This is a genomic window from Methyloprofundus sedimenti (genome assembly GCF_002072955.1).
Classification (GTDB): domain Bacteria; phylum Pseudomonadota; class Gammaproteobacteria; order Methylococcales; family Methylomonadaceae; genus Methyloprofundus; species Methyloprofundus sedimenti.
In genome coordinates, this window is sequence record NZ_LPUF01000001.1 from 1,479,115 (window position 1) to 1,536,785 (window position 57,671).

The window sequence follows — 57,671 nt, forward strand, 5'->3', positions numbered from 1 at the left end:
ATTTACTTTCCAATCATTGGTGGTTTTGATAGGGATAGTTGTATTAAGCCTTTGCGTGAAGAATTCCGGAAATCTAATGACCTGGGCAAAGTTCTGGATACTTTAGGTCAACTGGATGAGTTAATGTCTCTGGTAAAATATGCTGAAGCAAATTTAGATGCTCTGGTATTACCTGAGTTGATAGAGGCTAAGCATCATAAAATCAGTTTAAAGAATGCAAAAAATCCAGTATTAAGTAAGGTAGATGCCGAGTATGTCGGAAATGATTTTACAATTGATCAGGAAAAACTGGTGCTTATTACCGGCCCTAACAGTGGTGGTAAAACTGCTTTTTGTAAGACAGTAACCCAGATCCAGTTATTAGCACAGATCGGCAGTTATGTTCCAGCAGACTCCGCAACGCTAGCGGTAGCTGACAGGATTTTCTATCAAGTCCCTGAAATTAGTCAGCTTGATGATGGCGAAGGGCGTTTTGGTACTGAATTGAAACGTACCAAAGCTATTTTCCTAGCATCAACTGCAAAAAGTCTGGTAGTACTGGATGAGTTATCTGAAGGAACTACTTTTGAAGAAAAAATGGAAACCTCTGCTAATGTGCTTAACGGCTTTTACCAGAAAGGCAATAACACTATTTTAATTACTCATAACCACCAGTTAGTTGATCACTTTCTGGCTGAAAATAAAGGTATTGCCCTGCAAGTTGAGTTTATGGATGAAGATCCAACACATAAATTGATTCCGGGTATTTCAAGAGTGAGTCATGCGCATCGTGTGGCAAAAAAGATAGGTTTTTCCAAGGAAGATATAGCCGGATATCTGGCGAATGGATAGTTGACGATGTTTAATTGCAGGAAGTCATGCTTCTGTGTGCTAGGTTTAATAGTTGCCAGTAGCAGTTCATGGGCAGATGTATATAAGTATACAGCGCCTGACGGGAAGGTTTACTACACCGATCGGCCCGAGCATAAAAAATACAAGCTAATTATTCGTAGCAAGCCTAAAGGGTATCAAGCTTCGTTTAAATATCTGAAAATGAACAAGAAGAAATATACGCCGTTAATTGAAGAGGCTGCTACCAAGCACGGTATAGACCCTAAACTCGTGCATGCGGTTATTTATGCAGAATCTGCCTATAATTCCACGGCAGTTTCCAGCGCTGGCGCGGTTGGCTTAATGCAATTAATGCCTGGAACTGCGCAGCAATATGGTGCTCTAAATCGAAAGGATCCTAAGCAAAATATTTTTGCAGGAACGCAGTATTTAAAGTATTTGCTCGATCTTTTTAATGATGATTTACGCTTGTCAATAGCGGCTTATAATGCTGGTGAAAATGCAGTCAAAAAATATAATAATAAAATTCCACCTTACCCTGAAACCCAAAAGTATGTAAAAGAGGTTTTGCGCCTATATCAAAAATCTAAGGGTTAGCATAGAAATATGTAGGCTTATCTTTGAAAATAACCCCTGATCTTTAATGTTTTGCGATTAATTGCAGGTGACTCCCGATTAAACATACTTCCCCATGATTCAACTAGTCAGTTGAGATGGATAAATCATATCTCGCTTATGCGCGATATTTTGATTATAAATTTTAAGCGTCCAAATGCCTGTAATTATTGCTATAATAAGCAGTTATCAAAAATCATGTTAATCTGGATTAAAAGCCCAGGTTATTTAGAAAAATTACAAGCTGGTAAATTGATTTATCGGCTTTAAATAGACGGACTCATGTCAGAATTTGCTAAAGAAGTTACCATAGTTAATCTCGAAGACGAGATGCAGAAGTCGTATCTGGATTACGCGATGAGCGTTATTGTCGGACGGGCACTCCCTGATGTTAGAGATGGATTAAAACCGGTTCATCGACGCGTTTTATATGCGATGAACGTGTTGGGTAATGACTGGAATAAAGCATATAAAAAATCAGCGCGTGTGGTTGGGGATGTGATTGGTAAATACCACCCTCATGGCGATACCGCTGTTTACGATACCATTGTGCGTATGGCGCAACCTTTCTCGTTGCGTTATATGATGATTGACGGCCAGGGTAACTTTGGTTCGGTTGATGGTGATTCTCCTGCTGCGATGCGCTATACCGAAGTGCGTATGTCAAAAATTGCGCATGAAATGCTGGCTGATCTGGATAAGGAAACTGTTGATTTTAATGCTAACTATGATGAATCAGAGTCCGAACCTGCTGTTTTACCAGCGCGAGTGCCTGCCTTATTAGTGAATGGTTCTTCAGGTATTGCTGTGGGTATGGCAACCAATATTCCACCGCACAACTTAGGTGAAGTGATTAGTGCCTGCCTGGCACATATCGATAATCCTGAGATTACAGTGCGTGAGTTAATGGAATTTATTCCAGGGCCTGATTTTCCAACAGCCGGTATTATTAACGGTGTATCAGGTATTTTTGATGCCTATAGCACTGGTCGTGGAAAGGTTTATATACGTGCGCGTAGTCATGTAGAGGATTATAACCAAGGGACTCGTCAAGCCATTATAGTGACTGAATTGCCTTACCAGGTGAATAAGGCGCGTTTATTGGAAAAAATTGCCGAGCTGGTTAAAGAATCTAAAATTGAAGGTATTTCAGGCTTGCGCGATGAGTCCGATAAAGACGGTATGCGTATGGTCATTGAGATACGTCGCGGTGAAGTGCCTGAAGTCGTATTGAATAATCTGTATAAACAAACTCAAATGCGTACTGTATTTGGGATCAATATGGTGGCTATTTCCAATAGTCGACCACAGTGCATGAATTTAAAAGAAATTCTGCATGCCTTTATTAATCATCGTCGTGAAGTTGTTACCCGGCGTACCGTTTACTTGTTACGTAAAGCGCGTGAACGTGCGCATGTATTGGAAGGTTTGGCTGTCGCCATGTCCAATATTGACGAAATGATCGCTTTAATCAAGGCAGCGGCTAATCCTGCTGAGGCTAAAACGGGTTTACTGGCTAAAACCTGGAATGCAGGTTTAGTTGCTTCTTTATTGGAACGAGCTGATGCAGATCGCTCCAGACCCGATGATTTGGCATTGGAGTTTGGCATTCATGGGGCTGAATATCGTCTTTCTGAAGCACAGGCCTCGGCTATTCTGGATTTGCGTTTACATCGTTTAACAGGCCTGGAACAAGAGAAAATTGTTAGCGAATATAAACAATTGCTGGAGTTGATTGATGGCTATCTTGAGATTCTGGCAAGTGCAGTACGACTAATGGAAGTCATTCGCGAAGAATTAGAGGCTATCAAGGAAGAATATGCTGATGAGCGACGTACCGAAATTGTTATTGATCAGCTCAGTTTAAGCGAAGAAGATTTTATTACCGAAGAAGATGTGGTCGTCACCATGTCACATGAAGGATATGTTAAATCCCAGCGTCTGGAAGACTATCAGGCGCAAAGGCGTGGTGGTCGTGGTAAATCCGCAACGGCGACTAAAGAAGAGGATTTTATTGATAAATTAATTGTCGCTAATACCCATGATACGATCTTATGTTTTTCTTCTGCTGGCAAAGTCTATTGGCTAAAAGTGTATCAGTTACCGAGCGCCAGTCGTGCATCGCGCGGTAAGCCATTTATTAATTTATTGCCTTTAGACAAAGATGAGCAAATTAGCGCAATGTTGACAGTGCGTGAATATAGCGAATCCGAATATATCTTTATGGCGACTGAGGCCGGTACGGTTAAGAAAACGCCGTTAAAGGAATTTGAGCGTCAACGTGCTAATGGTAAGATTGCCATCGATTTACGTGAAGGCGATAAATTAGTCGGCGTTGCAGTAACGGATGGTAATCAAAATATTCTGTTATTTAGTAGTAATGGTAAGGCAAACTGCTTTAGTGAAGCTGATGTTCGTTCTATGGGCAGGACTGCAACAGGTGTTAGAGGAATGCGTCTGGGAGAAGAACAGAAAATTATTTCCCTGATTACGTCTTCTGAGGGGACGGTTCTGAATGTCACTGAAAATGGTTATGGTAAGCGGACACGCTTAGCAGAGTTCACTCGGCATAAACGTGGCGGGCAGGGCATGATTGCGATGCAAACCTCGGAACGGAATGGTAAGGTAGTCGGAGCTCTACTGGTTTCCGAGAATGATGAAATTATGTTGATTACTGATGGCGGCGTACTGGTACGCATCCGGGTCGATGAAATTTCGGTCGTCGGACGTAATACGCAGGGTGTTAGAGTAATACGCCTGGGCAGTAATGAAAAGCTGATTGGCGTGGATAAAATTGATGGTCTGGTTGAGGATGAAGAGTCCGAGACAGAAGCTGGGCTGGATGAAAGTAGAGTCGGTGACCAAGTTGAAGATAGTATAGATGCAGCAAGTGAACCATTAGAAAAATTAGACCCTGATACGGGTAAGAGTGAATAATGACCAAAGTATATAATTTTAGTGCCGGGCCTTCAATGTTGCCCCAGGCTGTATTAAAACAAGCACAAGCTGAAATGCTGGACTGGCAAGGTTCAGGCATGTCGGTGATGGAGATGAGTCATCGCGGAGCTGAATTTATGTCGATTGCTAAAACCTTGCATGATGACTTGCGGGAATTAATGGCAGTTCCTGATAATTATCAAATCCTGTTTCTACAGGGAGGAGCGACAGCACAGTTCTCATTCATTCCAGCAAATATATTAGGTGATAAACACAAGGCTTGTTATATCAATACGGGTGCCTGGTCTGAAAAAGCTATTAAAGGTGCAAAGTCTTATTGTGATGTTGTGGTATCTGCTACTTCTGAAGCCAATAATTTCACCAGTATTCCAGAGCGTTCCACCTGGAATATAGATGAGCAGGCTGCTTATTTACATTACACGCCGAATGAAACTATTCATGGTGTGGAATTTCAGGATATACCTGATGTAGGCGATTTGCCGCTAGTGGCAGATATGTCATCTAATATATTATCTCGTCATATAGATGTCAGTAAATTTGGCTTGATATATGCCGGCACACAAAAAAATATGGGGCCAGCAGGCGCGGCAGTGGTTATCGTCAGAGATGACTTAATCGGCAAGGCACAAAAAAGTTTACCTGATATTTTTAATTATGAAAAACAGGCTAAACAAGAGTCGATGCTGAATACACCTGCCACCTATACCTGGTATTTAGTGGGTCTGGTGTTGCAATGGTTGAAAGCCCAGGGAGGCGTTGCGGCGATTGAACAAATCAATCAACGCAAAGCGAAAAGCCTTTATGCTGCTATCGATCAGTCTGCTTTATATAGTAACCCTGTTGCAGTTGCTGATAGATCGCGGATGAATGTGCCTTTTATCCTTAGTGATGATACGCTTGATAAAGCATTTTTAAGTACTGCAAAAGAACAAGGCTTTTTAGCATTAAAAGGGCACCGTTCAGTGGGGGGAATGCGTGCAAGTATTTATAATGCCATGCCAGAATCAGGCGTTGAAGCCTTAATTCAATTTATGGCTGAGTTTGAGCGTACTCATTAACTAAAGCGTAGTATCCATATGACTGATGTAATCCCTCTTTCTGAGTTAAGAAATCAGATTGATGTAATCGATCAACAAATATTGCAATTGATTAACCAGCGTGCTTCGCTGGCTGAAGAGGTTGCCAGGACAAAGATCGCGTCTGGTGAAGAGAGTTGTTTTTATCGTCCGGATCGGGAGGCATTAGTTTTAAGGCGTATTAAAGAGTTAAATCCCGGACCTTTGAGTAATGATACGGCTGCACGTTTCTTTCGTGAATTAATGTCTGCCTGTCTGGCGCTTGAAAAACCATTGCAAGTGGCTTTTTTAGGACCGGAAGGGACGTTTACTCAGCAAGCCGCCTTTAAGCATTTTGGTCATGCAGTCTGTACAGTTCCAGTAACTACGATTGAGGAGATTTTTCAGGCTGTGGAATCAAGGGATTGTCAGTTTGGTGTAGTGCCGATAGAAAATTCCACTGAAGGGGTAGTCACTCCAACCTTAGACCGTTTTGTAGCGTCACCTGTGCAAATTTGCGGTGAAGTGGCGATCAGGATAGAACATAATCTGATGGCCAATGCTACTGACTTAAGCCAGATTACCGAGGTTTTATCGCACAGGCAATCATTGGCACAATGTCGTCAATGGCTGGATAAACATCTGCCAGGAGTGCCCTGTACTGAAGTCAATAGTAATGCTGAGGCAGCGAAAATTGCAGCTGCAAAACAAGGTATAGCGGCTATCGCGGGAGAGATTGCTGCCGAAATTTATCATGTACCGATTCTCGTACATGGTATTGAGGATCAATCAGATAATACCACGCGTTTTGTGATTATTGGGCAGTTAGCGTCTGCCTCAACTGCTGAAGACAAAACCTCATTATTGATTTCCACTAAAAATCATGCAGGCGCTTTATACGGTATATTAGAGCCATTTGCTAAATATGGGATCAGTATGACTAAAATTGAATCGCGTCCTTCAAGGCAAGGTTTATGGGATTACCTGTTCTTTATTGATATAGATGGACATCAAACTGATAAAGATATTACCTCTGCGTTAGAAGAATTATCATCTCGAGTTACTATGATAAAGATTTTAGGATCATACCCTAAAGCTATTTTATAAACTTGTATAGAATGGGCTTTTATACGCATATTAAATCCTCAACGCCGAATCTATAGTTCACTTTAATAACTCTTTATTTCCTATTCAAAATGCCATCAAGTATTTACCAGCTCGCCACAGCAGGCGTTCAAACATTAGTTCCATACCAGGCAGGAAAGCCTATTTCTGATTTAGAGCGTGAGCTAGGTTTAACCTATATTATTAAGCTAGCCTCGAATGAAAACCCCCTGGGGCCTGGTGAGAAAGTTAAGCAAGCGATACAGGCAAGTTTTGCCGATTTATCGCGTTATCCTGATAGTAATGGTTTTGCCTTAAAAGCGGTTCTGGCAGACAAATATCATTTAAAAAGTACTCAAATTACTTTGGGCAATGGCTCCAATGAAATTCTGGAATTATTAGCCAGAGCATTTTTAACAACTGAGCATGAAGTGATTTTTTCCCAGCATGCTTTTGCTGTTTATCCTTTGGTCACCCAGGCAGTTGGCGCACAGGCAAGGGTGGTTCCGGCAATAGATTATGGGCATGATTTAAAGGGCATGTTAGCGGCCATTAGCGATAAAACACGTTTAATATTTATTGCCAACCCGAATAATCCAACAGGGACATATTTAACTGAGCAAGCCTTAAATGAGTTTTTAGCGCTAATTCCTGAGCATGTAATCTGTGTATTAGATGAAGCCTATTTTGAATATGTTGCTAAAAATGATTATCCGGATTCAATTTCCTGGCTGGCAGAATATCCTAATTTAGTGATTACCCGCACTTTTTCCAAGGCATACGGATTGGCTGGTCTACGTGTGGGTTACAGTTTATCAAGTCCTGAGATAGCTGATATTTTAAATCGCGTTCGTCAGCCTTTTAATAATAATGCGCTTGCTTTGGCAGCTGCTGAGGTGGCCATACAGGATAGTGATTATTTGACAGCGACTATTGCTCTGAATAATGCTGGCATGCAGTTTCTAACGCAAGCCTTTTCTGCAATGGGTTTGCCCTGGATTGAATCAGCAGGCAATTTTGTTGCTGTCGATTTGCTACGCGAAGCAAGTACTATAAATACCGCTTTATTACATAAAGGCGTCATTGTGCGACCTATTGCCAATTACGAAATGCCTAATCATTTACGTATCAGTATCGGTACTGAAACTGAAAATGATTTTTTTATCAGTGCGCTTAAGGCTGTTTTAGCGGATGTTTAACAAATTATGCATTATTGGTGTAGGACTGATTGGTGGGTCTGTTGCACGTGCGGCCAGAGAAAATAACCTATGTACAACGATTTCTGCCTATGGGCGTGAGCAAGAGCTGGATAATTTACAGCAAGCTTTAGCATTAAAAGTTGTTGATAGTTATAGTCTCGATCTGGGGGAGGCCGTTGCTGATGCTGATTGTGTGATTATTGCAACACCTGTGGGGGCAATGCCCGATATTTTTAAGCAGCTTGAACCGTACTGGTCGGATAACGTGTTGTATATGGATGCGGGTAGTACTAAAGGGAGTGTAGTGACTGCGTTGTCTGAGTTGTTTTCCGGGATGCCGGCTAATTTTGTTCCGGCTCACCCCATTGCAGGAGCGGAGAAAAGCGGAGTCGATGCATCTCTGGTTGATTTATTTGAGGGTAAACGAGTCATTTTTACGCCCTGTGTACAAACCGGGGATAATTTCATTCAGCAAGCAACCCGTTTTTGGCAGGGTCTAGGCAGTACAGTCTCATATATGCAAATAGAACAGCATGATGCAGTTCTCGCTGCCACCAGTCATTTGCCACATATCATGGCTTTTGCTTTAGTGGATTTGCTAGGCAGAAAAGACGAGCAAGGCGATATATTTAAATATGCAGCGGGAGGCTTTAAAGATTTTACGCGTATTGCATCCAGTGATCCGACTATGTGGGTGGACATCTGTATGGCAAATAAACAACATATTATTCCATTAATTGAGCAGTTTTGTTCCGAGCTAGATGATGTTAAGCAAATGCTGCAAGGCAGTCAAGCTCAGGCACTGCACAATACTTTTACTTATGCCCGAAATGCTCGGCAGCGCTTTTTAGATCAACACAATAACATGACACAATCAATAATTTTTACTGTTCAGCCTGGCGGCCACTTACAAGGTGAAGTACGTGTGCCCGGAGATAAATCAATTTCGCATCGGTCCATTATGTTGGGTTCACTTGCTGAAGGTGTAACACATGTGACAGGATTTTTAGAAGGCGATGATGCTTTAGCTACCTTGCGTGCTTTTCAGGCGATGGGCGTGCAAATAGAAGGACCTGTAGATGGTAAGGTTACCATTCATGGTGTTGGGCTGGATGGTTTACAGGCTCCTAAAGAGCCGATCTATTTAGGTAACTCAGGGACATCAATGCGTTTGCTATGCGGATTGTTAGCAGGGCAAAAATTTGATGCAGTTTTGACTGGAGATAAGTCCTTATCGGGTCGTCCAATGCGCCGTGTCATTGACCCTTTAAGTAAAATGGGGGCGATAATTGAAAGTACCGAAAACGGAACTGCACCTTTAACTATTAGAGGTCAAAGCGGTGCTTTACAGGGTATTCATTATGATATGCCTATTGCCAGTGCTCAGGTTAAGTCTTGCTTGTTATTAGCCGGGTTATATGCACAGGGTGAAACCTCGGTAACTGAGCCAGCACCAACACGCGACCATACAGAACGTATGCTTTCGGGCTTTGCTCACCCTGTCAAACAGAAAGGTAATCAGGTAACAATTTCTCGACTAGGGCCACTAAAGGCAACTGATATTGAAGTCCCCAGTGATATTTCATCAGCAGCCTTTTTTCTGGTGGGTGCTTCAATTGCGGCAAATTCAGATTTGACCTTAAAGCATGTAGGTATTAATCCAACTCGCACGGGTGTGATTAATATTTTGCAATTGATGGGGGCGAATATTGAACTGCTTAATCAGTGCACAGTTGGAGGTGAGCCTGTTGCTGATATACGAGTACGTAGTGCTACTTTAAAAGGAATTGTAATCCCGGAAGAATTTGTCGCATTGGCGATAGACGAATTTCCAGTATTATTTGTAGCAGCTGCCTGTGCAGAGGGAACAACTATTTTAACCGGTGCAAAAGAATTGCGAGTTAAAGAAAGTGATCGTATTCAGGTAATGGCAGATGGTTTACAAATTCTAGGTGTTGATGCGCAACCAACGGAAGATGGCATGGTCATTCAGGGTGGTAAGATAGGCGGTGGAACTGTTGTTTCTCATGGCGACCATCGTATTGCCATGTCCTTTGCTATGGCGGCTTTACGGGCAAGCGAAACTATTATTATAGATGATTGTGCGAATGTAAATACTTCATTTCCTGGCTTTGTGACGCTAACGGCACAATTAGGACTTAATATCGGTAGTAAGGAAGCTTAATGAATATTCCTGTATTGACTATTGATGGTCCTAGTGGGGCAGGGAAGGGCACAGTAAGCCGCGCGGTGGCAAAAAAATTAGGCTGGCATTATCTGGATAGTGGGTCTATTTATCGTTCTCTGGCAATTTCTGCTCTCGATAAACAGATTGACTTGCAAGATATTGCCAAAATAACGTTGCTCGCCGAAAAAATGCATTTGGCTTTTGAATGTGATGATGTGTTAATTGTCTCATTAGATGGCGTAAATATTACCCACCGCTTAGCTACCGAAGAGACCGGTGCCGCAGCTTCAACGATAGCTGCATATCCTGAAGTGCGTGCGGTTTTATTGCAAAAACAAAAAGACTTTCGTCGGTTTCCGGGTTTGGTTGCTGATGGTCGTGATATGGGTACAGTCGTTTTTGCAGATGCCCCCTATAAGGTGTTTTTAACGGCTAGCGCACTCGAAAGAGGAAAAAGAAGATTTAAACAGTTGAAAGAAAAAGGAATAGATGCTAACCTTGATAAGATTACTCATGAGATAGAATTGCGTGATCGTCGTGATCGTGAACGAAAAGCTGCCCCTTTAATTCCGGCAGTAGATGCTTTTTACCTGGATTCATCTGATTTAAGTATCGATGAAGTCATAAATCAGGTAATTATTTTGACTGAATGAAGTAATATATTTTGGTGGCTGTATGATGACATACGGCTCTTTTTAACTATAGAGATAGAGACTTGGATTTTACATACAAGTCTGGGACATAAAACAATGAGCGAGAGCTTTGCTGAATTATTTGAAGAAAGTGTAAAACAAACGGAAATGCGTACTGGCGCTATGCTAGTTGGTACTGTCGTAGACATCGATAACGATAAAGTTATTGTCAGTGCAGGATTAAAATCGGAAGGTGTTATTCCAAGATGGCAATTTTTAAATGATGAAGGCGACCTTGAAGTTAATGTTGGCGATGAAGTCGAGGTTGCATTAGATTTAATCGAAGATGGCTTGGGAGCTACCTTACTTTCTCGTGATAAAGCGAAGAAACATAGAGCTTGGGGTGAACTGGAAACTGCTTTTGAAACCGAAGCTACGATTGTTGGTCGTATCAATGGTAAAGTTCGCGGTGGTTTTACGGTATCTGTAGGTGCTTTGCGTGCTTTCTTGCCTGGTTCATTGGTAGATGTTCGTCCAATCAGAGACACTACTTTCCTTGAAGGTCGTGATCTTGAATTCAAAGTCATTAAAATCGACCAAAAACGCAATAATGTTGTGTTATCTCGTCGTGCAGTGGTTGAAAAAGAATATAGTGCAGAAAGAGATGAATTACTTAAAACACTAGCTGATGGAATAGTCGTAAAAGGTATTGTTAAAAACTTAACAGACTACGGTGCATTTATTGATTTAGGTGGAATAGACGGTTTATTACATATTACAGATATGGCATGGCGTCGTGTTCGTCACCCATCTGAGTGTGTTGAGATTGGTCAAGAAATCGAAGTTAAGGTTCTTAAGTTCGACAAAGAAAAAACGCGTGTTTCACTAGGCATGAAACAAATGGCGGAGGATCCATGGCACGATATAGCTAACCGCTACCCAGCAGGCACCCGCGTAACAGGTAAGGTGAATAACTTAACGGATTATGGTTGCTTTATTGAAATTGAAGAAGGCGTTGAAGGTTTAGTTCACGTTTCTGAAATGGACTGGACTAACAAAAACGTTAACCCAGCTAAAGTTGTCCAGTTAGGTGACCCGGTTGAAGTCATGATTCTTGAAATCGACGAAGAAAGACGTCGTATTTCATTAGGTATGAAGCAATGTCGCACTAATCCATGGGATGAGTTTGCTGCTACGCATAATAAAGGCGATAAAATTTCAGGCAAGATTAAATCAATCACTGATTTTGGTATCTTTATTGGTCTTGATGGAAATATTGATGGTCTGGTACATATGTCTGACATTTCATGGTCAGATACACCTGAAGATTCGATTCGTGATTATCAAAAAGGCGATGAAGTAGAAACGGTTATTTTAGCCGTCGATGCTGAACGTGAACGTATTTCATTAGGTATCAAGCAATTACAGCAAGATCCATTCCAGAACTATATTGCTATTAACGAAAAAGGTAGCATGGTTAAAGGTGTGGTAAAAGAGGTTGATGCAAAAGGTGCTGTGATAACTTTAGCTGAAAATATTGAAGGTTATCTAAGAGCGTCTGAAATTCAGCGTGACCGTGTTGAAGATGCGACTAAATTACTTAGCGTAGGCGATGAAATTGAAGCTAAATTTCTTGGAGTTGACAAGAAAAATAAATCAATTTCTCTATCTATCAAAGCTAAAGATTCTGATGAAGAAGCGAGCGTCATGAAGGAATATTCAGAGCAAACTCCTGGGACTCCTACCATGGGTGATTTGTTTAAGCAGTTAGATAAGTAATAACTTAGCGTTAAAAACAGGGGTGTTAATTTGTATGGATTAACGCCCCTTGCTTTATGCAAGGGCGTTTTTGCTGTGGACAGTCAATAACGTTTAAATAAAATATCACAATAATTTTTAGGAAAAACTGTGACAAAGTCTGAATTAATTGAACAATTAGCAAAGAAACAACCTCATTTGGCTTTGCAGGATGTAGAATTAGCTGTCAAATGTATGCTGGAGCAGATGAGCCAGGCTTTATCGACTAATGAAAGAATAGAAGTGCGGGGTTTTGGAAGTTTTTCTTTGCATCATCGTAAGCCCAGGATGGGGCGCAATCCTAAAACAGGCGATGCCGTTTCTTTAACAGAAAAATATGTCCCACATTTTAAACCGGGCAAAGAATTGCGTGACCGTGTTGATGAAACCAGACATACTCATATCATAACGGATTAACAATATTACCTGAGACAGTTTTATGATGCGGATTATAGTGTTTGCTTTTTTTTTACTAATTGCTGTGATTGCTGTGATCTTCTCTTTGCGTAATTTCCAGGCCATATCGATTGATCTGTATTTTACGACCATACAAATGCCTTTGGCTTTAGCATTAACCATCGAATTATTTGCAGGAATCTTTATCGGTTTCTTAGTTGCATTTATGCATATTATTAAACTGAAGTCTCAGAATAAATTGCTAGATAGAAAAGTACGCCATATTCTGCCGCCAGACTCACGATAGTTATTCAGCTTTCAGAGCGGGCAATACAACTGCGCATGATTAATAAATTACTCAATAACTAATTCCTTGATTTTTCGAGTCAAAGTATTACGTCCATAGCCTAATAAAATAGCTGCTTCATGTCGGCGTCCCTGTGTGTGTTCTAAAGCAGATTTAATTAAGATAGATTCAGTGAGGGGGATAATTTGTTTGGCTATGTCATGTTGCTTAAGTATGATTTTTTCTTCTATCGCTTTTTTTAAGCTTAATTCCCAATTAGTCTCTGATCCAGATTTGCTTTCATTAGTTTCGCTTGTTTTATAAGCAGGTAACAATTCAGGTGGAAGATCGACTAGATGAATTTCTCTTCCTGAAGCCATTACCGTAATCCAGCGGCAAATATTCTCTAGTTGGCGCACATTTCCAGGCCAGGGTAGAGTGCATAAGTAGGCTTCTGTTTCATCTGTTAATATCTTGACCTCGCTGTCCAGTTCTTGTGCCGCAGAAGCTAAAAAATGCTGCATTAAAATTGGAATATCCTGGGTTCGTTCACTTAGTGGTGGAATGTGTATGCGTATTACATTAAGACGATGAAATAAATCCTCTCTAAATCTCCCCTGCTCAACTAATGCTTCAAGGTTTTGGTGGGTGGCAGCAATAATACGTACATTGACTCTAATGGGGGCGTGTGCTCCAACTGGATAAAACTCATTGTCAGATAACACGCGTAACAAGCGTGTTTGTAATTCAGCTGGCATATCGCCTATCTCATCAAGAAATAAAGTACCATTATCTGCTTGTTCAAATCGCCCGGCGCGTCGTGCATTTGCACCCGTAAATGCGCCTTTTTCATGACCAAATAATTCAGATTCCATTAAATCTTTAGGTATGGCAGCCATATTTAAGGCAATAAATGGTTTTTTTGCTCGCGGACTATGTCGGTGTAGGGATTTGGCAACCAGTTCTTTCCCTGTGCCTGACTGACCATTGATGAGTACAGTAATATGAGATCGTGCCAGGCGGCCGATAGCACGAAAAACCTCTTGCATTGCAGGCGCTTCGCCAATGATTTCAGAAGATACGTCATTATCATTGTTAAGTTTTGGCGTCTTGTTTTCCTGCGGCTGATTATGTAGACAGGCTCGCTGAACAACCGCAAGCATTTCTTCGATATCAAAAGGCTTGGGTAAATACTCAAATGCCCCCCCGTGAAAGGCTGAAACGGCACTTTCTAAGTCAGAGTGTGCAGTCATAATAATTACTGGCAGTTCAGGGTGTGTATGCTGAAGTTTTTTTAGTAATTGAAAGCCGTCCATGCCCGGCATGCGAATGTCGGATAACAGGACGTCTGGTGTATCATTTTCAAGTGCATTCAACATTTCCATAGCTGTGCCAAAGCTCCGCGTGGCGATGTTGTTTTTATTGAGTGCTTTTTCAATTACCCAGCGAATAGATTTATCATCCTCGGTAATCCAGACATGGCTGATATTGCTAGTCATTTACATTTCCTACAGGTAAATAAATTGAAAAAATGGTATTTTCTGCTGTACTTGTACATTCGATAATGCCGTTATATTGATTAATGATCGATTGAGAGATAGGCAGGCCTAATCCAGTACCATCACTGTGTCCTGTGATCATGGGATAAAAAATCTGGTTCATTAATTCCGGCTTTATGCCGCTGCCATTATCGATAATATCAATGCGTGCGGCTAATTTGTGACGGTTTCCGGCAATGGTCATTTGCCTATATATGCGAGTTCGCAGAGTAATTTCGCCTGTGTTTTGAATTGCCTGAGTTGCATTGCGAACAATATTTAAAAAGGCCTGAATTAGTTGATTTTTGTCTGCTTTTAGTTCTGGAATACTGGGGTCATAATCACGTTTGATGGTTATCGAATCACTCACTTCAGCCTGAACCAATTGTCGTACTCGTTCTAATGTTTCGTGAATGTTTAAAGCGACTTTATTAGGCAGTTTGTTAGGGCCGAGCATTTTATCCATTAAGGCTTTCATACGATTAGCTTCTTCGATAATTATTCGCGTATACTCTTTCAAATCATCCTGTTGTAATTCAATCTCCAGTAGCTGAGCAGCGCCGCGTAAACCCCCGAGAGGGTTTTTGATTTCATGAGCAAATCCCCGCATCAACATCCGTGAGGTGTGCTCTTGGGCAATGAGTTGTTCTTCTTTAGATATTCTTAAATGCCGATCAAGCTGTTGTAACTCTATAAGAACTTCTGCTTCTTGTTGGTTTTCAAGTATGGGCGTTGCGCTAAAGCTAATGGTTATGTTTTTGTGGAACAAATTCAGAGTCAGCTCACGGTCAAAAAAACCTTCGTTGTGCTCTATGCACTGTAATAAATCATCAGTAAGTGATAAATCGGCCCCAAATATATCTTTTGCAGATTTGTCCAGCAAATGTCTTGCACTATCTTCAAATAAAACTTCACCAGCCGTGTTGATATAAATAAGTTTGAGATCTCTATTGAATAAGAGGATAGCTTCATTGATGTTATCGAGAATTTTTTTATGCACTTTTAGGACTTGAAAGAAGTAGTTTATATAATTAAATATAAGCAAATTATGGGCCAATTTATAAAATTAATGAATTGGCAAGGGCAGAAATAAAAATCCTTATTATGCACCAATAATGATCTAAAGGGCATAAAAAACGCACCATAAAAGTGCGTTTTTTATTTTTAGCAAAAAAAAGGGCTACTAAATAAATAGTGGCCCTTTTCTATTAATATACCTATGACGGTAATCAGTAGTGGTTACAAGCTGTAGTACATATCGAATTCTACTGGATGCGTGCTTACACGTAGGCGTTGTACTTCTTCACTTTTTAAAGCAATATATCCATCAATTGCATCATCAGTAAAAACGCCACCGCGAGTCAGGAATTCACGGTCTGCATCTAATGCTTTTAACGCTTCATCAAAAGAGAATGCGACTTGTGGAATTGCTTTTTCTTCTTCTGGAGGTAAATCGTATAAATCTTTATCCATTGCATCACCAGGGTGAATTTTGTTCTGGATACCGTCAAGACCAGCCATTAGCATAGCTGAAAATGCCAGATAAGGGTTTGCTGTTGAATCAGGAAAGCGTACTTCAATTCGACGACCTTTTGGATTATTGACGAAAGGAATGCGGATGGAAGCTGAACGGTTACGTGCTGAATAAGCGAGCATAACAGGCGCTTCAAAGTGAGGTACTAAACGTTTGTAGCTGTTAGTTGATGCGTTAGTGAGTGCATTTAATGCTTTAGCATGTTTAATGATGCCGCCTATGTAGAATAAAGCTGTTTCAGATAGACCGCCGTATAAATCACCCGAAAATAGGTTAACACCATCTTTAGCTAAGGATTGGTGTACGTGCATGCCGCTACCATTATCACCAACAATAGGTTTAGGCATAAACGTCGCTGTTTTTCCATATGCATGTGCAATATTAGCAACGACATATTTTAATTCTAAAACTTCATCAGCTTTTTTAACTAATGTATTGAATTTAACACCGATTTCACATTGGCCTGCTGTTGCTACTTCGTGGTGATGAACCTCAGTAGTCTGACCTATTTCTTCTAATACTAAACACATTGCAGAGCGCATGTCTTGTAAAGAGTCAACTGGAGGTACCGGGAAATAACCGCCTTTTACGCCAGGACGGTGACCGATATTACCATCTTCATAGATTTTTGAAGAGTTCCAGCCTGCTTCGTCTGAATCAATTTGGTAGCCGCAGCTACCCATGTCGGTATTCCAGCGTACATCATCAAATACGAAAAATTCATTTTCCGGGCCAAAAAAAGCAGTGTCTGCAATGCCGGTAGATTGTAAGTAGGCTTCAGCACGTTTTGCGATAGAACGTGGATCGCGTTCGTAACCTTGCATATCTTTTGGTTCGATGATGTCGCAACGTAAAATTAAAGTATTGTCATCAAAGAATGGATCGATTTTAGCTGAAGCTGGATCTGGCATCAAGATCATGTCAGATTCGTTAATGCCTTTCCATCCTGCCACAGAAGAGCCATCAAACATATTACCCTCTTCAAAGGTGTCTTCATCAATGCTGTGAGCAGGGAAGGTTACATGTTGTTCTTTACCGCGGGTATCACAAAAACGGAAATCAACAAATTTGATATCGTTTTCTTGTATTAATTTTAGTACGTTATCTACTGACATTTAAGACATCTCCTAAGGGTTGTTTGAATTAGCTGTTAATATACAGCCTAGCTTAACAAATATAGCATATTACAATATAAAAATAAAAATTGCCTGTTTTCTTGAGTCATGAGACTTAAGTATATTTAAAGCATAAATTATGCCATATATTAATTTATTGTTTTACTGTGATTGATTTTGTTGAATTAAAAAAATCAAAGATGAAAGTGCGTTATTTTGATGCAGTAAATTTAGGTGAAGCAAATATAATTGCTTTGCAAGAGGAAAGCCGTAAAAATTCTAAAACGAAAAATATATACTAGATACTGATATGAGAGGATGCAATGCTAATAGGAATTTTGGTATCATTAACATTCAATTGTTAACTTTGACATGCATAAACTTTTAAACAATAAAGTATTATATTTCTTGTAGGTTCTTTGCCCATAGAGTGTTAACTAATTTTCAAGAGATGCTGATCCCAATTTTTAATGCCAGATGAATGGCTTTTAGCGCTTTGGCCGAAGTTAACAGTGAACTTATTTAATAAAACAAAGTACATTGATTTATAAGTAATGATTGCATAGAGAGAGTGAATCAGGGATATAACTACCAACTCTCCAATATTTAAAATTATTGAAATATTGCTTTTGGAGTTAATTCAGCTCTGTTGAATTGGATTGTCTTTGGAGTTTTAGATCAAATTGTGTCTATTTTAAAGAATATAAGTTGACCTTAATGTTGGTGTCGGGGCACTCAGGTTCTGAAGGGGGGTAGAATTGAATCAGCTTCCCTCTGAATAACGGGCGAGGGTATAAGGGAGTATTTAATTAATAGTAACATTGATAGTCAGCAAGTGACACTTAGAGAAATGAGCTTGCTACTTTAGAATGTTCCTTAAAACCCAGAAATCGCGGTTGACCGCTATAAAACATTACCTGATTACGTACAACTTACAGCCATATTAAAAAAATTTTAAATATCAGTATGTTAATAGTCTCGTCATTCCCGAAGTTTTTTATCGGGAATCTTTGCTTACCCCACGAGATTCCTGCTAAAAGCGTGCAGGAATGACGAATATAGCTGAGAGTTATGGGTAATCAGGAAACGTTATAAGTGACTGAATATAAAATATAATGATCGTAAATACTTGTCATCTGTTGGGTGACTCTACTCCGCTTCACGGTTTTGTGCATAAATCTGAGCATGAAATACTGCGTTACAGTTCTTGCCAAGGGCTACGGCCATTGTCTGCGAGCTGTGCCTTGTCTTTCACACTCAGGTTTTTCACAAAATCCATGCTCAACTGCGGTTTTTAGGTTAAATAGAAGGTTTTTTTGTAAATGAAAATCGACGATTGATTAGTGGGGAAAGGTTCTAATGATAAAACTAACTAGCTCTTTGTTTAGAGTTAGCTGTGTCAGTGCTGTTACTTTTTTGATGGCTTCATCTGTCCAGGCAGCAAATATAAATGAAAAAGTAGAAAATGCGCTCTTGTTTGGTGAGCAAGGTCAATATGGGCAAGTTAAGTTTGATTTACGTTTTCGTTACGAAAATGTATTCATAGCTAATGATTTACCCATAAAAACAGCGAATGCTAATACTCTACGCTTGCGTTTTGGCTATCTCACGCCTGAGTTTCATGGTGTGCAAATTTATGCTGAGTACGAAGGCAACCTTGCTATGCAGGACGATTATAATAGTTTACGTAATGGTTTGACGAATTATGAAGTTGTTGCAGATCCGCAAAAGCAGGAACTTAATCAATTTTGGTTGAGCTACACTGGCCTTCCTGATACCTTAATAAAAGGGGGGCGTCAGAAGATTGTTTTAGATAATCAGCGGTTTATTGGTAATGACTCCTGGAGGCAAATGGAGCAAACCTTTGATGCTGTGTTGATTAGCAACCAATCCATAGAAAACTTAACGCTAAACTTTATCTATATAGGACAAGTGCAGACAGTTATTTCTACTGAGCATCCGATTACCATGCCTGTGCTGAATTTTAGTTATAATTTTGGACGCTTTAGTACCTTAACAGGATATGGGTATTGGTTAGCTGATTATGTTGATGCTGTTAATTCAACTCAAACATACGGGGTGCGAATACATGGCGATCCCAAGTTAAAGCATGATATTCAGTTATCCTATGATGTGGGGTACAGTAATCAGGCTAACTATCAAAATAATCCCGGCAATTATGCCCTAGATAGATACAATATTATATTAGGGGCCACGTATGCCGGGATTACCATTAAATCGGGTATGGAGCAATTAGATGGTAATGGAACTTATGCTTTTCAAACACCTCTGGGCTCAACTCATCTCTTTCAAGGGTGGGCGGATAAGTTTATTGTAACGCCTGAAGACGGCATACGAGACATTCAAGCATCCATAGATAAAAGTTTTTATGGTGTTCAATTTTTATTTGCTTATCATCACTTTACTGATTCAAATAGTCATGGAGAATATGGTAATGAATACGATGTTCTGGTCTCCAAGCATTTTGGAAAACATTATCAATTACTGGCTAAGTACGCTTTTTATGACGCATCTGATAGTGTAGCCGCTGTTGATGCAGGTGTAGGAGAAAATACCCAGAAAATATGGGTGCAAGGCAATATGAATTTTTAAACTGTAGATCGGCTTAGGTTTATATTAGAAAAAAACCTAAGCCGAAAAAGCAAGTTTAAGTAATCGCTTTCTTGATACGTTGCAAAGCAGTCTGCAAGTTTTCCATACTCGTGGCGATAGAAATTCTAATATGTCCCGGGCAGCCAAAAGCTGAACCTGGAACTAAAGCGACGTCAGCATGTTCAATAAAAAACTCAGCTAAATCAAGATCATTATTAATACCATCAAGCTCAGCAATCAAATGTTCCACATTAGGGAAAACATAGAATGTTCCATCAGATTTAATGCACTCAATTCCAGGGATGTTATTTAATTCATCAACCACAAAGTCGTGACGTTTTTTAAATTCTACTAGCATGGTATCAATACAGCTTTGATCACCTCTCAAAGCCTCTTCAGCTGCTACCTGAGAAATAGAAGTTGGATTAGATGTGCTTTGTGACTGTACTTTACGCATACCTGCAATAATCTCTTCTGGACCAGCCGCATAGCCAATGCGCCAACCGGTCATCGAATAGGCTTTAGACACGCCGTTAAGTACCATTGTACGACTATAAAGCTCAGGACAGGCATTGAGTATATTTACAAAGCTGCCTTTTTCCCACAGGATATGTTCATACATATCATCAGTTGCGACTATGACATTTGGGAAGTCCAGTAACACCTGAGCAAGTGCTTGTAGTTCATCTAAAGAATAGGCTACTCCTGTAGGATTAGAAGGGCTATTAATAACAAATAAGCGGGTTGTATCGGTAATAGCTGCACGCAACTGAGCTGGCGTTATTTTGAAGTTTTGTGCTTGCGTAGTTTTGATAATCACCGGGATGGCATCTGCAAGCAGAGCTATATCAGGATAAGAAACCCAGTAAGGTGCCGGAATAATAACTTCATCACCTTTGTTTAATAGAGCCTGAGCTAAATTATAGAAGCTTTGCTTGCCACCAGAAGACACCAGGATTTGCTTAAGTGTATAGTCAAGGCCATTATCGTTTTTAAATTTGTCAATAACAGCTTGTTTTAAGCTTGGCGTGCCATCAACAGCTGTATATTTTGTAAAGCCATCATTGATGGCTTTAATAGCTGCTGCTTTGATATGATCAGGGGTATCAAAGTCAGGTTCGCCAGCACCCAGGCCAATAATATCTTTTCCAGCTGCACGCATTTCTGCGGCCCTTGCAGTAATTGCCAGAGTGGGTGATGGTTTAACTGCGCTAAGTCGGTCAGAAAGTTTGATACTCATTAAGCTCCCTCGAATCAAATGATGGTTAGGTAAAAACTTGAATTATACCTTATGAATAATCGTTGCGAACTGATAATCGCATAAGTGGCCTGACGAAACTAAATTTGCAGTATTTTCGGAATGTACGTGTAGCATGATAGGGACGATGACAGTGCATATATTGCCATGATGATTAAGTTTAAAGTAAGCTAAATTGTCAGGTCTAATTGGTTTTGACGGATAGACGTTTTAAGTTATTGGAATGCGTGAACTTTGTCCAGCTGCATTGATCTTTTGATTGCATTAGTTATGACTGTTTTTTAATTGGATTGTGTTGACTACTAAATGTATTGAGTCTATGGTGAGGTCACTGTAAATTCAGCCGCCAGAGTTATAGTTTTTGGCGTATAAAATGATTATCTTTACTTATTTTATTTTTAAAAGGAGATATGTGTGATGTTATATTTTTATTCGATGATGAAATGGTTCAGGCTCGCTGTACTATGCATTTTGTGTTCGCCGGTTATCTATGCGGCACAAGAATTATCGGACTCGGAAAAAGAGGAAGCGCAACAATTAGGTTTGGAAGTATGGTTCGGCCGACCTACGGCGTTCAAGACCTGTCCAGACCCTGAATCTAATCCTGCTCAGGAATACGCACTCTGTGCATCTGCACAGTGTTTCACTATTGATAACGTGGCATATTGCAAATGTGATCAGAAGGTAGGGCAAAGTATTTCTTTGCCCTTTTTCTTTACTAACAACAAGCCATCGGCACCGGGGCCAATTGTAGGAGATGTCTGTGATTTGATGGAAGTGTCTGGCGAAGGTGACTTTTTGGTGAGCACGTTCTCTCCTCCTCCGCAGTTGGTAAAGGGATATCCTGGACCTGATGCTCAAGCAATATACACGTGTCCAGGCTCTGGAAATTTGTCTGCACAGTGTAATGGCGGACTCTGTGTCAAAGCTACCGCTGGAACAAATTGGCCGTTTCTGGGTGCTATAGGCAAAGATGAGGTTGTCTGTTCATGTCCCATAGCAGCATCGCCCCAATTTGGTTTTCAGTTCATTGGACCAGCCGATTGTGATCGTGAATTTTTCGAGCAGTATTGTGGTGTTCAGGGTGGTGGTAGTGGCGGTACGAGTGTATCCACGGGGACGCGGTTGGCCGTCGGTGCCGTCACGGGAAGCGGCACGGTCCTTACAAAGCTGTTAGAAGGCAACGTCCCACCTACGAGCCGTTGCTTTTTTGTTCCCGATTCGGCCAATTGACATATAAACATCTGCAGATAACTTCGCGGGTTTAGCCAATAATACCGCTACCAATGACACATGAACGTTTTGATTTTTTTGAGGTTAAAACGGCTGGTAGCGGTATTATAAACCAGCAAATGGATTTTAAATATTTTCAGAAAATACAAGGCCTTTCAAGGTAAAAAACACTCATTCAAATCGAGTTCCTTATCTGAAAGAAATCCCTACTCCCCTTAGTCCACAATACCCATCAGGGTTCTTGGCTAAATATTGTTGATGTTCATTTTCCGCATAATAGAAAATAGGCGCATGGGCTATTTCTGTTGTGATTAGATCTAGTCCGGCCTTATCGAGTTGATGCTGATAATGTTGTTTAGAACTGAGAGCGGTATCAAGTTGCTCGACAGTGGTTGCGTATATAGCAGAGCGATATTGTGTACCGATATCGTTGCCCTGACGCATTCCCTGAGTTGGGTTGTGGGCTTGCCAGAAAAGAATCAGTAAATCCTGATAGCTAATTTTCTCTGGATCAAACATTACTTTGACGACTTCGGTATGCCCGGTTAACCCGGTACAAAGTTCTTTATATGTCGGGTTAGGTGTTAGTCCTCCAGCATAGCCTACCGCAGTACTGAAGACGCCTTTTTGTTGCCAAAAAAATCTTTCAGCACCCCAAAAGCAGCCCATAGCGAAGATTGCTTCGTGGATATTTTCCGGGAAGGGCGGTGCAATAGGCTGAGCAGTGACAAAGTGTTTTTCAGGAATACAGATTGCAGTTACACGACCAGGTAACGCTTCAGCTGGAGTGGGGAGTGATAATTTTTTTTGTGAAAATAACATAATATTAACTTTAAGTTTTAAAATGCCTTATTTGGCCGACAAAACTCTGCATAATCAAAGCACATAAAATAAGCCCCGAACCGATTGCAATTTCCAGTGTTAACGCTTCCTTATTCAAGTAATGACCTAATAATAGTGCTAATACGGGTGAAATCAAGGTGATTAAAGCTACGCGTGTTGCCGGCAGATGCGTCAGAATATAATAATATAACGCAAAGCCAATCGGGGTAGCAATGAGGCCTAAATATAAGATTGACAAAGTACTACTGATTGGCAGTGTGTTCGGTAGTGTGCCATCAATTAGCCACCAGGTAACTAAATAAAAGGGAACCGCGAATAGCAATCCACCCGTTACTTGAGTGATAGCTGGCAATTTAGCATGAATTAGTTTTACCCAGACGGCACTGAAGGCTTGTAAAAAGGTAGCAAATAATACACCGAATACACCTATGGCAGTGTTGTAGCTAATGTGCAAGGCAGAATGAAACATCACAGTGAGTCCTGTAATACCGAGGGTATACGCCAGTAATTTATCCCAGGATAAGCTTCTTTCCTTAAGCCATAATGCTGACAATACCGCGGTGATAAAAGGTGTTAGACCGAAAATAACGGAAATCCAGCCGGAGGGGATAAATTGAGCGGACCAGTAAACGGCCATCATTGCGCCATAAATTTGCACAGCAACCGCGAAATAAGTTTGTTTAGCTTTACCGTGCCAGAGCAGCCGTTGGCGCATAGCTAATAGCATAAAGAGGGTGCATATCAGACCTATACACATGCGCGCGGTGACAGAGAAAATAAAGCTGGATCCTTCTGCACTCCATTTTATAGCCAATGGCGTTGTTGACCATAGCAATACTATAAAGATAAATGACAGCACAATACGCATTATAGATAGCCTGTTGATTGTAGAAGGATTAACCCCGCAGTGATGATCAGGGTACTGCTGGCTGTTGATAACGCAATAATTTCAGCGGCTATTGTGCCGTGATCGGTCATTTTTTTAGCCATAATATAGCTGGATACTGCCGTTGGTGATGAGAGCATCAGATAAATAAGGCCTAATTCCTGGTCTCTAAAACCCAGATAAATCGCGAGAATAGTACCTAATAATGGCATAAATAATAATTTGCAAAGTGTGGCCCAGATAACATCTTTAGGGTGATGTTGAAAGTTTTCCCAGTATAAGCTTCCTCCAATGCAAATAAGCGCAAGGGGGAGCGTCATTTGTGCCAGATATTGACCTGATTGGTTTATAAATGTCGGTAGAGATACTTGCAGCCCTGAAAAGACCAAACCTAAAAAAACGGCAATGATAATGGGGTTTGTCAGGATGGATTTATAGGGCTTGTGTCCCTTGGGCTTTAATATTAAAACTGATAAAGGGTTATCTATTATAGCTATGAGTGCCATATACAGACTGGCGACTGCCAACATTTCTGTACCGTAAGCATTGAATACCATAGCGATGCCAATAATACCCAGATTTCCTCTGAACGCACCCTGAATAAAAACACCGCGTTTATCTGGCTCAATTAAAACCAGGCTGACTAACCAGAATAGCATAGCACTGGCCAGGGTAAATAAAACACCATACAAAAAAAGCGGAATATTGGTGGCGTGAGCAAGGGGGGTACTTGCAATGCTGAAAAACAGTAGACATGGCAAGGTGATATTAAACACAAAGCTATTGGCGATATTGATGAAGTGTTGATCTATAAAGCCTGTGCGACGGAATGTAATACCTAATATTAACAGTATCAGAATCGGTGCTGTGACGTTTAAGGCAAACAGAAATTGCTCGGACATTTTAAATAATAATGTAGAGTTTTTTTGACTTAAATGACCAGCGTGTGACGCACCTGATAGGGTTCAAGTTAATTCACTGATAGGTGATTGTAATTTATGTTGCCATTGCGCAACTTTCTTTTTTAAATCCTGAATATTCAGCGTCGTCAATTGTTTGTTTTTTAAGCAATGTTTACCTGCGACCCAGACATCGCTGACATGATGACGTGAGGTAGAATACACAATTTGCGAAATAGCATTATAAAGCGGCTGTGTTTCTATTGCAGATAAATCTATGGCGCAGATATCTGCGGCTTTGCCTCTGGTTAAAGATCCGGTAATATCGTCTATCCCTAGAGCTTTAGCGCCGTTTAGGGTAGCCATGCGTAATGCCGTTGCGGCATTAACGGCACTGGCATCCTGAGCAACCCCTTTAGCTAATAATGCAGCGGTACGCATTTCCCCGAGCATATCCAGATCATTATTACTTGCTGCGCCATCAGTGCCCAGGGCAACATTGATGCCCGCATCCAGACACTTTTGTACCGGACAAAAACCACTGGCCAGTTTTAGGTTTGATTCAGGGCAATGCACAATATGCGCACCTGATTGTGCAAATTTGGTGATTTCACTATGCGTTAATTGAGTCATATGTACCGCAATAAACGCAGGGGTTATCAGGCCTAATTCATGCAGGCGTTTTAGGGGCCGTTCACCTTGACTGACTTCAGAGTGTGTTTCATGAACATGCATATGAATTGGCAGATTCAATTCATCTGCGAGCGAACTGATTTGACGTAATGGTTCATCAGAAACAGTATAAGGGGCATGAGGTGCAAAAGGTGTACGTATTAAAGGTTGGTGACGAAGTTTTTCATGTAGTGCCAGCCCTTTTTCCATATATTGCTCAGGGCCGCTAGCCCAGGCAGTCGGGAAGTCAATCATGATAAGTCCGACATTGGCACGTATACCATGCTGAATAGCCTGGTGAGCGGTGATTTCAGGAAAAAAATACATATCATTAAAACAGGTGGTACCGCCACACAGCATTTCAGCAATCGCGAGATCGGTTCCATCTCGTACAAAGGCTTCATTCACCCATTTTCTTTCTAAAGGCCAGATATGGTTTTCCAGCCAGTCCATAAGCGGTAAATCATCAGCAATACCTCTAAATAGCGTCATGGCCACATGTGTATGAGCATTGATGAAACCAGGAACAAGGGCATGGTTGCTCAGGTCTTCTTGTTGCGCAGCCTGGTATTTTTCCTGTGCCTGTTGTTGTGGCAAGATATCCAGTATATTGCCTTCATGAATCACTAAGGAGTGATGTTCTAGTATAATTTCATGGGGTTCTATAGGTATAATCCAGCGAGCATTAATAAGAGTGTCAACTTGCATATATTAAAGTAAGTAGGGCGGTTATTGATCCAGAAAAACGCGATAAGCCAGGTCGAAATCTGTCAGTAAAAGATAGGCTAGATTACCTGTTATCCTGTTAATTTTAATTCGTGCATGATTGCAAATAATAATGATAAGTGAGTATACGTGTTAATGAGTAGTTCCCCAAATAAACTCAATGTCCATGCTTTATTATGGCAGGATAGGCAGTTATCAGTATTGGATCAGCGGCTATTACCGGACCAGGTGCATTATGATATTTACGCCACGGCTCCTGAGGTTGCTGAAGCGATAAGAAGCATGCGTGTGCGTGGTGCGCCAGCGATAGGTATCGCTGCAGCTTATGCTGTTGCCTTATCAGTACAACAGTATTTTGTAGCAGATAATGTTGAATGGCAATATAAAGTGAATGCTGATATTAAAATACTGGCTGCGTCTCGGCCGACGGCAGTGAATTTATTCTGGGCGCTAGCTGTCATGCAGGAAAAATTGGCATCCCTGCAGGATTCGCCCGTCGATGCAATGATCAATACGGCAATAGAGATTCATCAACAGGATATTGCCGCCAATCAGCAAATGGGTGAAATAGGCGCGGATATTTTAGCTGATGCTCAAGGCATATTAACCCATTGCAATGCTGGTGCTTTGGCGACAGGCGGTTACGGAACGGCGCTGGGGGTGATTCGTAGTGCGTATCACCGACAGGCACGCACTGTCTTTGCCGGGGAAACGCGTCCCTGGCTGCAGGGTGCACGCTTAACAGTGTGGGAGCTGGCTAAAGATAATATCCCGGCAACACTTACTGCCGATTCTGCAGCAGCGATGTTGATGCGCAGCGGGCAGGTTGACTGGATTATTGTCGGCGCTGATCGTATTGCCGCAAATGGTGATGTAGCTAATAAAATTGGCACCTACTCTTTAGCTGTTTTAGCCCAATATCATGGTATTAAGGTGATGGTTGTCGCTCCCGTATCAACAATAGATTTTACGATTGAAAACGGCGGCCAAATTGAAATAGAGGAACGTGCTGCAAGTGAGTTATTACCGGCTAGTTATGTGCAGGAGGGTAGTTTAGTCAATGCATGGAATCCTGTTTTCGATGTCACGCCGGCAGAATTAATCAGTGTTATTGTCACCGAGCGTGGCGCGGTGTTTAATCCTTTTGAACAAGGTGTTAGAAAATTAAAAAATGAATATTGAATTTAATAAAAAAACCGGGGCAAACCCGTGGCTGGCCGTGCAGAGTTTAGCAAAAGGTACGTCTTTACTATGGCATAAGCGATTAAGAAAATATGTATTAATCCCGATAGCGATCAATTTAATACTGTTTTCCGGTATGCTGTATCTGGGTTACCATTATGTCGGCGTGTTAATCGCACAATTTATACCCAACTGGTTACTATGGCTGGATTGGTTAATATACCCATTGTTTTTTATCAGCTTTTTTGTCGCTGGTTTTTTTACTTTTACCTTAATCGCTAATTTAATCGCATCCCCTTTTTACGGAGGTTTGGCCGCTAAAACACAGCATATCCTGAATGATCAAACAGGAGATATTCAAGAACAGGCAATACTTGCTGTTTTAGCCTCTGAGTTAAGGCGAATTGCCTATTTAGTGAGTCGTGCCATTCCCATTGTTATTATTTCAATTATCCCCGGAGTAAATTTGATTGCTCCGGTTTTATGGGGACTTTTTGGTGCATGGGGCATGAGTATGGAATATTTTGCCTATCCTCTGGAAAATGAAGGCGCACTCTTTTCTGAACAAAGACAGTTACTTAAAACAGTCCGGATTGGCGCTTTAAGTTTTGGCGGAATGGTATTGTTAGCTTTGATGGTTCCGGTGTTAAATATTGTGATACCTCCCATTGCCGTGATTAGCGCAACCCTATATCGTAATAAATTAGCTGTTTAACCTCAGTTTATTTGGTTTTGCAGATTTGAAATGTTAACAATAAAAAGGTTAAAACAGGGCTGATATTATGAAATTTACTTATCCTCACTGGCATCGTCTGCATCAACAGTCAGATCAAATGGAGTTAAACAGTTCTGCTGACAAATCAGGTTTGCCGCCAGGGTCGCTGGTTCACATCGGCGAAGTGCATGACATTACAAGCAAGATTTCAATTATTCAATATAATGCTGATACTTTGGTGCAGCATGAGGATGTTATATTTTCAGAATTGAGTCAGTTTAAGGATAGTGATCTTATTACCTGGATAAACATTGATGGTTTATCTGATACACGTGTGGCGGAAAGCATAGGCCACGAGTTTAATATTCACCCGCTTGTTTTAGAAGATATTTTAAGTACTCAGCAACGTCCCAAGCTAGAAGAGTATGAAGATTATCTCTATCTCGTTCTTAAAGGCATCAGTGCTGAGAGCGACGCAGGGTTTAAACTGCAATATGATCAGATCAGTGTTCTGCTACTGGAAAAATATGTCATCACCTTCAAGGAAAAAGCAGATGATGCCTTTAAGTCAATCTATCATCGCATGGAAAATCCTCATGGGCGCATGCGCAAAACAGGAAGTGATTATCTTGCTTATGCATTACTGGATGCGATTGTAGACGAATATTTTGTTGTTGGAGATAGTCTCGATGAGATTATTGAGCCTCTGGAAGATAGCTTATTGTTGAACCCCGCTGAAGAAATACTGCTTACAATCCAGCAAATTCGCCGGGAATTGATATCCATGAGACGCAGCGTATCTCCGTTGCGCGAATTATTGAGCACCATCCAGCGTTCAGATAATACGCTTTTGACAGTAGAAACCTTACGGTATTACGCTGATATACATGACCATGTGTTGCGCGTTACCGATTCGCTGGAATCATACCGGGAAAGAATTGCGATTATGCAGGATATTTATTTATCCAGTATTAGCAACAAGATGAATGAAACCATGAAAGTATTGACTATATATGCTTCCATTTTCATCCCGCTGACTTTTATAGCTGGTGTATACGGGATGAATTTTGACTATATGCCAGAACTGAAGTGGCAATGGGCTTACCCTGTTTTATGGGGAGTCTTTATTTCTACCGGCATTGTTCAGTTAATTTACCTAAAAAAGAAGAAGTGGTTATAACAGTGCAATATGAGGCTATGGAGCTTGCTTAAAATAATTGTCAGTGACCAGGCGAACTGAAAAATCGATTGCCACCGATTGGCCTAATTGCTGAGTGAGTTGTTGTTCAAAGTCTGCCAGTTCCTTATTGTCCGGTATGTGCGTACTCATCAAATCAGCACTGATTTTCAATGAACGACCTAAACGTACTTTAATATTACGTAATTGCAGGGTTTGACCGCTAATAGTGTAACTCTGCCTGAGTAACTGTTTTTTTACAGCGGCGATTTTTTGCATATCAGCAAAAGATAAAATCAAGGGGACTGAAATTACTGCGACCATAAAGACTGAAATCGCAATCCCTTTTTTAGCGCGTGAGAACGGCGCATAACCGATCGCCATAAAGGATACGCCAGCTGCCATAATGATGCCTGTTAAGTTGGTTAGAAATAACAGCATGGCGCCATAAAAAACATTGAAATTCAACCAGCCAATACCAATGCCTGAAACGCATAAAGGCGGAACCAGTGCAACCGCAATGGCTACGCCCGGTAAACTTTTGGCGATGTTTTCACGGGCATTGGCAAAAGCGCCGGCGATACCTGAAAGTACAGCAACGAGCAGATCCAGGGTGGAAGGGTGGAGGCGCCCTTCGATTTCATTGGTGATTTCCTGAAACGGCAAGAGAAAGGCCATCAATGCAGATAAAGAAAGCGCAATAAACATGCCTGTCAATAAGGTGGCAAAGGAGCGCCGACTTAAATCAGAGTCGGAACGCAATAAACCCATTGAAGAAGAAATAATGGGTGACATTAATGGCGCTAAAACCATGGCACCAATAACCACCGAGGGGCTGTTTAGAAATAAGCCTAAAGTTGCCAATAAAGCGCTAAGGATCATCAATAATACAAAAGTATTTGTCGTTTTAGCATTTTCCTTTAAGGCCAGGAATAGATCTTTAAAGTCTGATTCCAGGGCGTGTGTAAAAAAAGGCAACGCGGCACTTAAATATTTTACTCTGCTGTCTTGCTGGGGGAGTTGTTCGCAAATAACATTTTCTTTGTCATCGGCATAGTGTTGACTGTCGCGGAATTTATTTCCTGCATTGACTTTGACACCTTCGCTGAGTATTTCTATACATAATTCATGCGTGGTTAATGGTTTATTGTTAACCAGGAAATGCGTTTCGACAGGCGATTTGATATTTAACGCAGCAGTACGAATATAGCCTAGTTGTTGAGGTAAGTTTTTTTTCTGAGTAGCAAGCAGTAGTGATGAAGATAGCTGTAGATAGGAAAGGATCGATTGTGGTGCAAATAAGGCCACAGAAATACGCCTGTCTCGTAAAGAAATAGAATCAATAAACAAATCAGTTAATAGACCACTTTTATGAAAATCCAGTAAGACCATGCCGGTAATTGCAGTTGAAACAGTTTTACCTTTTGCGGTAATCAAGGTAACCGGATGAGGGGTTAGTGAAAACGCATGTATGAAACGTTTTATTTGAAACCTGATTTTACCTAAGCCAGTAAATTCATGGCTATCGCCGATAAATTCGGTCATTGTCGTCTGATTTTCCAGGTTAACGCCATTGGTGACAATTTCATTGTTACACACGATGATATCAATAAACAGCGGCTCGTCATGTAAAGCAATTTCCAGACACGCGTTAAAGTCTTTTGGCAGGTCCAAACATTTATAGAACTGGCTGGGTGGATCGCCCTCTATCGGTAAAAAACCGAGGGACATGTGATTTTGATCGGCAAATAACAAAACTTGTGGGTAATCTTGTTGTTCAATCCAGACTAAAGCATGATTTAAGTCATCTTTAATGTGAATGGCAGATAAATTTGCCAGCTTTATCTTACGTACCTGAATACCTGCTTCCGCTAATAGAGAGTGATTAATAACATTATCTAATTGGTCTTCTACACAAGGTGAATAAATGAAATATATTTTTTTTTGTAAAGGCATGCTTTAAATGAGGTTTCCAGAGAAAAATATGGGTTCTGATTACGAGTCTTGTTGATTGATTTCATTACTGACATTGCTGTCAATAAAAATCACTTCAGAAGCTTTATGACCGATTCCTTTAAATAATCGACCTAAAATATCTGCGCCGGTAATAATGCGCTTTTCCTTACCCCAGATAAGTACGACATCATGTTCGATTTCACCGTCATGGTTCTTGTCCTTTGTTGCGACCCCCCTAATATGAGGAATAATGTCACCCATAGGCGTATTCATATCGCGAACAATCAATGGTCTGTGGCAGTAATGATAAGGATCAAAAGGATGATCAAGATCAAAAATGGCCGCACGTAAAAAACCATCCGCATCAATAATCAAACGTGGCTCATCATTCATATCAGTCAGGACCACCCAGTTATGCCCTGAGGCGTGTACCTGCTGTAAAAACGGGTCATTTGCAGTACGCTCTATGACGGGGATAATCGGCAGGTCTAACGATACCGGTAATTTAATGATTGATTTCGGGTTAATCTTTTCGCCTTCATTGGTTACGCTGATATCGTCGATAGCAAGAAAGTTAAGCGCGCCAACGCCTTCGATATGATCCACATCCGCTTCTTCAGCTTCGATGTGCTTGGTGATGAAAGAGCGTAGATCTTTCTCCCGCAAATAATCAATACCTTCTTTGCCTAGCCATAAGTCCAGCATAATGGAAGAGGTTTTCGCGACCGGGTAAAACAGAATTTGATAAAATCTTAACACCGGCGCAAGCATCGCTGCCATACACAAGGCATTACGTGAAAAATACGCCTGTGGAATAATTTCCCCAAGAAAGGTAATGACCACTGTTGAAAAAACAAAGGCACTGATACCTGTTAACAAGGAATTAGATAATAAGGTCAGCAATACGTTAATACCGACATTACCCCATAAAATGGTGGTCAGTAAAAAGTTGGAATCCTGTCGCATTTTGAGGATTTTTACAGCCGCTTTATTCCCCTGACTGACCTCAACTTCTAACTGTAAACGACTTAAAGAAAAGAAAGCCAGATTAAGTCCTGAAAACATTGCTGATTGCGAAACACAAAACACAATGCCAAACCATTGTAAAGTCGCAATATCCAAATATTGCGGTATATAATTTTCAAACATAATTTCTCTGGTGATAAAAAATACTGTAAAAAAGTGCAGCTGATAGCTTGAATTATAAGGCGTTTATGTGCTTAGGCTAAATTGTCTGGATAGCATGCAAGAGTATCTTGTCGCAGTTCGCTGTTAAATCGTTGAATAAAATGCTGGGTTAATTATTTCGCGAAAGCTGCCCTAAGTCTCTGGACCGCAGGTATAATCTTGTTGTTCAAAAGAATCTGAGAATGCAGTGATCTAAAGCACATATTATTGGTTGGTCAAATAAAATGTGTATAGATATTTCCAAAGTAATTAGTTTAGCAATGTTTATTGCACAAAAGACACTCCTCATGTGACTTTTTTTATTTCTTGCTAGTCTTTATCACCCGAATTCATATAATAACTGCAACACCTCTTTAAAGGGTTAGATGGTATAGTTTCCGTTGACTAAAACCTGAAACTAAAAAGAGGTGCTCAATGAACACGTTTAACCATCTAACCCAAGAGGAAAGATTTTACATTTATACGCAACTAAAACAAGGCGTTTCTAAGAATCAAATAGCCATCACATTGGGGCGTCATAAATCGACTATTGGACGTGAAATTACGCGTAATACAGGTCAGTGTGGTTATCGTTACAAGCAAGCTGAGAGAATAGCTAAACAACGCCATATTGATAAGCCCAAAAACATCAAGATGACGGCTGAGTTACAACAGATAATAACGCCTTTAATCAAAGAGAAATGGAGTCCTGACTGTATTTCAGGACGCTTAAAACAACAAGGTAAGGACTCCGTCAGTCATGAGACTATTTACCGTTATATTTTAGCTAACAAAGCAGCCGGTGGCGATTTGTATACTTATTTGAGGCATCAAGCCAAACCTTATCGTAAGCGATATGGAAAAAATGATTATCGCGGAACGATACCCAGCCGTGTTGATATTGATGAGCGACCACAAGTGGTTGATGATAAAACGCGTTTAGGTGATTGGGAAGCAGATACTGTTATCGGTAAAGGACATAAAGGCGTATTGGTGACGCTGACTGAACGGGTCTCAAAGCTCAACTTCGCCATCTCAATTGAGCGTAAAGAATCTGAATTAACGAAAGAGGCGATTATCAATGCTCTTGAGCCTTTTAAACGTTGGGTTCACACGATTACCTTTGATAATGGACGTGAGTTTTGTGGGCATGAAGCCATTGCAAAAACACTCGACTGCGGCACTTATTTTGCCAAACCGTATCATTCGTGGCAACGAGGTTTAAATGAAAACCACAATGGCTTATTAAGGCAATACTTCCCTAAAAAAGAACCTTTGGATAAGGTAACTCAAGATGAGGTTGATAGTGCAATTACAGCACTTAATCATCGTCCAAGAAAAGGGTTAAATTACAGAACTCCATGGGAAGTATTTTGCCAAATAACGGGGGTTGATATAAATAAATCACAGGGTGTTGCATTAATTGCTTGAATTCGCGTCACTCTTTTTCTACACAAATAACAGGAATATCGTAATAAATGACAGAGCTGGAAAATACACAGATAGAAATAAATGAACTTTCTCTGGATCAGGTTTTTATTCTGCTCGAACAGCAGAATATCGATCAATTACAGTTATTATTAAGTAGCGCTCTCCCCGGGCAAATCGCGGATATTCTCGAAGCGATGCCACCCACTGAGCGTAAACAGTTGTGGGCACTGATTCCTGAGTCTTTGGGATCCGAAACATTAACATTTCTGCATGATGAAGTGCGTAATGCGCTGATTATAGACATGCCGGCTGAAGAGCTGATTGCTGCTGCAGAGCTGATGGAAGTCAACGATCTGGCTGATATGATCGAAGAGCTTCCGGAGCCGGTACGACAATCGATTGAAGATAATCTTTCTGCTGAAATACTTGAACATCTGGAAACAAGCCTGTCTTTTGATGATGGCACGGCAGGGCGATTAATGAGTCCTGATGTGATTACCGTCAGAAGTGATGTTACTCTGGAGACAGTGCTTCGTTACCTGCATATACATGAAGACTTACCTGATTATACTGATGGTTTAATGGTAATCAATCGGGAAGGCATTTATCAAGGAAAATTATTATTAAATAAACTGTTGACTCATCATGAGGATACTCTTGTACAAGAGCTTATGAGTATCCAGCATCAGGCTATACCATCGCTCACCAGTGAGCATGAAATTGCCTTGTTTTTTGAACGATCCAATTTCGTTTCAGCGGCGGTTGTTGATGAAAATAACCATTTACTAGGTCGGATCACTATGGATGATGTGATACATATTTTGCGCTCCGAAGCAGATCATGCACTGATGAGTAGTGCTGGTTTAGATGAAGAAGCTGATTTGTTCGCACCTGTTATTAAAAGTGCTAAACAACGTACCATTTGGCTGTTTATCAACTTAATCACTGCTTTTTTAGCTGCCTGGGTGATTGGCATGTATGCAGAGACAGTGGAAAAAATAGTGGCGTTGGCGGTATTAATGCCGGTGGTTGCCAGCATGGGAGGTATTGCGGGAAGTCAAACCCTGACGCTGACTATCAGAGGTCTGGCCCTAAATCAGATAAGTTCCGGGAATACCAGTTGGTTGGCACGTAAGGAAGTGCTGATCGGTATCATAAATGGATTGATTTGGTCTGCTGTGGTCGCTGGAATTGCGTGGTTATGGTTTCAGGATATAGGGATCAGTTTAGTTATTGCGGCGGCAATTGTGATTAATTTAATTGCCGCAGCGGCGGCAGGTATTGCCATTCCGTTAACGCTTCATCGTCTGGGCATCGATCCAGCGTTGTCAGGCGCGGTTATTTTAACGACTGTGACCGATGTGGTTGGCTTCATGAGTTTTCTGGGCTTGGCGACTCATTATCTTCTATAAACAAAATTAAACTCACGAAATCTTATTTGCGCGACGAGATAGGCATTATATTTACAATTTGTAGCATGGTATTTTTCTGTTACTATTGAAAACTATAAAAATAATAAAAACAGGGTGCTCTATATGCCAGATTGTTCATTTTGTGGTGCCGCAGAAGAGAAACAATACCCTCTCTGCCATTCATGCGGCGCAATTCGGTATCCAGTGGAAAATAAACGCATCAAAGATGTGCTTAGTAGTCGACAGCAGAAATTAAAACTTTCTGCTTCAGTTGCTGCGGCTATTATTACACCCGGTGCCTTCTTTGTTCTGGCCTTGGTGGGGGCCAGGCATATCAATGCAAAAATAAAAAATCAGAAATATAAATAGCTAATAGCTAAGTTTTTTGATTTCAACAGGGGGCAGACTTATCCCCAGTGTCTAAGGTTTCCAGTTGCTTCCAGCGATTAACAATCTTGCAAAAAATTTCAGCTGTTTGCCTGGCATCATACAGCGCTGAATGGGCCTGCACATTATCCCACTCCATGCCTGCTTCCTTGCCAATTTTAGCCAGCACTGTCTGTTTATACATTAAACCACCCAGGGTGGCAGTATCAAAGGTGCTAAACGGATGAAAAGGACTGCGTTTTATTTTTGTGCGGTTAATGGCCGCGTTTAAAAAGTTGATATCAAAATTAGGATTATGTCCGACTAAAATGGCGCGGGTGCATAAATTGCGTTTGACGGCATGTTTAATCGGCACAAATAATTTATGTAATGCATCTTTTTCGCTGACTGCCATGCGAAAAGGATGGTAAGGATCAATACCCGTAAATTTTAAAGCGGATGGGTCTAAAGTTGAATTTTCAAACGGAATAATATGTGCAGAATAGCTTTCTGTAATGTGTAATTGCTCATTTTCATCATATTCAACAATCACCGCAGCGATTTCTAGTAAGGGATTTTTTTTTGCATCAAACCCTGCTGTTTCTATGTCTACAACAACAGGTAGATATCCTCTGAAACGTTCATTTAATGGATGTTCAACTGATTCCATGGTGCTAAATATTAAATTGCTGGGTAAAATGTATGCTATGTTACGCGAAGTTTCTGTGCGTATAAACTTTTTAGCTAGTATTTAAATAAGTAATGATAAATAAAATGAATAAATATCGCTTGATTCTTGGGGGAATTCTTCTGTTAATGTTGCAAGCCTGCTCGACTACCGTGGCTCATCCGGATCCTGCTGATCCCTGGGAAGGGATGAATCGGGATATTTTTGCTTTCAATGATCAGGTAGATAAATATGCTTTAAAACCAGCTGCCAAGGGTTATCAATGGATAATGCCCACGTTTGCAGATACGGGCGTCACTAACTTCTTTTCTAATTTAAAAGATATCGGTGTCAGTATTAACGATTTTTTACAGGCTAAACCTAAGCAAGGTGGTATGGATGCTGCTCGATTCTTAGTCAATAGTACCGTTGGTATTGCTGGATTTATCGATGTTGCAACGATGATTGATCTACCCAAACATGAAGAAGACTTCGCGCAAACACTGGCTGTATGGGGTGTGCCTAGAGGGCCTTATTTAGTTATCCCTGTTCTGGGGCCTAGTTCAGTTAGAGGTGTCGGTGGCTACGTAGGGGATGCCGCTGTACACCCTCTTAGCTATACGGGTTTTTTTGGTAGTTCAGCTTTGTCCTGGGGACTATCTGCCGGATTGCGTAGTGTAGAAGTTATTGATGTCAGAGCTGACTTTTTGGGAGCGGAAGCCGTGGCCTCGGAAGCGGCCGTAGATCGGTATATCTTTTTCCGTTCGGCCTATATGCAGCGCAGAGATTATTTAATCAATGACGGTGCGGCAAAATCATATAACTTTGAAGACTTTGAAGGACTGGGCGGAGAAGATTTGGGCGCGGACTTATATAAAGATTTGGATTAATGATCCTGGATATGTCCTGCCAGGCTTAGCTTCTTATGCTTTGTCATAAGAAGCTAAGTCGTAAACATCAGTATGTATTTTTAGAATCAAGCTGAATAAAATCAGGCTTGTAATTTCCAGTGTAAAGTTTCTCCCGCTTTAAGAGGTACCAATCGCGTTTTATCAGCTACGGGGTAATATTCAGGTACTTGCCAGGCTGTTTTTTCTAAAGTGATGCGCCGTGTATTTCGGGGTAGTTGATAAAAATCAGCTCCATAAAAACTGGCAAAACCTTCTAATTTATCCAGAGCTCCGGCTTTATCAAAAGCTTCAGTATAAAGTTCAATCGCTGCATATGCAGAATAACAACCGGCGCAACCACAGCTATTTTCTTTTAAATGGCTTAAGTGTGGTGCGCTGTCAGTACCTAAAAAGAATTTAGGATTACCACTGGTTGCCGCGCTGACTAATGCTTCTCGATGGGTTTCCCGTTTCAGTATCGGCAGACAATAATAATGCGGTTTAATCCCGCCAACTAATAGCGCATTACGATTATAGAGAAGATGCTGAGGTGTTATAGTCGCCGCAATATTGCCGGGTGTTTGCTGGACAAATTGCACCGCTTCACGGGTTGTTACGTGTTCCAGTACTATACGCAAATTGGGAAAGTGTTGGTGAATGGTACTCAGTTTTTGCTCAATAAAAATACGCTCGCGATCAAAAATATCTATTTCCGGGTCTGTAACCTCACCGTGTACCAGCAGTGGCACATCAAGTTTTTCCATTGCTGCAAAGACCGGGAAAACAGCATTTAAATCGGTCACGCCCTGGGCAGAATTGGTTGTCGCACCAGCAGGGTAGAGTTTAAAGGCATGCACAGCAGTTGAATCTGCTGCTTGCTGGACATCGTTAACCGTCGTTGTATTCGTCAGGTAGAGCACCATTAACGGAGTGAAGTTATACTGACCGGATGTTGCTTGCTGGATTTCCTGTTGATAACTTAGCGCCTGGCTAACATTGGTCACCGGGGGTTGTAAATTGGGCATAATAATAGCACGCCCAAATTGCCTGGCTGTATGATTAATCACCGTTTTTAGCATTTCACCTGTACGTACATGCAAGTGCCAGTCATCGGGTTGGGTAAGCGTTATTTGTTGCATTTTATGTGCCTGGATGTGAATTTTTTTGAAGTACAAGCCGCAGTTTCTTGCTTGTATAAGAGCTTATTACTAAAATGAACGGTTAATTTTGATTTGCTTATTGAAAAAAAGCAAATCAGTCTCCATATTTCTAGTTATTTTTCTTTTTCGGAGTAGCAAATGCCAATTTATGAATACCAGTGCCAGGCTTGTGGTAACGAGCATGAGGCCTTGCAGAAAATGAGTGCAGAGCCGCTGGTAACCTGTCCTAGCTGTAATGAGCCAGAATTGAAGAAAAAAATTTCTGCGGCTGGTTTCAGGTTAAAGGGCGGCGGCTGGTACGAAACTGATTTTAAAAACGGGAATAAAAAAAATGTTGCCGGTGAAAAATCAGCACCTGCCGCTAAGACCAGTACAGCTGAATAATGTTGTAACCGTCAATTTAAACAAGAAGAGTTACCGGTAAGAATGATTCATGCCGATAGCGTCAATAAACATTCAATTAATAGAGAAAAGATATATGCGTACCCATAAGTGCGGAGAATTAAACAAAGATAACTTAGGTGAATCAATTGCATTGTGCGGCTGGGTACATAGAAGACGTGACCATGGTGGCGTTATTTTTATCGATTTAAGAGATCGTGCCGGATTGGTTCAGGTGGTTTTTAATCCTGAATCTACAGAGACCTTTGCTATTGCGGAAAGCGTGCGTAGTGAATATGTTTTACGTGTTGAAGGCGTTGTCAGAGAACGCCTGGAAGGCACTGTTAATGCGAATATGGCAACTGGCGAAATTGAAATTCTTGTCAGCCATGTTGAAGTACTGAATGAATCAGAGACGCCACCGTTCCCGATTGAAAGCGACATAGAAGTTAATGAAGAAATGCGCTTGCGATATCGTTATATTGATCTGCGTAAAACGTCAATGCTGGAAAAAATGAAAATACGTCGTGATGTCACACGTAATTTACGTAACTTCCTGGATGCGCAAGAGTTCTTTGAAATGGAAACGCCTATCTTAACCAAGGCAACGCCTGAAGGTGCGCGTGATTACATTGTTCCCAGCCGTACCCATAAGCATTCATTCTTTGCCTTGCCGCAGTCTCCACAATTATATAAACAATTGTTGATGATGGCAGGGATGGATCGTTATTATCAAGTGGTTCGCTGTTTCCGTGATGAAGATTTACGTGCTGATAGACAGCCTGAATTTACTCAGTTGGATATTGAAACCTCGTTTATGAATGAAGATAAAATTATGGCTATCATGGAAGACATGATGTGTAATTTATTTAAAGACGTGCTTAATGTTGATTTGGACAAGCCATTTCCACGCATGACGCATGCAGAAGCGATGTCACGGTTTGGCTCTGATAAGCCTGACTTACGTATTCCATTAGAGTTAGTGGATATTGCTGATGAAATGAAAGACGTTGAGTTTAAAGTATTTTCAGGTCCGGCCAATGATCCCAAAGGACGGGTTGTTGCATTATGCATTCCTGACGGAGCAAAATTAAGCCGTAAAGATATTGACGCCTATACGAAATTTGTCAGTATTTATGGGGCGAGAGGCCTGGCATATATTAAAGTCAATGATCGTAATGGCGGCCTAGAAGGATTGCAATCACCGATTGTCAAATTTGCACCGGCTGAAGTATGGGAAGCTGTGTTAGAAAAAACCGGTGCACAAACAGGTGATCTGATTTTCTTTGGTGCAGATAAAACCAATATTGTTAATGAAGCAATAGGCGCATTACGCGTAAAAATCGGTTTAGATTTAGGCCTGTTAGAAGGTGTCTGGAAACCCCTTTGGGTGGTTGATTTCCCAATGTTTGAATGGGATGAAAAAAGCCAGCGCTGGAATGCCATTCATCATCCTTTTACCGCACCCAGCTGTTCTGAAGAAGAATTAAAAGCTGATCCGGGTGCGGCTTTATCGCGTGCTTATGATTTAGTGCTTAATGGAACGGAAGTGGGCGGTGGATCAATTCGTATTAATAAAACAGCAATGCAGTCTACCGTTTTAGACATTTTAGGCATAGGTAAAAAGGAAGCGAATGATAAATTCGGTTTCTTATTAGAAGCGCTAAAATATGGTTGCCCTCCGCATGGTGGTATGGCTTATGGATTAGACCGCTTGGTCATGTTGATGACCGGTTCGAGTTCAATTAGAGAAGTTATTGCTTTTCCTAAAACCCAGTCAGCCGCTTGTCCGTTAGTTGATGCACCGGCAGTGATCAATGAAGAGCAATTAAAAGAATTGCATATTAGACTGCATAAACCCATTGTTAGCGAAGAAGCTTAATATATAAGTGTAGGGCGTGGCTTTAGCCCGCGTTTAAGTACATAGATATTTGCGGGCTGAAGCCACACCCTACAAAAAGAGTTATTGAGAAATTATTATGACTGCATTAGCTATTCAAGACTACGCATTACTTTCAGATGAAGAATGTGCAATAAAAATCGGGCAGGCGAAAGCCTCATTAGGTAATCGATGTATCGTTTTAGGACATCACTATCAGCGTGATGAAGTATTTCAGCATGCGGATATTTCAGGTGATTCATTAAAGCTCTCCCGCGAAGCCGCTGAATCCGATGCCGAATATATCGTCTTTTGTGGCGTGCATTTTATGGCGGAAGTCGCTGATATTCTGTCTCGCCCTGAACAGATTTCCATATTGCCAGATTTAGCCGCAGGCTGCTCAATGGCGGATATGGCGAATAAAGTCAATGTGCAGCGTTGCTGGGATGAGCTGGCTAAAGTGATTGATGTTGAAAACACCGTCACTCCCGTCACATATATTAACTCGGCGGCAGATTTAAAAGCCTTTTGCGGGCAACATGAGGGTATCGTCTGTACCTCATCGAATGCGCAAAAAATTCTTGAATGGGGTTTTGCAAAGCGGGAAAAAATACTGTTTTTCCCCGATCAGCATTTAGGCCGCAATACAGCATTTAAAATGGGGATTCCTTTAGATGAGATGGTGGTCTGGGACTTCACCAAGCCACTCGGTGGCCTGACTGAAGAGCAAATCCGTAAAGCAAAAATGATCCTCTGGGGCGGCTATTGTTCCGTACATCAGGTCTTTCAACCTGAACAAATTGATGCTTTTTTGCAGCGTTACCCTGAAACTAAAGTGATTGCACACCCTGAAGCCTGCTTTGAAGTGTGTCAAAAAGCTGATTTTATCGGATCTACCGAGGTCATTTTAAAAATCGTCCGTGAGGCTGAGCCGAATACCCGCTGGCTCGTTGCAACCGAGCTGAATTTAGTCAATCGCTTACATGATGAATGTAAAGCGGATGGTAAAAATGTGCATTTTATGTCACCGACATTAAGCATGTGTTCGACTATGTTCCGCACCGATCCGCAACATCTGGCCTGGATTCTGGAAAACCTGGTTGCTGGACAGGTGGTTAATCGAATAACAGTTGCTGCCGAAGAGGCAAAATACGCCAAAATTGCGCTGGAGAATATGCTTTCTATCAAAATATAGACGGGATGGACTACAAAAGTCAGCGATATGTATGCAAGTAATAGCTGAAATATTTTCTCAAGGCGAAGAAATCGTTAGCGGCCAGACGGTTGATACGAATGCGGCGTGGCTATCACAAAAACTTGTGCAAATGGGCTTTGTTGTTAAACGGCATAGCGCCGTTGGCGATAATTTAACGGATTTAAAAAAACTGCTCCAGGATGTTTCCTTACGCGCAGATTTCTGTATTTGTACCGGCGGTCTGGGGCCAACCATCGATGACCTGACGGCACAGGCGGTAGCGGAAGCATTCACACTGCCCTTGCAATTAGACACTGTCGCACTGGAGCAAATCAGCCGCTATTTTAGTTGTCGAAAACGCGATATGGTTGACATCAATCGTAAACAGGCTTTTTTTCCACAGGGATCACAACGTATTGATAATGAATGGGGCACGGCACCGGGTTTTTCATTGCAGTACAATCAATGCTGGTTTGTCTTTGTTCCTGGCGTGCCTTATGAAATGAAAAATATGTTTACCGCAACAATTGCCCGCCAGTTGTCGCAGCGTTTTGTGTTACAGCCAGAGCAGTTGATTACCTTGCGATCTGTGGGTATTGGTGAATCCGATTTACAGCAAAAACTCAATACTCTGATATTGCCTGAGGGTGTGCAACTGAGTTTTCGCGCTGCAATTGACGATGTGCAAACCAAACTTATTTTTCCCCGCGATGCTGAACAACCGCTGGTAAGAGCGACGGTTAATCAGGTTGCAGAGAGTATTGGCGATTATATCTTTGCCATTGAGGGTCTAGATGATTCTCAGGGTGGACTTGTGGAAGTGATCAGTCAATTAATGCGCCAGCAGCAGCTTACCCTGTCGGTTCAGGAAACAGCCTCGCAGGGACTCATTGCTGCAAAATGTATCGCACAGCCCTGGCTGATCAGCTCGGTTTTTAATCTATCCCTGCAACAGCAGACTGAAAAACTGGCTATAGCGGATTACCTGAATGCTGCAGTAAGCATTGCCGAAAATAGACAACAACAGGATGGAACCCAGCTTGTCCTGGTTCAGTTGTACGAAGGTAATACTGAACAATTTCAGCAAAAAGACCAAAGCATTAAACTCTTTACCGTACTACTGACTCCCTCCGGAGTGATACATAAACAGCGTTCAATCGCAGGCTCAAATACGCGGAAGCAAAATCAGGCTGCTATTTATGCGCTGGATTTATTAAGACGTTATTTGCAAAATAAAACCCGGTAATAGGCTGTTTTTTTGTTAGCATGGTGTTTTGTTGCATTTAAGCTGTCGTAAACATATACAAGCATGTTTGCCTGATTGACCGGCTAATATCAACTTTTTGAGGTAAATTGCCCTGAAAATAAAAAAGACAGGCAAGGTTGCTTGAAAATCAGGGTGATATCAGCTTGTCAGGGCGAATGTGCCTGATAATAATATAGTTAGCCATAATAAGGGGGATAAGGAGTTGTTAATTGACTAAAAGAATAGATGAAGCACGTAAAGTTGGCGAGGCACTACTAGATGATCTTGAAACCTCATCTTCGCCGATTGATGCAATCTTAATGAGGGCAAAACGGCTAGCCCGTCTAATGCGTGACTCAGATGCGCAGTTATGGCTAGATCTAGAAACAAGAGGATATCCAACAGATTTTTCATTTTCAGACCTTGGCACTTGTAGACAATACGCAGTTTCTGGTGGGCGGTTAACTGTCGAGGATTCTAAATATTACAGTCAAAGCTTACCCGAAATAGAAGCAAATGCAGAGTCTGATGAGGCTTTACTTGATTCTTTACGTACTACTCGTACGCCAAATACTAAAGTAAAAAACTTTATAGAAAAGGACGCTACAGAAGCGTTGATGTCTACTCAACTAAAGATACAATTTAATCAGAAAAAAAACTACGCAAGCACTAAATCTTTATATTCTTCAATGAAGTTGGCAGTACATAGTTATGCCACTGACACATACTTAGCTATTGAACTTGGCGATGTGGCTGAGGATATTTTTGAAAGCACTCGTAATATAGTTGATGCATTTGTTCGCTCGCATTGCCCAAATGCGGCCGAGAAACTTATAGCTATAAATGAGAGGATGAGCGACGGCTCTACTGAGTCACGTTCCGCTGCGCTAACTTCATGTAGAAGGCTATTAATGGAAGTGGCAGACTCTGTCTTTCCCGCACGAGATGAAGAATGGAAAGACCGAGGTGGTAAAGCAAGAAAAGTTGGTGTTGAACAATATAAAAATAGATTGCTTGCCTATTTAGCAGAGTTAGGTGAAAGCAGCGGTTCATTTACACTATTAGAGTCAGAATTAGAACATCTTGCGTCTCGTTTAGATGATATATATAACAAAACGTGCAAGGGTGTTCATATTGATGTATCAGAAGGTGAAGCGCAATTAGCTGTGATTCATACATATCTATTTATTGGTGAGATAGCTACGTATACGTCACAGGTTGAATAATTTGGCTAACAAGTCAATTAACAGCGACCGCAAAAGCGCGTCGCGTTATTTCGAACGTTAGCTTTCAAAAGGAAATCATGTACAATGATTGAACTTAAATTCCATCGTCGGCAATGTCCTGTTTCGCAATAGCGGACATTGGTAATTTGAAAAGGAATTTTTTATTGAAGCGTTTCAAGACCCTCGACGAACTCCGGCCATATTTGCAACTTCCGACAATAAACACTGGTCGGACTGTTACACCTTTAGGACCAAGTGGGCCAGTCATGACCGACATGGAACAGTTAACAGCCATGACAGACGAAAATGGCTTCATCATTTTTCAATCCGGCCTAGAATTAGCACCCTTCGCGTACAGGGGGCAAACGGAAGATTGGCCGTGCGTTCCTACTTTAGCTAGAAAAGAAAAAATCGAAGATCGGCTTTTGGCTGCCTGTCAAAATATTGCATTCCAAGACATTCTTTCAGAACATCCATACGTTGTAATAACGAAAAACTCGACTTTCACAGAGAGGCTGCTGTATGTCGACGTTTCTGGTTTGGCGCAGCATTACGGCCTCGCTACTGACATGCTGGACTTGACCCTTAATTTTGATGTGGCGAGTTTTTTTGCAACTTGTCGTTGGAACGATGAAAGTAGATCGTTTATCCCAATAAATAAGGCAAAAAAATTGGGAGTCGTTTATCGAGTGATGTTCCCATTACTGGTTGATCAGATTCCTAAACGAGCTACTACTGTGGGCTGGCAACCATTACCACGGCCTGAGCAGCAGCGAGCAGTAGGTATCCTCATGCGCGCTCAGGATGACTTTGCAAAATGGCCACAAGTTCAAATGATTAGGTTCCGCCAAAGTAAAGAGGTTTCTTTGCGTATTTTTAATCTTTTCGATAAGGGAGAAATATTGTTTCCTCCTGATGTTGCTGCTGATATGGCAGACGAAGCGAAGAAACTAAAATATTTTACCCCTACCCAAATAGAGCGTGCTTGGAAAGCGCTAGAAATCTTTGATCCATTAACTCCCAGCGGTATGGAGCAGCGCCAGTCGATAGAAAAAAGCGCGGAAATATATACTTGCCATGAGCTGAAATTATCTTGGGATAGTTACAATATAGAAAAAGACCATGATAAGCTAATGGCTCAACTGCAAAGCGAATTATCAGAAGTTAAGTATCGTCGTGCGTGTTATCTATAAATTTCGTATGGAAAAGATAAGGGTCTACTATAGAATTATGGAGAGAAATGACAAGTGAGTAATAGATATGATGTTTATAGGAAAAGTTATCTATATATTTATATATTTTAGAAGTTACGCATTGACAGTCAATGTTAAACTATAATACAGAAAAATGCCGAATCCACTATAAATCTAGACCTTGATAAGAGAAATAACCCGCCCATCAACTGCTCGTTGTACTTTACCGATGTACATAGGATTTTTGTTAAGTGAGCCTAAACAGGCTAGCTGTTGCCGGCTAGGAGAAGTTATGTCAATTTCACATGATAGCGTCAACCGATTTCTGAATCGTGAATCGTATACCGGGCGCGATTTATATAACGAAGCCAGTCCTACTTTGAATTTAAAGGGCGGAACCTTAAGTGTTGACGATAGCGTACTGGATAAGCCTCATAGTCAGTACATGGCTTTTGTCAGTCATTTTTGGTCAGGCAAGCATCACCGAGCGGTCAAAGGGATTAACCTTGTTACTTTGTACTACACGGATACTCAAGGAAAACACCAACCTGTCAATTTTCGAGTGGTAGATAAAGCCGAAGGGAAAACAAAAAATGACTACTTTCTGGATATGCTTGCAGAGGTATTATCTTGGGGGCTTGAGCCAGGCTTTGTAACAGGAGATAGTTGGTACAGTTGCGTAAAAAATCTTAAACGGATTAGAAATCATCAGATAGGATTGCTCTTTGCGCTGGAAAGTAACCGCTTGGTTTCTGTTGAAGAAGGAACATGGGTTCAAGTTAAGCAACTAGAAGTTCCAGAGGAAGGCTTGGTCGTTTGGCTCAAAAATTTTGGGTACGTGAAATTATTTCGGACAAAGTTGAAAGACCAACTTCGCCATTATATAAGTGCACTACCTAATGACGAGCAAACCAAGTCCTTTGGCAGTAGGGATTTTACCGAACAACATGATCGGCATTGGCAAATTGAGCAATATCATCGTGCAATTAAGCAAGTATGTAACATTGAGCGATTTCAGGTTCGCAGCAAAGGAGCCATTAAAAATCACCTTTTTGCTGCAATTTGTGGGTTTGTTCAATTACAAAAATTGAGCTTCGCAGAGGTCATTAGTAATTGCTATAGCGTGCAAAGAAATTTATTCAAAGATATCATGGCTTCATTTATTGAGACGTTTATGCCAAATATAAGCCATTTAAACCCAGAATTTCAACCTGTCGTCAATGCGTAACTTCTATATTTATATCTGCAAGTGCAAGCCGAATTTTTTTCGATTATTCAACAATCTGAAATTCTCTCCAAAGCAAGTGGCGGGCATCTTGCCAGGGGTGTAAAATTGAACCTGGTGGGGGTGTGGCTCATGGGGTCCGTCGTACTTTAGGGTAACGGCTCGAACTTGAAATGCCGCCCCCGCCACTTGCGCCGTCCGAGACGTCTTTATTGGGATGGTGCCGAGTGATTTCATGTGGCTTTTTTTGGGGTCATTTGTGGCTCTACTAAGTAGACGAGACGCAGGATGGTGTTGTATCCACTGTTAACGTTGACCTATGGAGACCGTCATGAACATTCATAATTTAGCCCATTTACAAGTTGCAGTTGATATCGGTAGTCACGAGCATTATGTGGCTATTGGCCTTTCTGAGGGAGGGATTCTGGATGAATTTTCGATTACGCATACACCAGCAGGGTTTCAGTATTTTTTTAGCCGTATTAAGCTGCAAGAGCATTTATACAACCGACCTGTAGACGTTGCTATGGAAGGTTACAATGGCTGGGCTCGACCATTGGATAGCCAGATTCAGAGCCACGGTTATCAGCTTTACAACGTCAACAACCTCAAGCTCGCCCGGTTTAAAGAGATCTTTCCCGCACCCGCAAAATCTGATTTGGTTGATACTCACAAAATGCTTGAGTTGTTTCAACTTCAGGATCACTTGCCGCTCGCTAAAGGTGTTCTGCAGGCAGTGCTACCGGTACCCGATGCCAATCGGCGGTTAAAGCGTCTGACACGGCGGCGACGTCAGTTGACCAATGAAAAGGTTGCCCTGCAAAACCGTATACAGCCTGACCTGCAAGCCACCTGCCCGACTCTTCTGGAGATAACAGGAAGTATTGATAATCTATGGTTTCTGCACTTTCTAACTTGTCGCGATGATTTGACAAAATTAATGCGACTACAAACCAAAAGCCTGCTTGCCATTCAAGGGGTTGGCCGGAAATATCTCAACCTCATTCTTGACTGGCAGAAACAGGCAGAATTTTCTAATGAAATCGAAGAAGTCGGCCCGATGATCCAAGAGGATGCACGCCGCTTGTTAGCCTTGATGGCATCAATTAAAACCATGGATGCAAAAATCGACTCACAGATTCAAAAGTCTGCATATGCTCAGCATATTGATTCGATTCCTGGCTTTGGTTTGGTCTGTAGTGCCGAATTGGCGGGTGAAATCGGTACTTTAGACCGCTTTCCGAAACAGAGTAGCTTTTCAATCTATATCGGCATGGCACCTCTGGACAACCAATCTGGAGGCTACCAAGGAACTAAATCACCTAAACACGTCAATACCCGAGCTCGTAAAGCGATGATGACCGCAGTTTGTCGTCACATGGCTTATGTGCCTGAATCTCGCGCTTACTATGATAAAAAACGTTCCGAAGGAAAGACGCACAACAACGCCGTTCGGGCATTGGGGCGACATATATCACGAGTCATCTGGTCTATGTTGCGTCATGACCGAGATTACATTGAACTTGCGAGTATAAATGAAAAGACGGCTTAACAGCTAATGAGAAGTGTTCACTTATGCTGACGTGTATGATAATGATGGATTGAATTCAGGTATATCTTTTTCTCTGATTTGTAGAGAGGCGGATAATTGCGTCAAATTTATGAGTTGATTTAGAAAAATAACTTGCAAATTCCAGAGGGATGTTCAGGTCTTTGATTTATGATAATTGCCATATTAAGCTTGTTGAATAATCACTACAAGATGAAGGATAGTGCGACTAGATCTATCAGGAATGAATTAGCTAACGCCATAACCAGAAAGTGATTTTTAATAATCATCAACTAAAGACATTACTCTATAAACCGCTATAAATTGTGCAAAATAAAACCCGGTAATGGGCTGTTTATTTGTGTTAGCATGGCGTTTTGTTGCATTTAAGCTGTCGTAAATATATACAAGCACGTTTATTTGGTTGACAGGCTTATATCAATTTTTTGAGGTAAATTGCTCTGATAATAAAAAGGCAGGCAAGGTGCCTGAAAACCGGGGGTAATATCAGCTTTTCGGAGCGAATGTGCCTGATAATACTATATAGTTAGGCTATAAAAAATGATGAAATACCCAGGTGATTGTTAGCTGTGTTGTTTGAATTGCTATTTCTTTTCGGCGCAGGTTTTTTCGGTGGTGTTCTCAACTCATTAGCCGGAGGAGGCAGTTTCATCACATTCCCAGCTTTGCTCTTTGTAGGCGTATCACCAATTAGTGCTAATGCAACCAATACCTTTGCTTCGTGCGCAGGGTATCTTAGTGGTGCTTATGCGTTTCGAGATGATCTATATGTACACAAAAAAGAATTACCGCAATTAATTCTAATAAGCCTAATTGGTGGGTTTTTAGGTGCCTGGCTGTTGCTCCGAACACCCGAGTCACTGTTTCGTGAATCTATCCCCTGGTTACTCTTAATTGCAACATTCTTGTTTATCTTTGGCGGAAAGATTAATAGTATTTTGAAGCGACTCGCGTCACATCACCGACATGCGCCATTTTTTGGGCATTTACTGTTGTTCTTGATATTGTTAGGCGTGTGTATCTATGGTGGTTTTTTCAATGCCGGGCTTGGGATAATCGCCCTCAGTTATCTTGCATTGGCTGGGCATTCCAATATCAATGCTATGAACGGTATGAAACTTGTTATTTCTTCTGTCGTGTCATTAACAGCTATAGCTTTGTTTATCTATGATGGTGTGATTTCTTGGCATGAAGGGGGAAGTGTTCTTATCGGAACTCTGGTGGGAGGGTATGTAGCAGCTCATATTTCTAAGCGGCTATCTCAACAGTATGTGAGGGCTTTTGTTATTATAGCCAGCTGTGGAGTTACTGCTTACTTCTTCATAGATACTTATGCGAATTAACCAAAATAGCCTAAAAGAAAAAACTGAGACAGGTCTTTGATCTATGATAATTGCTACATTAAGCGTGTTGAATAATAACTACAATACGCAGGGTAGTGCGACAAGATCTATCAGAAATGAATTAGCTCGCACGCCATAACCAGAAAGTGGTTTTTTATAATCATAAACTAAAGACCTGAACATCCCTCTGGAATTTGCAAGTTAATTTTCTAAATCAACTCATAAATTTGACGCAATTATCCGCCTCTCAACAAAAATTTGAGTAAAAGATAGAACAGGATACTGGTGTATCTCTAATTATTATTTAGGCAATTATGCCTTACCCTCATTATCATACACGTCAGCATAAGTGCGCACCTCACATTAACTGTTAAGCCGCTTTTTCATTGATGCTCGCAAGTTCAATGTAATCTCTGTCATGACGCAACATAGACCAGATGACTCGTGATATATGTCGCCCCAAAGCCCGAACGGCTTTGTTGTGCGTCTTTCCTTCGGAACGTTTTTTATCATAGTAAGCGCGAGATTCAGGCACATAAGCCATGTGACGACAAACTGCGGTCATCATCGCTTTACGAGCTCGGGTATTGACGTGTTTAGGTGATTTAGTTCCTTGGTAGCCTCCAGATTGGTTGTCCAGAGGTGCCATGCCGATATAGATTGAAAAGCTACTCTGTTTCGGAAAGCGGTCTAAAGTGCCGATTTCACCCGCCAATTCGGCACTACAGACCAAACCAAAGCCAGGAATCGAATCAATATGCTGAGCATATGCAGACTTTTGAATCTGTGAGTCGATTTTTGCATCCATGGTTTTAATTGATGCCATCAAGGCTAACAAGCGGCGTGCATCCTCTTGGATCATCGGGCCGACTTCTTCGATTTCATTAGAAAATTCTGCCTGTTTCTGCCAGTCAAGAATGAGGTTGAGATATTTCCGGCCAACCCCTTGAATGGCAAGCAGGCTTTTGGTTTGTAGTCGCATTAATTTTGTCAAATCATCGCGACAAGTTAGAAAGTGCAGAAACCATAGATTATCAATACTTCCTGTCATATCCAAAAGCGTCGGGCAGGTGGCTTGCAGGTCAGGCTGTATACGGTTTTGCAGAGCAACCTTTTCATTGATCAACTGACGTCGCCGCCGTGTCAGACGCTTTAACCGACGATTGGCATCGGGTACCGGTAGCACTGCCTGCAGAACACCTTTAGCGAGCGGCAAATGATCCTGAAGTTGAAACAACTCAAGCATTTTGTGAGTATCAACCAAATCAGATTTTGCGGGTGCGGGAAAGATCTCTTTAAACCGGGCGAGCTTGAGGTTGTTGACGTTGTAAAGCTGATAGCCGTGGCTCTGAATCTGGCTATCCAATGGTCGAGCCCAGCCATTGTAACCTTCCATAGCAACGTCTACAGGTCGGTTGTATAAATGCTCTTGCCGCTCAATACGGCTAAAAAAATACTGAAACCCTGCTGGTGTATGCGTAATCGAAAATTCGTCCAGAATCCCTCCCTCAGAAAGGCCAATAGCCACATAATGTTCGTGACTACCGATATCAACTGCAACTTGTAAATGGGCTAAATTATGAATGTTCATGACGGCCTCCATAGGTCAACGTTAACAGTGCATACAACACCATCCTGCGTCTCGTCTACTTAGTAGAGCCACAAATGACCCCAAAAAAAGCCATATGAAATCACTCGGCACCATCCCAATAAAGACGTCTCGGACGGCGCAAGTGGCGGGGGCGGCATTTCAAGTTCGAGCCGTTACCCTAAAGTACGACGGACCCCATGAGCCACACCCCCACCAGGTTCAATTTTACACCCCTGGCAAGATGCCCGCCACTTGCTTTGGAGAGAATTTCAGATTGTTGAATAATCGAAAAAAATTCGGCTTGCACTTGCAGATATAAATATATAGATAACTTTTCCTATAAACATCATATCTATTACTCACTTGTCATTTCTCTCCATAATTCTATAGTAGACCCTTTTTGCTTTTTGTTCTTTTTGTTTGTGCGGTCAAGTGGACTCACTGGTTCGCCTTCCCAAAACATAACATGTCCAATTAATTGTACATGTTAAGTCTCATTGGTATAATCTTTATAAATTAGTTATGTGAGGTAGCAATGCAAATTATTTCATTTACAGAAGCAAGAAATAGTCTTAAATCTGTTTTAGATCGAGTCATTAATGATGCTGATTGTACAATTATAACAAGACGAGATAGTGAGGATGCTGTTGTTATGTCATTAGATTATTACGATAGCTTAATGGAGACAGTTTATTTATTAAAATCCCCTGCAAATGCTGAGCATCTTCGCAAATCTATTGATCAATTTAATCAAGGAAAAGTGCAAGTTAAAGATCTGATAAATGAATAGATGCCTGGCCTGGACAGATGAAGCTTGGTCTGATTACTTATATTGGCAAACTCAAGATAAAAAAACACTCAGGCGTATTAATAAATTAATTGAAGCTGTGAAACGACAGCCCTTTGAAGGAATTGGTAAACCTGAGCCTTTAAAAGAAAATTTATCTGGTTTTTGGTCTCGTAGAATAAATGATACGCATAGACTCATTTATGCTATTACAGAAACACATCTTACGATTATTTCGTGTAGGTATCATTATTCACATAAAGGCTAGTCGGGTAAGAGCTGAAAGAAAAAGAAAGGAAAAAGGTCAGTCCTAACATTGCAATATTTATGTTGCTATCAAACGCATGGCTAGACCGTTAATGCTCAGAGTAAAGTCTGAGATGCCAACAAAAATGTATGAATGTTAGAACTGCCCCTAAAGTTCAAGCATCTCCACTAACGAACTAATTACTTATCGAGAAATATGGAAGAAAAAACAAACAATTTGCTCAGTAAGGTGTTGTTTATTCCTCATGGTGGAGGTCCGCTTCCTTTGTTAGGTGATAAGGGACATCAAGAGTTGGTCGACTTCTTAAAACACATTACCCCATCATTAGGCAGGCCTTCAGCAATACTTGTTATCAGCGCTCACTGGGAGGAAGACAGAGCAACAATTACTGGCGGGGAAACGCCCGCCTTAATTTATGATTATGCGGGCTTTCCTGATGAAGCATATAAAATTAAATATCCAGCATCAGGCAACCCGCAGCTTGCGAAGAAAATTTTTAATTTATTACAGAGTAGCGGAGTTGAAGCTAAACTAGATAATCATCGTGGTTTTGATCATGGATTATTTATTCCGTTGAAAATCATGTTCCCTGATGCCAGTATTCCTTGTGTTCAGTTATCCCTGCTGAAAAGTCTCGATCCTAAAGAACACATCCGCATGGGCAAAGCATTATCAGAATTGAGAAATGAAAATTTATTAATCATTGGCTCAGGGTTTTCATTTCATAATATGAGCGCGTTTTTCCAATCAAAAGAGAGTCCCGATGAAAAAAATGAAGATTTTGAACGCTGGCTTATCAATACCTGTACGGATAATGACATTTCAGAAAATGAAAGAGAGCGAAAATTAGCTCAATGGTCTGATGCCCCTTTTGCCAGATATTGCCATCCTAGAGAGGAACACTTATTACCGCTACATGTGTGTTATGGGACCTGTAGTTCTACAGCCAAATTAGTATTTGATGGTAAAGTTATTGGGAAAAAAGCGAGTGCTTTTCTGTGGTGATTTTAATTTATAGCAAAAGAAAGTTGGTGTCAGTTCTAATATTACAACATTAATGCTGCTATCAAACGCATGGCTAGACCTTGAATACACAGGGTAAAGTTCGAGGATCCAACAAAAATGTGCAACGAGAGGACATCCTCAAACTGGACCTAAAGTTTTTCCAACTTTAAGGCCGTAGCTTTGATATTTCCACTTTGTTGAAAAATAGTCTGGAAATAACTGCTCATGAAAAAATCCTCCCAAGATATGATTGATATTACTTTGGGACTTGCGCATTACTCTGCATGTCTGGATCTGGGACAGGGCCGTAGGATCAGGGGCTATTCTGCCTTAATGGAGACATTCTTTGGTTATATAAGCATCAAGGGTTGTTAATTACAAATGACGCGCTGTTATATAAAGGGCGTCAATATCTAACGTATATTGCTAATTCTTTTCCCCCATACTCAAGTAACGTTCACCGGTATCATGCATTATAGTTACAACAATTTTACCTTCGCCTAGTTCCCTGGCAACACGTAACGCTGCACAGACACTGGCACCCGTAGAGATGCCTGCCAGAATACCTTCTTCTTCAACCAGCCGTTTACGCATGGCAAATGATTCATCGGTACTGACTAATTCAATACTGTCGAGTAAATCGACATTAAGGTTTTTAGGGATAAAACCTGCTCCTATGCCTTGAATTTTATGTGGGCTATGCTGACCGCCTGAGATAACAGGGGACTCAGCAGGTTCTACAGCCACAGACTTCAGTCTGGGATTTCTTTTTTTAAGTGTATCGGTAACGCCCGTAATAGTACCCCCGGTCCCAACACCACAAACAAAAGCGTCAATTTTGCCATTGGTAGCAGACCAGATTTCCTGAGCTGTCGTTTGTCTATGTACTTCAGGGTTAGCGGGGTTTTCAAATTGTTGAGGCATATATGCATTGCTGGTTTGAGCAAGAATTTCTTTAGCTTTGGCAATTGCACCTTTCATTCCTTCGGGGCCGGGAGTTAATACAATTTCTGCACCATAAAGCGCTAACAACTGTCTACGCTCAACTGACATCGTTTCCGGCATGGTTAAAATACAATGGTAGCCACGAGCAGCAGCTACCATTGCAAGGGCAATGCCCGTATTCCCGGAAGTGGGTTCAATAATAGTTCCCCCTGACTGGAGGTCGCCTGATTCTTCAGCTGCCATAATCATTGCCAGGCCTATGCGGTCTTTTACAGAACCGCCGGGGTTGCTGGCTTCAATTTTAAACCAGACTTCAGCTGAACCGGGTTCAACAATATGATTTAATTTAACCAGCGGAGTATTGCCAATTAATTGAGTAATATCTTGAGCTGTTGTCATAAATTCACCTACCAAATTAATAGATTTACCTTCATGTCACTATACTGGTTTATCGGTTAAAATTCACGGCGTTTTTCAAGACAGTTGTCACCTAAATAGTTATATTAACTTCCCTAAAGCGGTCCTCGTTGTTGAGGTATACAAACCTGCCGTATTACTCATTGTTGAATAGCCGCCATAATGCTCAGATGACGAGAAATCTGATTAGCAAAGGCGGGCAGCCCTGGCAAGGTTGTCTCGTATAAGAGTACCTGATTACGTACAGCTCACAGCCATATTAAAATAAATTTTAAAATATCAGTATGTTAAGAGTCTCGTCATTCACGAAGTCAACCAAGTCAAGCGTGGGCACAAGCTTTATCGGGATGCTTTGCTTACCCCACGAGATTTCTGCTATAAGCATAGGATGACGAATATAGCTGAGAGCCATGGGTAATCAGGTAAGGAACGTGCATGAAATAACTTAAACAAGTTACAAATCTGTAGGATGGGCAAAGGTCTTTTTCGTGCCCATCTTTATAAAGCCAAGAATTAATTTTAATCCTCATTATCAAAAGTTAATATGATTATATTTTGAACGGTGTAGTATGCTAATCAATCTGTTAATGAAAATTCTAGATTTAATGGATTAAACAATTAACGTTACTGAATGAGGTAAATAAAATGACTGATAAAAATGCTTATGTACAAAAAATGCACGCAAAAATCGATCAAGTAGATGCTCAGATAGATCTATTGCAGGCTAAATTATTGGACTCTGCCGCAGATGCGCAGATTGAGTATCAGGATCAACTGGAAACCTTAAAAAAACATCGAACAGCAGCCAGGTCAAAACTATCTGAACTTGAGGCTGCGAGTCAGGATGCCTGGAAAGATATACAAGCAGGTATGGAATCAGCCTGGGATACGATGAATTCTGCTGTTAGTGAAGCTAAAAAACACTTTAAGTGAGTGTAAAAAACTATTTATACTCGTTTCAATGGCGCGAAAAAAAAGCAATAAATCAATATGTAGTATCTAAATTAATGGTTTGATCTAGTTGATTTTAGATAATCTGATGTATAAAAATAGACAGTAAAACTGTTTTAGCAAGTGGGTGCTTGAATAGATGAATTAAAACGATAACGTAGTAAGATCCTGATGTAGAATTTGCAGTACATATGTAAAAATAGATTTCATAGCTAAAAAGAGGTTTAACTGTCAAGGTGCTCACTAGTGAATTGAAAATCAATTCAGTACTAGTAAAAATCAGGATAAAACAAAATATGAAAACTTGGTTAAATCATTTTTGGGAAAAAATGCGTAACAGCTACTGGCTTATACCGGCATCCATGTTACTCGCTGTTATTGCATTATCCTACGGCTTGCTGGCGGTTGATAATCTAGTCGATATATCCCAATATAGAGCCTTGAAATGGCTGGTTTTTTCTTCATCTGAAGGCAGTGGGGCTGTTTTATCAACCATTGCCGCATCGACTTTTTCAGCTGCAACGCTCACCTTTTCAGTCACAATGGTGACACTGAGTCTGACAAGCTCTCAGTTCGGACCTAGGTTACTGAGAAATTTTTTACGTGATCCAATTAATCAATTTACCTTCGGCGCTTTTATCTCAACCTTTATTTATTGCTTGCTGATAATGCGAGTGTTGGTCATAAACACTAATCATATTCCTAATATTTCAATATCTTTGGCGGTTGTCATGGTGCTTTTTGACGCCGCTTTATTCATTGCTTTCATACACCATTTAACGTCATCTATACAGGTTGAGCGAATTACTGCAGAAATCGGTAAAGAACTCATGGATGGAATTAACGATTTTTTACCCGATGAGTATACCGAAAATAAAAGTCAGGGTGATTTTGATGATGCCATAACCGATCAGCCATCCAGTATTATCCGGGCTGATAGTTTTGGCTATGTTCAGGCCATTAATCACCAGGCGTTAAGCGCACTGGCCGAGAGTGAAAATATTACTATCAAATTACTTTTTAAACCGGGGCAGTTTGTTCTTACAGGAGCCCCTCTGGTAGAAGTCTGGCCTGTAATACATTTAAAATCGCATATCGATAAACCCATACGCGTCTGCTTTTTAATCGGTAAAAAAACAAGCGCAGAGCAAGACCTGGAATTTACTGTACGTCAGTTAGTGCAAATTGCAGCCAGGGCCTTGTCTCCTGGTATCAACGACCCGTTTACCGCCATGACATGCATTGATTACCTGGGAGCAGGTTTGGCCTTTATTGCCACACGGAATTTGCCTGATTGCAAAATTCGCAACGAGCAGGGCAGATTGCTATTGATTAAGCATGCGATAACGTGTCAAAGCTTATATGATGCCTGCTTTATAGTTATTCGCCAAATGTGTGCAAACAATCCACCGGTAGCTATTTATTTGCTGGAAACTTTAGCACAGCTTGCTGCCATTGTTGAGCGTCAGGAAGATCAGCATGCATTGATAGAAACTGCCAAGCTTACCTTAAACTCTGCGATACCTAAATGCGAGATGGCGCATGATCAGCAAGCCATGTTGCAACGTTTTGAGAATATAAAAAAAGTGATCTCAAACAAAGCAAGTTAATCTTCCCGGCGTTGTGGCAAACCCTCAATCGTTTTACGGGAAGCGATGAATGCTATTTATTAGGTCTGAAATTATCGGTGTGCCAGCCCTTCATTCAATAAACAACCTGAAATATAAAATTAAGCGAAATGAAGAAATTATATAATTATTATGCTTCAATGATTTACTTGTTAGCTGCCGTCAGCTTATTATTCTTGTCCTTGTCAATCATGATTTGGTCGATTTACGAAGCAGTTATTTCTATGCAGGAATTTCCGGTATCCATTGCAAATCTTTTACAGTCGGTAGGTGCTATCATTATTTCGGTTGCAGTTTTGGATGTCGCAAAGTATCTGGTT

At 41.1% G+C, this 57,671-nt stretch carries 51 protein-coding genes (2 of these 51 only partly in view); 37 read left to right on the forward strand and 14 right to left on the reverse strand.

The features are described from left to right. From AU255_RS06565 to AU255_RS06615, 11 genes are all read left to right on the forward strand, one after another. Positions 1-831 carry the 3' portion of a MutS-related protein gene (locus tag AU255_RS06565; protein ID WP_143735870.1) on the forward strand. The gene continues 747 nt to the left of window position 1, outside the view, so only the last 831 of its 1,578 coding nucleotides appear in the window; the start codon falls outside the window, past its left edge; it ends in the stop codon at positions 829-831. Between the two features lie 36 nt (positions 832-867). Further along, positions 868-1,428 carry a transglycosylase SLT domain-containing protein gene (locus AU255_RS06570; RefSeq protein WP_233144574.1) on the forward strand — a complete coding sequence of 187 codons (561 nt, stop codon included), beginning with the start codon at positions 868-870 and terminating at the stop codon, positions 1,426-1,428. A 300-nt stretch (positions 1,429-1,728) separates the two neighbouring features. After that, complete coding sequence (gene gyrA / locus AU255_RS06575; protein WP_080522128.1) at positions 1,729-4,383, forward strand: DNA gyrase subunit A; 2,655 nt, start codon at positions 1,729-1,731, stop codon at positions 4,381-4,383. After that, the gene (gene serC / locus AU255_RS06580) at positions 4,383-5,462 is read left to right on the forward strand and encodes a 3-phosphoserine/phosphohydroxythreonine transaminase (RefSeq protein ID WP_080522129.1); all 1,080 of its coding nucleotides are present in this window, start codon (positions 4,383-4,385) and stop codon (positions 5,460-5,462) included. Before gyrA ends, serC begins: the two co-directional genes overlap by 1 nt. A gap of 18 nt (positions 5,463-5,480) precedes the next feature. Beyond that, positions 5,481-6,566 (forward strand): prephenate dehydratase, encoded by a 1,086-nt coding sequence (pheA, locus tag AU255_RS06585; RefSeq protein WP_080522130.1) that lies wholly within the window; start codon positions 5,481-5,483, stop codon positions 6,564-6,566. Positions 6,567-6,655: 89 nt separating this feature from the next. Continuing rightward, the gene (gene hisC, locus AU255_RS06590) at positions 6,656-7,762 is read left to right on the forward strand and encodes a histidinol-phosphate transaminase (protein WP_080522131.1); all 1,107 of its coding nucleotides are present in this window, start codon (positions 6,656-6,658) and stop codon (positions 7,760-7,762) included. Continuing rightward, entirely contained in the window at positions 7,755-9,947 is a 2,193-nt protein-coding gene (locus tag AU255_RS06595; RefSeq protein ID WP_080522132.1) for a bifunctional prephenate dehydrogenase/3-phosphoshikimate 1-carboxyvinyltransferase, read from the forward strand. Before hisC ends, AU255_RS06595 begins: the two co-directional genes overlap by 8 nt. Continuing rightward, positions 9,947-10,603 carry a (d)CMP kinase gene (cmk, locus tag AU255_RS06600; RefSeq protein ID WP_080522133.1) on the forward strand — a complete coding sequence of 219 codons (657 nt, stop codon included), beginning with the start codon at positions 9,947-9,949 and terminating at the stop codon, positions 10,601-10,603. Before AU255_RS06595 ends, cmk begins: the two co-directional genes overlap by 1 nt. Before the next feature lie 96 nt (positions 10,604-10,699). Next, positions 10,700-12,361: a 30S ribosomal protein S1 gene (gene rpsA / locus AU255_RS06605; RefSeq protein WP_080522134.1), complete on the forward strand. Its 1,662-nt coding sequence runs from the start codon at positions 10,700-10,702 to the stop codon at positions 12,359-12,361. A 129-nt stretch (positions 12,362-12,490) separates the two neighbouring features. Then, the gene (locus AU255_RS06610) at positions 12,491-12,796 is read left to right on the forward strand and encodes an integration host factor subunit beta (RefSeq protein ID WP_080522135.1); all 306 of its coding nucleotides are present in this window, start codon (positions 12,491-12,493) and stop codon (positions 12,794-12,796) included. Between the two features lie 22 nt (positions 12,797-12,818). Further along, a complete protein-coding gene (locus AU255_RS06615) occupies positions 12,819-13,082 on the forward strand; it encodes a LapA family protein (protein ID WP_080522136.1) in 264 nt (87 codons plus the stop codon). A gap of 47 nt (positions 13,083-13,129) precedes the next feature. On the opposite strand, the gene ntrC is transcribed toward AU255_RS06615, so the two are convergent. The 3 genes from ntrC to glnA form a co-directional block, all read right to left on the reverse strand. Next, positions 13,130-14,560 carry a nitrogen regulation protein NR(I) gene (gene ntrC / locus AU255_RS06620; protein ID WP_080522137.1) on the reverse strand — a complete coding sequence of 477 codons (1,431 nt, stop codon included), beginning with the start codon at positions 14,558-14,560 and terminating at the stop codon, positions 13,130-13,132. Next, on the reverse strand, positions 14,553-15,599 hold the full coding sequence (gene glnL / locus AU255_RS06625; protein WP_080522138.1) for a nitrogen regulation protein NR(II): 1,047 nt from the start codon (positions 15,597-15,599) through the stop codon (positions 14,553-14,555). Before glnL ends, ntrC begins: the two co-directional genes overlap by 8 nt. Before the next feature lie 239 nt (positions 15,600-15,838). Beyond that, positions 15,839-17,248, reverse strand: a complete 1,410-nt coding sequence (gene glnA / locus AU255_RS06630) for a glutamate--ammonia ligase (protein WP_080522139.1) — start codon at positions 17,246-17,248, stop codon at positions 15,839-15,841. Positions 17,249-17,415: 167 nt separating this feature from the next. On the opposite strand from glnA, the gene AU255_RS21065 reads away from it, so the two are divergent. Together AU255_RS21065 and AU255_RS06635 are read left to right on the forward strand one after the other, a co-directional pair. Beyond that, complete coding sequence (locus AU255_RS21065) at positions 17,416-17,550, forward strand: hypothetical protein (protein WP_269844771.1); 135 nt, start codon at positions 17,416-17,418, stop codon at positions 17,548-17,550. A 1,057-nt stretch (positions 17,551-18,607) separates the two neighbouring features. Next, complete coding sequence (locus AU255_RS06635) at positions 18,608-19,861, forward strand: alginate export family protein (RefSeq protein WP_080522140.1); 1,254 nt, start codon at positions 18,608-18,610, stop codon at positions 19,859-19,861. 55 nt (positions 19,862-19,916) lie between these two features. On the opposite strand, the gene AU255_RS06640 is transcribed toward AU255_RS06635, so the two are convergent. Then, positions 19,917-21,101 (reverse strand): pyridoxal phosphate-dependent aminotransferase, encoded by a 1,185-nt coding sequence (locus AU255_RS06640; protein WP_080522141.1) that lies wholly within the window; start codon positions 21,099-21,101, stop codon positions 19,917-19,919. 432 nt (positions 21,102-21,533) lie between these two features. Between AU255_RS06640 and AU255_RS06645 the strand changes: the two genes are divergently transcribed. Continuing rightward, entirely contained in the window at positions 21,534-22,352 is an 819-nt protein-coding gene (locus tag AU255_RS06645; protein ID WP_143735871.1) for a hypothetical protein, read from the forward strand. Between the two features lie 189 nt (positions 22,353-22,541). Here AU255_RS06645 and msrA read toward each other — a convergent pair whose 3' ends face one another. From msrA to AU255_RS06665, 4 genes are all read right to left on the reverse strand, one after another. Continuing rightward, complete coding sequence (gene msrA / locus AU255_RS06650; protein WP_080522143.1) at positions 22,542-23,174, reverse strand: peptide-methionine (S)-S-oxide reductase MsrA; 633 nt, start codon at positions 23,172-23,174, stop codon at positions 22,542-22,544. 10 nt (positions 23,175-23,184) lie between these two features. Continuing rightward, positions 23,185-24,063 (reverse strand): DMT family transporter, encoded by an 879-nt coding sequence (locus AU255_RS06655; protein WP_080522144.1) that lies wholly within the window; start codon positions 24,061-24,063, stop codon positions 23,185-23,187. Continuing rightward, positions 24,063-24,983, reverse strand: coding sequence for an AEC family transporter (locus AU255_RS06660; RefSeq protein WP_080522145.1), 921 nt, complete (start codon positions 24,981-24,983; stop codon positions 24,063-24,065). Before AU255_RS06660 ends, AU255_RS06655 begins: the two co-directional genes overlap by 1 nt. Before the next feature lie 63 nt (positions 24,984-25,046). Beyond that, on the reverse strand, positions 25,047-26,360 hold the full coding sequence (locus tag AU255_RS06665) for a TRZ/ATZ family hydrolase (protein WP_080522146.1): 1,314 nt from the start codon (positions 26,358-26,360) through the stop codon (positions 25,047-25,049). A gap of 153 nt (positions 26,361-26,513) precedes the next feature. On the opposite strand from AU255_RS06665, the gene mtnA reads away from it, so the two are divergent. The 3 genes from mtnA (at position 26,514) to corA (ending at position 29,455) form a co-directional block, all read left to right on the forward strand. Continuing rightward, the gene (mtnA, locus tag AU255_RS06670) at positions 26,514-27,560 is read left to right on the forward strand and encodes an S-methyl-5-thioribose-1-phosphate isomerase (RefSeq protein ID WP_080522147.1); all 1,047 of its coding nucleotides are present in this window, start codon (positions 26,514-26,516) and stop codon (positions 27,558-27,560) included. Then, positions 27,550-28,275, forward strand: coding sequence for a sulfate transporter CysZ (gene cysZ, locus AU255_RS06675; RefSeq protein ID WP_332889033.1), 726 nt, complete (start codon positions 27,550-27,552; stop codon positions 28,273-28,275). The genes mtnA and cysZ overlap by 11 nt, the downstream gene beginning before the upstream one ends. Before the next feature lie 67 nt (positions 28,276-28,342). Beyond that, positions 28,343-29,455 (forward strand): magnesium/cobalt transporter CorA, encoded by a 1,113-nt coding sequence (gene corA, locus AU255_RS06680; RefSeq protein ID WP_080522148.1) that lies wholly within the window; start codon positions 28,343-28,345, stop codon positions 29,453-29,455. 15 nt (positions 29,456-29,470) lie between these two features. On the opposite strand, the gene AU255_RS06685 is transcribed toward corA, so the two are convergent. Further along, complete coding sequence (locus AU255_RS06685) at positions 29,471-31,408, reverse strand: TIGR00341 family protein (protein WP_080522149.1); 1,938 nt, start codon at positions 31,406-31,408, stop codon at positions 29,471-29,473. Positions 31,409-31,447: 39 nt separating this feature from the next. Further along, entirely contained in the window at positions 31,448-32,557 is a 1,110-nt protein-coding gene (locus tag AU255_RS06690; RefSeq protein ID WP_080522150.1) for a DUF21 domain-containing protein, read from the reverse strand. 453 nt (positions 32,558-33,010) lie between these two features. Here AU255_RS06690 and AU255_RS06695 point away from each other — a divergent pair, with 453 nt between their 5' ends. The 3 genes from AU255_RS06695 to AU255_RS06705 all read left to right on the forward strand — a co-directional run bounded on the left by AU255_RS06695 (position 33,011) and on the right by AU255_RS06705 (position 35,787). Next, complete coding sequence (locus AU255_RS06695; protein WP_143735847.1) at positions 33,011-34,006, forward strand: IS30 family transposase; 996 nt, start codon at positions 33,011-33,013, stop codon at positions 34,004-34,006. Positions 34,007-34,053: 47 nt separating this feature from the next. Continuing rightward, a complete protein-coding gene (mgtE, locus tag AU255_RS06700; protein ID WP_080522151.1) occupies positions 34,054-35,418 on the forward strand; it encodes a magnesium transporter in 1,365 nt (454 codons plus the stop codon). A gap of 123 nt (positions 35,419-35,541) precedes the next feature. Then, a complete protein-coding gene (locus tag AU255_RS06705) occupies positions 35,542-35,787 on the forward strand; it encodes a hypothetical protein (RefSeq protein WP_080522152.1) in 246 nt (81 codons plus the stop codon). A 22-nt stretch (positions 35,788-35,809) separates the two neighbouring features. Here AU255_RS06705 and rnt read toward each other — a convergent pair whose 3' ends face one another. Continuing rightward, a complete protein-coding gene (gene rnt / locus AU255_RS06710) occupies positions 35,810-36,454 on the reverse strand; it encodes a ribonuclease T (RefSeq protein WP_080522153.1) in 645 nt (214 codons plus the stop codon). 104 nt (positions 36,455-36,558) lie between these two features. Here rnt and AU255_RS06715 point away from each other — a divergent pair, with 104 nt between their 5' ends. Further along, positions 36,559-37,341 carry an MlaA family lipoprotein gene (locus AU255_RS06715; RefSeq protein WP_080522154.1) on the forward strand — a complete coding sequence of 261 codons (783 nt, stop codon included), beginning with the start codon at positions 36,559-36,561 and terminating at the stop codon, positions 37,339-37,341. Positions 37,342-37,442: 101 nt separating this feature from the next. Here AU255_RS06715 and pyrC read toward each other — a convergent pair whose 3' ends face one another. After that, complete coding sequence (gene pyrC / locus AU255_RS06720) at positions 37,443-38,480, reverse strand: dihydroorotase (protein WP_080522155.1); 1,038 nt, start codon at positions 38,478-38,480, stop codon at positions 37,443-37,445. A 159-nt stretch (positions 38,481-38,639) separates the two neighbouring features. Between pyrC and AU255_RS06725 the strand changes: the two genes are divergently transcribed. The 9 genes from AU255_RS06725 to AU255_RS06765 all read left to right on the forward strand — a co-directional run bounded on the left by AU255_RS06725 (position 38,640) and on the right by AU255_RS06765 (position 49,759). After that, positions 38,640-38,885: an FmdB family zinc ribbon protein gene (locus AU255_RS06725; RefSeq protein ID WP_080522156.1), complete on the forward strand. Its 246-nt coding sequence runs from the start codon at positions 38,640-38,642 to the stop codon at positions 38,883-38,885. A gap of 94 nt (positions 38,886-38,979) precedes the next feature. Further along, positions 38,980-40,764 (forward strand): aspartate--tRNA ligase, encoded by a 1,785-nt coding sequence (gene aspS / locus AU255_RS06730; RefSeq protein WP_080522157.1) that lies wholly within the window; start codon positions 38,980-38,982, stop codon positions 40,762-40,764. A 97-nt stretch (positions 40,765-40,861) separates the two neighbouring features. After that, positions 40,862-41,956 carry a quinolinate synthase NadA gene (nadA, locus tag AU255_RS06735; RefSeq protein WP_080522158.1) on the forward strand — a complete coding sequence of 365 codons (1,095 nt, stop codon included), beginning with the start codon at positions 40,862-40,864 and terminating at the stop codon, positions 41,954-41,956. Positions 41,957-41,987: 31 nt separating this feature from the next. Further along, positions 41,988-43,202 (forward strand): competence/damage-inducible protein A, encoded by a 1,215-nt coding sequence (locus AU255_RS06740; RefSeq protein WP_080522159.1) that lies wholly within the window; start codon positions 41,988-41,990, stop codon positions 43,200-43,202. A gap of 230 nt (positions 43,203-43,432) precedes the next feature. Further along, the gene (locus tag AU255_RS06745) at positions 43,433-44,428 is read left to right on the forward strand and encodes an AbiTii domain-containing protein (protein ID WP_080522160.1); all 996 of its coding nucleotides are present in this window, start codon (positions 43,433-43,435) and stop codon (positions 44,426-44,428) included. A gap of 266 nt (positions 44,429-44,694) precedes the next feature. Then, positions 44,695-45,621 carry an FRG domain-containing protein gene (locus AU255_RS06750; protein ID WP_158083071.1) on the forward strand — a complete coding sequence of 309 codons (927 nt, stop codon included), beginning with the start codon at positions 44,695-44,697 and terminating at the stop codon, positions 45,619-45,621. A gap of 184 nt (positions 45,622-45,805) precedes the next feature. After that, the gene (locus AU255_RS06755) at positions 45,806-46,849 is read left to right on the forward strand and encodes an IS701 family transposase (RefSeq protein ID WP_080523234.1); all 1,044 of its coding nucleotides are present in this window, start codon (positions 45,806-45,808) and stop codon (positions 46,847-46,849) included. Between the two features lie 328 nt (positions 46,850-47,177). Continuing rightward, the gene (locus AU255_RS06760; RefSeq protein ID WP_080522162.1) at positions 47,178-48,398 is read left to right on the forward strand and encodes an IS110 family RNA-guided transposase; all 1,221 of its coding nucleotides are present in this window, start codon (positions 47,178-47,180) and stop codon (positions 48,396-48,398) included. A gap of 587 nt (positions 48,399-48,985) precedes the next feature. Then, entirely contained in the window at positions 48,986-49,759 is a 774-nt protein-coding gene (locus AU255_RS06765; RefSeq protein WP_080522163.1) for a sulfite exporter TauE/SafE family protein, read from the forward strand. Between the two features lie 370 nt (positions 49,760-50,129). On the opposite strand, the gene AU255_RS06770 is transcribed toward AU255_RS06765, so the two are convergent. Then, positions 50,130-51,350 carry an IS110 family RNA-guided transposase gene (locus AU255_RS06770; protein WP_080522164.1) on the reverse strand — a complete coding sequence of 407 codons (1,221 nt, stop codon included), beginning with the start codon at positions 51,348-51,350 and terminating at the stop codon, positions 50,130-50,132. Between the two features lie 535 nt (positions 51,351-51,885). Between AU255_RS06770 and AU255_RS06775 the strand changes: the two genes are divergently transcribed. The 4 genes from AU255_RS06775 to AU255_RS20055 all read left to right on the forward strand — a co-directional run bounded on the left by AU255_RS06775 (position 51,886) and on the right by AU255_RS20055 (position 53,785). Next, positions 51,886-52,140 carry a type II toxin-antitoxin system Phd/YefM family antitoxin gene (locus tag AU255_RS06775; protein ID WP_080522165.1) on the forward strand — a complete coding sequence of 85 codons (255 nt, stop codon included), beginning with the start codon at positions 51,886-51,888 and terminating at the stop codon, positions 52,138-52,140. Continuing rightward, a complete protein-coding gene (locus tag AU255_RS06780) occupies positions 52,133-52,405 on the forward strand; it encodes a Txe/YoeB family addiction module toxin (protein ID WP_080522166.1) in 273 nt (90 codons plus the stop codon). Before AU255_RS06775 ends, AU255_RS06780 begins: the two co-directional genes overlap by 8 nt. Positions 52,406-52,600: 195 nt before the next feature. Continuing rightward, entirely contained in the window at positions 52,601-53,410 is an 810-nt protein-coding gene (locus tag AU255_RS06785; protein ID WP_080522167.1) for a DODA-type extradiol aromatic ring-opening family dioxygenase, read from the forward strand. Positions 53,411-53,635: 225 nt separating this feature from the next. After that, positions 53,636-53,785, forward strand: coding sequence for a hypothetical protein (locus AU255_RS20055; protein ID WP_158083072.1), 150 nt, complete (start codon positions 53,636-53,638; stop codon positions 53,783-53,785). A gap of 51 nt (positions 53,786-53,836) precedes the next feature. On the opposite strand, the gene cysK is transcribed toward AU255_RS20055, so the two are convergent. Next, positions 53,837-54,754, reverse strand: a complete 918-nt coding sequence (gene cysK, locus AU255_RS06790; RefSeq protein ID WP_080522168.1) for a cysteine synthase A — start codon at positions 54,752-54,754, stop codon at positions 53,837-53,839. A 663-nt stretch (positions 54,755-55,417) separates the two neighbouring features. Between cysK and AU255_RS06795 the strand changes: the two genes are divergently transcribed. From AU255_RS06795 to AU255_RS06805, 3 genes are all read left to right on the forward strand, one after another. Continuing rightward, complete coding sequence (locus tag AU255_RS06795; RefSeq protein ID WP_080522169.1) at positions 55,418-55,705, forward strand: sll1863 family stress response protein; 288 nt, start codon at positions 55,418-55,420, stop codon at positions 55,703-55,705. Between the two features lie 314 nt (positions 55,706-56,019). Then, complete coding sequence (locus AU255_RS06800) at positions 56,020-57,333, forward strand: DUF2254 domain-containing protein (protein ID WP_080522170.1); 1,314 nt, start codon at positions 56,020-56,022, stop codon at positions 57,331-57,333. Positions 57,334-57,461: 128 nt separating this feature from the next. Further along, positions 57,462-57,671 carry the beginning of a hypothetical protein gene (locus tag AU255_RS06805; RefSeq protein ID WP_080522171.1) on the forward strand. The gene runs 261 nt beyond the window's last position, so 210 of the gene's 471 nt are visible here — the first part of the coding sequence; the start codon lies at positions 57,462-57,464; the stop codon falls past the right edge of the window.

Coding starts and splice junctions, on each gene's coding strand:
- gyrA (WP_080522128.1), top strand. CDS start 1,729: ATGTCAGAATTTGCTAAAGAAGTTACCATAGTTAATCTCGAAGACGAG.
- serC (WP_080522129.1), top strand. CDS start 4,383: ATGACCAAAGTATATAATTTTAGTGCCGGGCCTTCAATGTTGCCCCAG.
- pheA (WP_080522130.1), top strand. CDS start 5,481: ATGACTGATGTAATCCCTCTTTCTGAGTTAAGAAATCAGATTGATGTA.
- hisC (WP_080522131.1), top strand. CDS start 6,656: ATGCCATCAAGTATTTACCAGCTCGCCACAGCAGGCGTTCAAACATTA.
- AU255_RS06595 (WP_080522132.1), top strand. CDS start 7,755: ATGTTTAACAAATTATGCATTATTGGTGTAGGACTGATTGGTGGGTCT.
- cmk (WP_080522133.1), top strand. CDS start 9,947: ATGAATATTCCTGTATTGACTATTGATGGTCCTAGTGGGGCAGGGAAG.
- rpsA (WP_080522134.1), top strand. CDS start 10,700: ATGAGCGAGAGCTTTGCTGAATTATTTGAAGAAAGTGTAAAACAAACG.
- AU255_RS06615 (WP_080522136.1), top strand. CDS start 12,819: ATGATGCGGATTATAGTGTTTGCTTTTTTTTTACTAATTGCTGTGATT.
- ntrC (WP_080522137.1), bottom strand. CDS start 14,560: ATGACTAGCAATATCAGCCATGTCTGGATTACCGAGGATGATAAATCT.
- glnA (WP_080522139.1), bottom strand. CDS start 17,248: ATGTCAGTAGATAACGTACTAAAATTAATACAAGAAAACGATATCAAA.
- AU255_RS06635 (WP_080522140.1), top strand. CDS start 18,608: ATGATAAAACTAACTAGCTCTTTGTTTAGAGTTAGCTGTGTCAGTGCT.
- AU255_RS06640 (WP_080522141.1), bottom strand. CDS start 21,101: ATGAGTATCAAACTTTCTGACCGACTTAGCGCAGTTAAACCATCACCC.
- msrA (WP_080522143.1), bottom strand. CDS start 23,174: ATGTTATTTTCACAAAAAAAATTATCACTCCCCACTCCAGCTGAAGCG.
- AU255_RS06655 (WP_080522144.1), bottom strand. CDS start 24,063: ATGCGTATTGTGCTGTCATTTATCTTTATAGTATTGCTATGGTCAACA.
- AU255_RS06660 (WP_080522145.1), bottom strand. CDS start 24,983: ATGTCCGAGCAATTTCTGTTTGCCTTAAACGTCACAGCACCGATTCTG.
- AU255_RS06665 (WP_080522146.1), bottom strand. CDS start 26,360: ATGCAAGTTGACACTCTTATTAATGCTCGCTGGATTATACCTATAGAA.
- mtnA (WP_080522147.1), top strand. CDS start 26,514: ATGAGTAGTTCCCCAAATAAACTCAATGTCCATGCTTTATTATGGCAG.
- cysZ (WP_332889033.1), top strand. CDS start 27,550: ATGAATATTGAATTTAATAAAAAAACCGGGGCAAACCCGTGGCTGGCC.
- corA (WP_080522148.1), top strand. CDS start 28,343: ATGAAATTTACTTATCCTCACTGGCATCGTCTGCATCAACAGTCAGAT.
- AU255_RS06685 (WP_080522149.1), bottom strand. CDS start 31,408: ATGCCTTTACAAAAAAAAATATATTTCATTTATTCACCTTGTGTAGAA.
- AU255_RS06690 (WP_080522150.1), bottom strand. CDS start 32,557: ATGTTTGAAAATTATATACCGCAATATTTGGATATTGCGACTTTACAA.
- AU255_RS06695 (WP_143735847.1), top strand. CDS start 33,011: ATGAACACGTTTAACCATCTAACCCAAGAGGAAAGATTTTACATTTAT.
- mgtE (WP_080522151.1), top strand. CDS start 34,054: ATGACAGAGCTGGAAAATACACAGATAGAAATAAATGAACTTTCTCTG.
- AU255_RS06705 (WP_080522152.1), top strand. CDS start 35,542: ATGCCAGATTGTTCATTTTGTGGTGCCGCAGAAGAGAAACAATACCCT.
- rnt (WP_080522153.1), bottom strand. CDS start 36,454: ATGGAATCAGTTGAACATCCATTAAATGAACGTTTCAGAGGATATCTA.
- AU255_RS06715 (WP_080522154.1), top strand. CDS start 36,559: ATGAATAAATATCGCTTGATTCTTGGGGGAATTCTTCTGTTAATGTTG.
- pyrC (WP_080522155.1), bottom strand. CDS start 38,480: ATGCAACAAATAACGCTTACCCAACCCGATGACTGGCACTTGCATGTA.
- AU255_RS06725 (WP_080522156.1), top strand. CDS start 38,640: ATGCCAATTTATGAATACCAGTGCCAGGCTTGTGGTAACGAGCATGAG.
- aspS (WP_080522157.1), top strand. CDS start 38,980: ATGCGTACCCATAAGTGCGGAGAATTAAACAAAGATAACTTAGGTGAA.
- nadA (WP_080522158.1), top strand. CDS start 40,862: ATGACTGCATTAGCTATTCAAGACTACGCATTACTTTCAGATGAAGAA.
- AU255_RS06740 (WP_080522159.1), top strand. CDS start 41,988: ATGCAAGTAATAGCTGAAATATTTTCTCAAGGCGAAGAAATCGTTAGC.
- AU255_RS06750 (WP_158083071.1), top strand. CDS start 44,695: ATGACCGACATGGAACAGTTAACAGCCATGACAGACGAAAATGGCTTC.
- AU255_RS06760 (WP_080522162.1), top strand. CDS start 47,178: ATGAACATTCATAATTTAGCCCATTTACAAGTTGCAGTTGATATCGGT.
- AU255_RS06770 (WP_080522164.1), bottom strand. CDS start 51,350: ATGAACATTCATAATTTAGCCCATTTACAAGTTGCAGTTGATATCGGT.
- AU255_RS06775 (WP_080522165.1), top strand. CDS start 51,886: ATGCAAATTATTTCATTTACAGAAGCAAGAAATAGTCTTAAATCTGTT.
- AU255_RS06780 (WP_080522166.1), top strand. CDS start 52,133: ATGAATAGATGCCTGGCCTGGACAGATGAAGCTTGGTCTGATTACTTA.
- AU255_RS06785 (WP_080522167.1), top strand. CDS start 52,601: ATGGAAGAAAAAACAAACAATTTGCTCAGTAAGGTGTTGTTTATTCCT.
- AU255_RS20055 (WP_158083072.1), top strand. CDS start 53,636: ATGAAAAAATCCTCCCAAGATATGATTGATATTACTTTGGGACTTGCG.
- cysK (WP_080522168.1), bottom strand. CDS start 54,754: ATGACAACAGCTCAAGATATTACTCAATTAATTGGCAATACTCCGCTG.
- AU255_RS06795 (WP_080522169.1), top strand. CDS start 55,418: ATGACTGATAAAAATGCTTATGTACAAAAAATGCACGCAAAAATCGAT.
- AU255_RS06800 (WP_080522170.1), top strand. CDS start 56,020: ATGAAAACTTGGTTAAATCATTTTTGGGAAAAAATGCGTAACAGCTAC.